Raw genomic sequence first — 55,538 nt, forward strand, 5'->3', positions numbered from 1 at the left:
GACTCGTGGGAAGCCGAACACCAAGCCGTGGTGGACGCAGGCGGCTTGCACATCATCGGCACGGAACGCCACGAAAGCCGCCGTATCGACAACCAGTTGCGCGGACGCGCCGGGCGGCAAGGCGACCCGGGTTCAAGCCGCTTCTACCTGTCGTTTGAAGACCCGCTATTGCGCCTGTTTGCGCTTGACCGCGCCGCCGCCATCCTCAATCGCCTTGCGCCCGAACCGGGCGTGGCGATTGAAGCCAACATTTTGACGCGCCAAATTGAAAACGCCCAACGCAAAGTGGAAGGGCGCAACTTTGATATGCGCAAACAAGTGTTGGAATACGACGACGTAGCCAACGACCAACGCCGCGTGCTGTACCATCAACGCAACGAGATTCTGGGCAACAAAGACATCAGCGAAATGCTGCAAGAATGGCGCGCCACCGTGATTGGCGGCATCGTGGATATGTACATGCCCGCCGACAGCATGGAAGAGCAATGGGACATCCCCGCCATGATGGCGAAATTGGCAGGCGAGTTTAACGTTCATGTGGACGTTTCAGGCTGGCTCAAAGCGGATAACACGCTGGAAAACGAAGAGGTGAAAGAGCGCGTGTTGGCGCAAGTGGACGCTGAATACCAAGCCAAAAAAGATTTGGTGGGCGATGAAGTGTTTAGCAACTTCGAGCGCAGCGTTGTGTTGCAAGTGGTGGATACGCAATGGCGCGAGCACCTTGCCGCCATGGATTACTTACGCCAAGGCATCGGCTTGCGCGGCTACGCGCAAAAAGACCCGAAACAGGAATACAAACGCGAAGCCTTCGCCATGTTTGAAAGCCTGTGGCACAACATTCAATACAACACCACATCCATTTTGGTGAGCGCGCAAATTCAACCGCACCAACCCGAACCCGATACCGCAGGGCAGCCTGAAAATGCCGTATCACGCGCATGGTCCAACGTGGAAAACGGCGCATTTGACCCCGCCAACCCCACCGAAGAAGACAAGCAATTCTTCCCCGATGCGCTTGAAGCGCGTGGCATCGCCGTCCACCGCAACGACCCTTGCCCTTGCGGCAGCGGCTTGAAATACAAGCAATGCCACGGGCGGTTGGTGTAACGGTTTTCAGGCTGCCTATGCTGTTGCAACATAAGACAGCCTGAAAATGCATTACCCCCCCAAAGTTTTGGCTTTGGGGGTTTTGTTTTGTGGGTTGGTAATCAGCGTGAAAAATCCGAAAACCCATCATCGCGCGTTGCGCATCCCCCATTTCAGCCCAACCCTGTTTTCAGGCTCCTCAAAGTACCCAAACAAAAAAGCCGCCCCAAAAGGGCAGCTTTCTATTTTTGAATCACTCTTTATGCACACGCAAATAATCCAATGTTTTCAATTCTGCAATCGCAGCCGCTAACGCCACATGCGCCTTATCTTGCGCATAATCATCATTAGACTGTTTCGCATGCGCCAATCGCTCTTGCGCCGCACGTTTCGCCTCTTCGGCACGAGCCGTATCCAGCTCGGTACTGCGCACAGCAATATCCGCCAGCACCATCACTTTATCGGGCTGCACTTCCAAGATTCCGCCCGACACGGCAACCAACACTTCTTCATTAGAATCAGGCACGGTTAAACGCAAAGCACCTGGGCGAACCAAGCTCATGATTGGCTCGTGTCGCGGATAAATGCCAAGCTCGCCATTCACGGTCGGCACAACCACAAAGCTGGCTTCGCCGGAGTAGATGTGCTCTTCGTTACTAACTACTTCTACGCGCATGACACTCATGCCCATCTCCTTAATTTAAGGTTTTTGCTTTCTCAACAGCTTCTTCAATACCGCCCACCATGTAGAACGCTTGTTCAGGCAAGTGGTCGTATTCGCCGTTCAGAATGGCCTTAAAGCCGGCAATCGTGTCGCGCAAAGAAACATATTTGCCAGGCGAACCGGTAAACACTTCGGCAACATGGAATGGTTGAGACAAGAAGCGTTGGATTTTACGCGCACGCGCCACAGTCAATTTGTCTTCGTCAGACAGCTCATCCATACCCAAAATGGCGATAATATCGCGCAATTCTTTGTATTTTTGCAGCGTTGCCTGCACGCCGCGCGCCACATCGTAATGCTCTTGACCCAATACCATGGGGTCAAGCTGGCGCGAAGTGGAATCCAAGGGGTCAACCGCAGGATAAATACCCAAAGATGCAATATCACGGCTCAACACAACCGTTGCATCCAAGTGGGCGAAAGTTGTCGCAGGAGACGGGTCGGTTAAGTCATCGGCGGGAACATACACGGCTTGGATAGAAGTAATCGAACCTGTCTGCGTGGAGGTAATACGTTCTTGCAAACGACCCATTTCTTCCGCCAATGTAGGCTGATAACCCACCGCAGAAGGCATACGACCCAGCAGCGCAGATACTTCGGTGCCCGCCAACGTGTAGCGATAAATATTGTCCACAAAGAACAGCACATCGCGGCCTTTGCCTGTTTCGTCTTTTTCATCGCGGAAGTATTCCGCCATAGTCAAACCAGTCAAAGCAACGCGCAAACGGTTGCCAGGCGGCTCATTCATCTGACCGTACACCATCGCCACTTTGTCTAACACGTTAGACTCTTTCATCTCGTGGTAGAAGTCATTGCCCTCGCGAGTGCGCTCACCTACGCCGGCAAATACAGACAAACCACTATGCGCTTTGGCGATGTTGTTAATCAATTCCATCATGTTGACGGTTTTGCCTACGCCCGCACCGCCAAACAAGCCCACTTTACCGCCTTTGGCAAACGGGCAAAGCAAGTCAATCACTTTGATGCCTGTTTCCAACAATTCTGTTGCGCTGGATAACTCATCAAATTTAGGGGCGATTTGGTGAATGGCGCGCGTGTGGCTCGCATCAATGGCACCCGCCTCATCCACCGGTTTGCCCAATACATCCACAATGCGTCCCAGCGTGGCAGTACCCACAGGCACGGTAATCGGTGCGCCCGTATTTTCTACCGCATACCCACGTTTCAAACCATCTGTTGCGCCCATTGCAATGGTCCGCACGATGCCGTCGCCCAGTTGCTGTTGCACTTCAAGTGTCAAATCAACGTCAACTAGTTTCAACGCATCATAAATATGGGGGATGGCATCGCGTGGAAACTCCACGTCTACCACAGCACCAATAATTTGTACGATTTTGCCTTGGCTCATTATCGTATCCTAACTTTGTTCGGGCATTTTCAGGCTGCCTTATACGGCTGCTGCACCTGCCACAATTTCTGACAATTCTGTAGTAATCGCTGCTTGGCGCGATTTGTTGTACACCAAGCGAAGCTCTTTAATGGCATTGGCTGCATTATCGGTAGCAGCTTTCATGGCCACCATCCGCGCAGCCTGTTCTGCCGCCATATTCTCGCTCAATGCCTCATAAACCACAGACTCTAAATAGCGTCTAACCAAATATTCCAACACAGCAACTGGGCTTGGCTCATAGTGATAATCCCAGTTTCGTTGCTGGTTATCATCTTCATTAAACACAGCTTCACCAATTGGCAACAAAATCTCTGAATGCGGCTCTTGCTTCATGGTGTTCACAAAATAAGAACTCACCAAATGGATAACATCCAATTCGTGCTGTTCATAACGGCGGAAAATCTCCGTTAGCGCACCCAGCATAGTTTCCATTTTAGGCGTATCGCCCAAATTGGTTACACTCGCAATCACATTCAAGCCGATACGTTGGCAAGCCAACAAGCCTTTGCTGCCTAGGCATACAATTTCAACATCAATGCCTTGGTCTTGATATTCCTGAACCTGTGCAAAGAATTTTTTCAGAACATTTGCATTTAAGCCACCGCACAAACCTTTGTCTGTTGTAATCAGAATAAAACCAACACGTTGTTTAGTTTTATGTTCTTCCAACAGCTTGATGCCGTGATCCGCTTGCGTTTGCGCCAAGCGATTCATCACCAAGCGGACGGTATCCGCATAGGGACGCGCAAGGCGCATACGTTCTTGAGTCTTCCGCATTTTAGAGGTCGATACCATTTGCATCGCGCGTGTGATTTTTTGCGTATTCTGCACACTGCGAATTTTGGTAAGAATCTCTTTTCCAACTGCCATTTTAAGACTCCCTCTTCACCTATTTTCAGGCTGCATAGCTATATGATGTTTTGAAAGTTTTCATTGCCCCTTCCAAAACTTGTTCGCTTTCATTGGACAATGCGCCTGATTCATTGATTGTATTCAATGTATCAGGATGTTGCGTGCGAACATAATTCAAAAACTCAGCCTCAAAAGCCAATGCTTTGTTAACAGGAACGTCTGAATACGAGCCGTTGTTGATTGCCCATAAAGTCAAAGCCATTTCCGCCGTGCTCAAAGTGTTGAATTGTTTTTGTTTCATCAATTCAGTAACCACTTCACCGTGTTGCAATTGTTTGCGTGTAGCCTCATCCAAGTCAGAGGCAAATTGAGCAAACGCTGCCAGCTCACGATATTGAGCCAATGCCAAACGAATACCACCACCCAGTTTTTTGATAACTTTGGTTTGTGCTGCACCACCCACACGGGATACCGAAATACCGGCGTTGATAGCAGGACGGATACCTGAGTTAAACAAGTCAGTTTCCAAGAAAATCTGGCCATCGGTAATGGAGATAACGTTAGTCGGCACAAATGCAGACACGTCGCCCGCTTGTGTTTCAATAATAGGCAAGGCAGTCAAAGAACCTGTTTTACCTTTTACTTCGCCATTGGTTAGCTTTTCAACCTCATCTGCATTGATACGCGCAGCACGTTCTAGCAGGCGAGAGTGCAAATAGAATACATCGCCGGGATATGCTTCGCGACCAGGCGGACGACGCAACAACAGGGAGATTTGACGATAAGCAACCGCTTGTTTAGACAAATCATCATAAACAATCAAGGCATCCTCACCGCGGTCGCGGAAGTATTCACCCATGGTGCAGCCTGAATAAGGCGCAATGTATTGCAATGCTGCAGCTTCTGATGCCGTAGCTGCCACAACAATGGTGTGTTCCATTGCGCCATGTTGTTCTAACTGACGCACAACGTTAGCAACAGAAGATGCTTTTTGCCCCACTGCCACATAAATACAAATCACACCCGTATCTTTTTGGTTCACAATCGCGTCTAGCGCAACGGCTGTCTTACCTGTTTGACGGTCGCCAATAATCAATTCACGCTGACCGCGACCAATCGGCACCATGGAGTCAATTGCTTTCAAACCTGTTTGCATAGGTTGATCAACAGATTTGCGCGCAATCACGCCCGGTGCAATTTTCTCAATCGGCGCAGTTAATGTTGCATTGATTGGACCTTTACCATCAATTGGCTGACCCAATGCGTTCACAACGCGACCAACCAACTCGCGACCAATTGGCACTTCCAAGATACGACCGGTGCATTTGACTTCGTCGCCTTCTTTGATATGCTCATATTCGCCCAGCACCACAGCACCAACCGAATCGCGCTCCAAGTTCATCGCCAAACCAAATGTATTACTGGGGAACTCCAACATTTCCCCTTGCATCACATCAGACAAGCCATAAACACGCACGATACCGTCAGTAACCGAAATAACTGTACCACGCGTTTTTTCTTCGGCACGCGTGTTCAATTTTTCAATTTTAGCCTTCAGCAAATCGCTGATTTCAGCAGGATTAATCTGCATGAAATCCTCCTAATTTGTCAGAGTCGTATACAGATTTTGCAATTTACCCTGTATAGACAAATCTAATATTTTGTCGCCCACAACCACTTTCACCCCACCAATTAATTCTGGTTCGGTAACAAATGTGGCTTGCAAACCAACATGAAAATGCTGCTCCAAATCACTAATGATTTTGGCACGCTGACCTTCGCTCTTAACATCATAAGCAGTGTAAACAATCGCTTGCTTGGTATTGTTTCTTGCCAAAACAAGCGTTTTGTATTGTTCAAAAATTTCAGGTAGCACAGCCAAGCGCTTCTCAGCCGCGACCACATTAATGAAATTTTTAAACTCGGCACTTCTCACCGCTTCGCAACCGTCTAACAATTTAACCAGTTGCAATGCTTTTTCCGAATCGTTTAAACCAACTGAACCAATTAAGCTAGCTACTTTGGGCTGCTGCACCAGCCAAGCCAGTTGTTCCAACCCGCCAAGCCATAGATCAAATTGCTCTTTTTCTTGAGCCAATTCAAACACAGCTTTTGCATAAGGACGAGCAACAGTTGCATACTCTATCATAAGGTTACAGCTCCTGTTTTAAGGCACCCAACATTTGAGCATGCTGTTTTTCATCCACTTCGCGACGCAAAATAGACTCAGCACCTTTTACAGCCAAAGCCGCCACCTGCTCACGCAATGCTTCGCGCGCACGGTTAATTTCTTGCTCGGCGTTTGTTTTTGCTTGCTCGGTGATACTGGCTGCTTCGGTTATGGCTTGCGCTTTGGCATCTTCCACAATTTGCGCAGCACGTTTTTCAGCGTTGGCTACGATTTCAGAAACTTGATTGCGACCTTCGGTTAAGAGCTCTGCAACTTTCTTTTCAGCCTGCTCAAAATCGCTTTTTCCGCGCTCGGCAGCAGCCAAGCCTTCTGCGATTTTATCAGCGCGTTCATCCAATGCTTTTGCGATAGGTGGCCATACAAATTTGACGGTAAACAGACACAAAAGCAAAAAGACAATGACTTCCGCAATTAAGGTTGCATTTAAATTCACTTTACCTGCCCTCTTGTAAGGGTTAATCAAACAAATCGGACGCTGCTTTTATTATGCAGCACCGAAAGGATTAACAAAGGCAAACAACAAGGCAATCGCAACACCAATCAAGAATGCAGCATCAATCAAACCCGCAATCAAGAACAATTTGGTTTGCAATGGACCAATCAATTCAGGCTGGCGCGCAGAAGATTCCAAATATTTAGAACCAACCATAGCGATACCAATTGATGCACCCAAGGCACCCAAGGCAACGATTAAACCACATGCGATAGCAATTAAGCCCATAGTTACTACTCCTATTGATAAAAACAACGAAAAGAAAAGGTTAATGATGGTCGTGCGCCTGTCCGATATAGACAAAAGCCAACGCCATAAAAATAAATGCCTGCAAGGTAATCACAAGAATATGGAAGATTGCCCATGCCAAGCCCGCAATAATATGGAACACGAACAACACAGGGTCAATCAGACTCACGCTGCCCGTTGATGCCCAAGCGCCGCCCAGCAACGCAATCAGCAAGAACACCAATTCGCCTGCATACATATTGCCAAACAACCGCATGCCATGCGAAACAGTTTTAGACAAAAATTCCATGATATTTAACAGCAAATTGGCGGGCGCAAGTTTCGCACCAAATGGTGCAGAAACCAATTCATGCCCCCAGCCACGCAATGTTTTGATTTTGATGCTGTAATAAATACACATCAGCAAAACGCCGATGGCGATGGCGAGCGTAACATTTAAATCTGCGGTGGGCACAACGCGCAATAATGCATGAGACTCGCCTGTCATGCCTTGGAATACGTGCGGCAATAAGTCCACGGGCAGCATATCCATGGCATTCATCAGAAAAATCCACACAAATAATGTTAAGCCAACAGGGGCAACAGCTTTGCGCGATTTTTCATTAGGGATGATGCTTTTGCACATATCATCCACAAATTCAAACAGAATTTCTACGGCAGCCTGAAAACGTCCTGGCACACCTGATGTGGCACGTTGCGCAGCGCGATAAAGCAGATAACTACCCACCACACCCAAAAGAATAGAGAAAAACAGCGAATCAATATTGATAAACGAGAAGTCGGCGATATTTTTTAGCCCTTGCCCTTCGGTTACATCAGACAAACTTGTTAAGTTTTGTAAGTGGTGCTTGATGTAATCGGCAGCGGTCATAGATTCACTTGCCATAACGATGAACTTTCAAAAATAATAATAAAACCAAATGACTAACGCTTAACAAGCCGATAAAGTAGGGCAAAAACCGTATTTCGCGATAGAACGCGAATGATGCCAACATTAGAGCCAACGCCAGTATTATTTTTAAACTTTCCGACAGGATAAACCCCAAACCAGCCCACTCCGGCGAGCGTGAAAAATTTAAAATTAACACCGAAAAAAACGTAGGCAGCAAATAAGAAAAACCGCCCAAACACAAGGATAAGGCAGCCTGAAAACCGCCAACGGCATACGCAATCAAGCTGCATGCAGCGGTTACAACCAATTGGATGCCAACTATTTTGAACATACTTTGCTTATTATTCGCTGCGTTACAGAGTAGTGCAATTTAATCAAATTGCGAAGAAGTGTCAAGCTGAATTAACAAACTGCCTGATGCGGCAGCGTAAGTATTTTTGCGTTTTCAGGCTGCCTCTGCGCAATGACACAGAGGCAGCCTGAAAACGGATGGAGCGGATTATTTGGCGGCAGACGCAGCAGAAGCGGCAGAAGCTTCTTTTACCGCGTTTTGCGCGGCGTTTTCGCCCCAAGCGGCCGGGTATTTGTAGCCCGCGAAGCGTTGCAACGCGTATTGTTTGAATTCGTCTGAATTGTACGCGGCGGCTACGTCTTTCACCCATTTGCTGTCTTTATCGGCGGTGCGAACGGCCGCCCAGTTCACATAGGCAAAGCTAGGCTCTTGGAACAGCGCTTCGGTCAGCTTCATGCCGCTGGACATCGCATAGTTGCCGTTTACCACCGCAAAATCAACATCTTGACGGCTGCGTGGCAAGTTCGCGGCTTCCATTTCTACCAGCTTGATGTCTTTGGTGTTTTCCGCAATATCGGCTTTGGATGCTTTGAGCGGGTCGATGTTGTCTTTCAATTTCAACCAGCCCAGCTCGTTCAGCATCACCAAAGCGCGGGCGAAGTTAGACGGGTCGTCGGGCACGGCAACGGTGCTGCCGTTTTTCACTTGGTCAAGCGCGGCCAATTTGCCCGGATACAAGCCAAGCGGCGCGGTGGGCACTTGGAACACTTCGGTCAAATCCAATTTGTGCTCGGCTTTGAAGCCATCCAAATAGGGCTTATGTTGGAAAACGTTGATGTCAATCGCGCCTTCGGCGAGGGCTTTATTGGGTGTAACGTAGTCGGGGAACTCTGTTAGCGTCACTTTGTAGCCTTGTTTTTCCAACATGGGCTTGATTTTATCGGTAACCATCGTGCCGAAATCGCCCGGGGTTGTGCCGAATTTGATTTCGGTTTTTTCTACAACGGGCGCATTTGAACCCGATGCAGAGGACGCAGCAGGCGCAGAATTGCCGCCTTGCCCGCAAGCCGCCAAAGCAAAAGCGATGGCACCGGCAAGCGTTAGTTTACTAAATGTTGTCATGGTTTATCTCCCAATATGATGTGGATAATTATTTTCAGGCTGCCTAACAGAGCCAGGGCAGCCTGAAAACGGTTGCAATACTACGCCAAATAAGCGTAGCGATAAACTTGAATTTGCTGAGGCAGCCTGAAACGCTATTCCTCAATCTCCCAATCTTGTTCTGCGTATTCAACATGGTCGCCGAAAGGGCGGTCGTTATGCGTGCGCTCGCGGTCAAATGCGCTCAAAAACGCCATCAGTTCCGCATTGGTAACCGGCTCGTGGCGCAAATCATCCACCGAAAAGCCCTCGGCATAATGGCTTTCGTAAACAGGCGAGGCAGCCTGAAAAAGCTCGGCACGCTGCTTGACGAATTTTTGCCAACTCTCGTCCAGCAGCTCCAACAGCATCCCATGCTCTTGAATAAACGCAGATAACTGCTCTTCGCTAGCTTCAGGCTGCCAACTGCGCAATCGTTTTAGCATCATGGTTACACTCTTTCCTATAAAGCGCGAAAACGTAAGAATACATAAAATCATGATAAAATTACAACATCTGAGCAGAGCAAACGTGAAAATATTGCAGCAGCAAGGCGTTATCTGTTAAAGTGTGTCAGCTTACCCGCATTAGCCAGGGTAAATTTTTTAGTTTAACGAAGCAAGGAGTCGCTATGGATGATCCAATAATGCTCGGTATTATTGCCGTGGCAGTATTGGCGGTGCTCGGTGCAATTTTCTTGAAAAACAAGCAAAAAGCATCAGCAGGCAAGAAAGGCAAAAAATCGAGCAGCGCACGCAGCAGCCGCAATGCACACGCGGATGATGAAGACGACTATTCGACCGAATCCGAAGAACACGAAAATTGGGACGCAGTCGCCACTACCAATGTGGTAGACGACACCAAAGTTTCCGTTCAAGACGTGGACACGCTCACCGAATTCAACGTATACAAACAATTCGGCTACTTTGACAAAGCCGCCGAATCGCTTTCGGCTTATCTTGCTAAAACGCCTAAAAAAGACCCTCAACTTGCCGGCGAGCTGGTTGAACTATGGTTGCAAGCCAAAAATGTTGATGCGGCTACCGAAGCCCTAACCCAATACCAAGACACGCTTTCTGAAGAACAAATTACTCAATTTGTTAAAGAAGGTTTGGCGATTGACGAAAACCACTTGGGTTTGCGTGTATTGGCCGAAAACAAACTGGGTTGGAGCGTGAAGAAAACCGCCGAAGAAATCGGCGAAAAAACAGGCTTGGGTCATGAAGAAGCCAAACCTGTTCAGCCCACCATGCGCGGCAAAAGAAAAGAAACGGAAACCGAAAGAAAACAACCGCACAAACCTTTGGTTGCAGGGCGTGGCGTGATTTCAGGCGTGAGCACCGACGAAAAAGGGGCGGTCTTGGCATTTATGGAACCCGAGCAAAGCGTGAAACTATTGAAAAATGTTTTAAGCTACGATGCTGCGATTAAATACATGAATAAAGCCATTCGCAAATCAGACAAACCGGCTTCCTTGTTGATTGATGCTTTATCGCTGGATTATCGCGCTAAAAACATCAACGGTTTTGCGGGGCACTTGTGGAATCTGTATTACAGCTTGGGGCAATATGGCCGCCAAGTGAAAGAGCGCATGCTTGGCTGGGGCTACACCATGGGACAGCACCCCGTGTTTGACCGCTTAGAAGCCGCGCCCAATGAAGCAGCGTTACGCGATTTGGGCATCCAGCAAGGATGGATTGACGGAGGCAGCCTGAAAAAAGCGCGTTACCAAGCGCTCGTAACCGAAAAAGCAGATGTCAATGCTGAACCAAGAACCGCTACTGAGCGCATTTTAAAAGAAGCAGAATCCTTGCTGATGTACGGTCAATTAGACAACTCGATGGAACTGTTGGAAAACGCCATTGCAGAGTATCCGCAAGAATCTCAGCTTTATATCACCTTGTTTGACTTGTATGAACGTGCAGAAGAATGGACTCGCTTGGAAAATCTGCTGCAAGAGTTGCGTCCAAAAGTTCAAACATTACCTGAGGAAGTAGTGTTGGCAATGAGCCAACTGCTACAACGATTTAGTAACGGCTCATTCGGACATTAAATAAAATGAATCATGACTTACCCCACGTCAAAACGGTGAAGTTGTTGTTTGTAGCCATGGACGACCAGCAACAAGCCATGTTCAAAATGGCATTTAAGATGCACAACACGACCAATTACCAAGTCATCAACGCTGGCTCCGGCGAAAAACCCGAGCTGGTTATCGTAGATGGTGACGGTACAAATGGTTTGGCGACATGGCAAAAAGCAAAACATGACTTTTCAGGCAGCGTTGTGGTGTTTTTCTCAAAATCACCGCCTGCTGTAACCGCTCCCTATCTTGCCAAGCCCATTAAATTTGATTCTCTGTTTCTGAATCTCCGCAATTTGTTGCAAGGCAATGGCATCTGGGTGGTTCGTTCAAACATGGCAAACGCAAGTTCAGCAGCACCTTCACCCAGTGCTCCTGCACAAGCCCAACCCGTACGCTCAACACACGCCAATCGTTCCAGCGAGGTAACCATTCCACGCTTTGACCCTCGTGTTGGCATCTTGGGTTCATTCCGAGAAATCTTGGCACATCAGCGCAACACAGCCCTTTTGGTTGATGAAAAGCCTGTGTTAGCCATATTCCCTTCTACGCAACGTGTTTGGATTGCTGTGCCTCCTGAGCAACTGCGGGAACTGTGTCGTCAAGAGCACCCTAATATCAAGCTCAAAAATATTCCAGATGAAAACAACATCCAAGATCGCGCCAATGCAACCGTTACATCTACCATGTGGCAAGTAGCATTGTGGACCGCGAATGGTCGCTTGGTTCATCCAATCAATCCCAATACTGTTTTCAAATTAAAAAGCTGGCCCAATCTGACGCGTTTAACACCCTTGCCCGAAGCCATGCGTTTGTCAGCATTCCTAACTAAAACATCTGTTAGTTTGAATATGCTGTATAAACTGATGCCTTTAGATATGGCTGATATTTTGAACTATATTGCAGCGACGTATCTGACAGATTACTTGGAAGTTACGCAACAAGTTCACGAAGCACCAAGCGCACAATCAGCTACTCGCGCAACAGTGAACACATCTGCAACACCACGCCCAGAACAGGTACGTGCTGCGCGCGCAAACGAAGCACATACACAGCAAAAAACAGGCGGTCTATTGAGCCGTTTTATGAAAAAATTGCTGAATAAATAATGAATGAGGGATTACTATGTTGATAGAAAATAAAATCATTTTTACGGGACCAGTAGGCGTTGGCAAAACAACCGCCATCGCGGCCTTGTCTGATGAACCACCTATCCAAACAGATGCCAGCGCATCAGATATGACAGCCGTACGCAAAGGCTACACAACCGTTGCTATGGACTATGGTTTGATTCAATTAGATGAAAACACCAAAATCCATTTATACGGCACGCCAGGGCAAGAACGATTTGACTTTATGTGGGACATCCTAAGCCAAGGTAGTATGGGCTTGATTTTGTTGTTGGATAATACTCGTGGTAACCCATTAAAAGATTTGAAATTCTTTTTGGATTCTTTTGCAGATTTGCTGAAAACCGCCCCCTTGGTGGTTGGTGTAACCAAAATGGATATTCGCGCCGTGCCAGGTATTGATGTTTACCAAAAATATTTAGCACAAAATGGTTTCAATGTGCCTGTATTTGAAGTTGATGCACGTAACGAAGAAGATGTGAAACAACTCGTTACTGCAATGCTCTTTCAAATTGACCCAGGTTTAGAGGTGTAACATGGAATCTACTCTTTCATTACAAACAAATTTATACCCACACATCACGCCCGCTGGCGCATTCTATGCAATTGCCAACAAAAGTGTGAGTGCCAGCCGCACATTGCTGTCTAATATTTTAAAAGCAGATAGCCAACAACCTATCACTCAAGAAAAATTATTAGAATGGTCTGAAACCAGTGATATAGAATCGGCATTGAATTTACTCTATCGTTTGCAACGCCTTGAATTTTTATATGGCGGCGACACCCCAGAAGAAAATTTTGAGCTTCAAGACGATACTTTGGCAAATTTATTGCCCCATTTGTCAGACAGCCAAAAAGCATTGTTGATTGATCATGACGGTTTCTATTTTGCAAACTCTGGTTTTAACCATGAGGCAGCAGAAGAAGTGGCTATTTTGGCGAGCGAAGCCATTCGATTATCTGAGCGCCACGCTCTTTTGATTAAAAACAACCTAAACATTTATCAAAATGCATGGGGTTTATGCGACCCAACAGGGCAAAGCGAATTAACATTCTTCCCCATCTACATCAACGATACAAAATACATTTTGGTAACAGGTGGCACACCACAATTACACAAAGAAGCTTTTGTAACTCTGGTGCGCGCACTTTATAAAACGGTTGAAGCGGCTAACAATTTGGGCGCTGATTTTTAAAAATTTGGATTGGACTAATATAAAATGCATGAACAACTTTTAACTTCCGTATTGAGCGACTTAAACAGCTCTTCCGTTGATATTACTGCATCTGCCGTTATTTCTACCGATGGTTTACCTATCGCGCATCTATTGCCCGCGAACATTGACCCTGATCGCGTAGGTGCAATGTCTGCCGCATTGTTGGCTTTGGGCAATCGCACCACGCAAGAATTGGCTTGCGGTGAATTGGAGCAAGTGATTGTTAAGGGCAAACTGGGCTACACATTGCTGATTCAAGCGGGTGGCACCAATGTATTGTGCTTAACTGCCAAAGAAAGTGCAAAACTGGGTTTGATTCTGTTGGATGCTCGCCGTGCAGCCCGTGCGATTGTGGATATTACAAAATAATTTAGGTTTGGCTTTTCCATTATTCGTTTGACATCCTAGTTTTATTGTGTTGTAATACGCAGCTTATTTGGCCAGATAGCTCAGTCGGTAGAGCAACGGATTGAAAATCCGTGTGTCGGCAGTTCGATCCTGCCTCTGGCCACCAAATATTCAAGCCCAAACGTTTGTTTGGGCTTTTCGTTTATTTTTGAATGGAGTTTTTATGCGTTGGCAAGACCGGGAAGGCAGTAACAATATTGAAGATGCGCGTGGCAGCTCGGGCGGAGGCGGCATGGGTGGCGGCAAACCAATTGGCATCATTGGTTTGATTATTTTGTTAATTGGTGCTTACAACGGCGTGGATTTAAGCGGTTTGGTGGGCGGGGCGAACCAGCTTAGCAATGCTCAGCAGCAAACACGCCAGCAACCGCAATATTCTCAACAAGAGCAGCAGTTATATAAACTCAGCTCGGTTGTATTGCGTGAAACGGAAAAAGTATGGGGCGCGTATTTTCAAAAAATGGGCAAAACGTATCAAGAGCCTGTGTTACAAATTTATTCGGGCGCAACTCGAACGGGATGTGGCACAGGGCAAGCCAGCGCAGGCCCGTTTTATTGCCCTGCGGATAATAAGCTATACATTGATTTGTCGTTTTACAATACCATGAAAAACCAGCTTGGCGCAGAAGGCGATGCCGCGTTTGCTTATGTGATTGCTCACGAAGTGGGGCATCATGTGCAAACCATGCTGGGCACGCTTGGCAAGGTGCACAATTTACAGCAGCAAGTGGGCAAAACAGAATCCAATGCGTTATCGGTAAAACTGGAATTGCAGGCGGATTGCTACGCGGGTGTGTGGGGCTATTACGCGCAAAAAGACGGGCTGTTTGAAGACGGCGACATTGAAGAAGCCTATGTGGCGGCGGAAGCGGTGGGGGATGACACCTTGCAGCAACGCGCGCAAGGCTACACCGTGCCGCACACTTATACGCACGGCACATCTGCCGAACGCAAAAAATGGTTGCAGCGTGGTTTGCAAACGGGCGATATTAACCAATGCAACACGTTTGGTGCGCAATAAGGCAGCCTGAAAACAAAAACCGCTTGAGCATTTGAACCCAAGCGGCTTTTTGCGTTTTGATTATTTCAAATATTCGTGCACTTTCTCTTGATAGCCGCGCAAGATGTTGGCGGAATCGGCAAATTTTTGTTTTTCTTCGGCATCCAAAGGTTGCTCAATAATGCGCACAATGCCACTGCTGCCGATAACCGCAGGCGTGCCGATAAACACATCATGCTCGCCGTATTCGCCTTCTACCAGCGCGGAAACGGGCAAAATCGCGCGTTCATTGCGCAAAATGGCGCGGGTAATGCGGGCCAAGCCCATGCCGATGCCATAATACGTTGCGCCTTTGCCTTCAATGATTTTGTAGGCGGCGCGCATCACGTCGTAACGGATTTGCTCCATGCGTTCTTTGCCGTTGGGTTGGGCATCAAAATAAGCTTTTACCGATTGCCCCGCAACGGTTGCCGAACTCCAAGCCGCCAAGATGCTGTCGCCGTGTTCGCCCACCATAAAAGCATTGATGCTTTGCGGCGCAACGTTAAATTCTTTGGACAATTCGTCGCACAAGCGAGCGGTATCCAACACCGTGCCCGAGCCGATTACGCGCTCTTTGGGGAAACCTGAGAATTTGTAAGTCGCGTAGGACAACACATCCACAGGGTTGGCGGCAAGCAGGAACACGCCTTTAAAGCCTGATTTCACCACTTCGCCCACAATTTTGTTGAACACGTTAAGGTTGTTATCAATCAGTTGCAAGCGGGTTTCGCCTGGTTTTTGTGGCACGCCTGCGCAAATGGTAACGATGTCGGCATCGGCGCAATCGGCATAAGTGCCTGCTTTGACCACGGTTGAAGTCGGTCCGTTAAACACGCCGTGGCTCAAATCGTAGGCTTCGGCCTCTACGCGTTTTTGGTTGATGTCAATCAACACCAATTCGTCCACAGTGCCTTGGTTGAGCGCGGCATAGGCATAGCTCACGCCCACCGCGCCTGTGCCAATCACCACCACTTTATTGCTCACTTTGTTTGCCATTTTGCTACTTCCTTTGGTTGTTGAAAAAATTTATTACATAATTATGATACGCTTATCTCGCTGTTTCAAGCGCATTTTTGGTCATTTGCTTGTGCCACGTCAATCTTATTTGAAACATTACTCCACCCCAAATCAAACGTTTTCTGTTGCTTTTTTTCAGGCTGCCGCTTGGGGCGATGTGCTATATTCCGTTCATTTTTTACCGCCGAAAACGCCATGAACCGCCCTGCCCTATTTGCCTTATTGTTGCTCACCGCTTGTCAAGCCACTTTGCCCGAAACCTTCACCGCGCAAAACCTGCAACTCGTCATCTACCACGACAGCCTCGGCAACCGCACGCTGCCGATTGCCCGCCGCGCAGGCGAAAAACGCCAAACGGCTTGGCGCAACTGGCTGGCAAGCCATCGCAACCAATGGCAAAACGGCAACACCCTCGTTTCGGGCAGCACGCATTGGTGCGCGCAATGGCTGGAAAACGGCGCGGAGCAGCGCATCTGCAAGCGGCACGACAATCACCACGCGCCCGCGTTGGTTTGGTTTGGCAACGGCGTGTTGCGCGATGCGGAGGCAATTGGCGCGGCGGATAGGATTTGGGCGGGGCGGTTGGCAACGGAGCAGCCGTAGGCAGCCTGAAAATAGCGATTGGTTTGCCCAGCGTTGCCATTGGCGCATAAAAAGCGTTTTCAGGCTGCCTCATGGCAATAGGCAGCCTGAAAACGTATGCTACGTCTCCCGCAAAATATGGCTCATCATGCCCCATCCTGCAATCCCGCTTTCAGGCTGTCTCTTGTTCACAGGTCAAACCATGTTCCCAAAAATCTTGCTCCCTTTCGCCCTAATCGCCGCCTCCATCGCCTCCGCCTGCACCATCACGCCCAACAGCATCGCAGACATCCAACTTGGGCAAACGCCGGCGCAAGTGCAACGCGCCCTGCCGCAAGCTCAAATCCGCAGCGAAGCCGATGCCGAAACGGGCGAAATCACCCTGATTACCCTGCCGCAAGAAATTGAAGTGTTCGCCCTGCTCAACGACAGCACGCAGCAAATCACATGGCTGGAAACCCCGTCGCCCGCCTGCCGCACCGCCCACGGCATCCGCCCCCGCATGGCATTGCGCGATGCCGAAAAAACGCTGGGCAAAGTGCGCGATATTGAATTGAGCGCGGTGGAAATGCGTCAATTTGCCCGCTTCACCCAACAGCCCAAATGGCTCAATATTCGCGTGCGCGGTGGCGATTTTGGCAACATGCCCTCTGCCCATTTCAGGCTGCCTCTACACAGCAAAAAGTTTCGCCGCGATGCCCGCATAGAAAGTTTATTTATCACCCGATAGGCAGCCTGAAACAGCGTTTGGCGAAGCTACAACAAACGAAGCCCAAACAGCCTTGAACACCCGTTTTCAGGCTGCCTCTAACCCCCACCACAAAGGAATCCCCATGACCCTACGCATCGGACAAGGCTACGACGTTCATGCCCTCGTGCCCAACCGCCCGCTGATTCTCGGCGGCGTACACATCCCCCACCCCAAAGGCCTGCAAGGACACTCCGATGCCGATGTCCTGCTGCACGCCATCACCGATGCCCTGTTGGGCGCAGCCGCGCTCAACGACATCGGCGCGCACTTCCCCGACACCGCCGCCGAACACAAAAACGCCGACAGCCGCCACCTGCTGCGCCAAGCCTACGCCCTCGTGCAGCAAGCAGGCTGGCGTGTGGTGAATGTGGACAGCACGCTGATTGCCCAGCAGCCCAAGCTGCGCCCCCACATCGCCGCCATGCGCGCCAACATCGCCGCCGATTTAAGGCTGCCTGAAAACTGCGTCAACATCAAAGGCAAAACCAACGAAAAGCTCGGCTACCTTGGGCGCGAAGAAGCCATTGAAGCGCAAGCCATCGTGTTGCTTGCCGCGCAATAGTTTTCAGGCTGCCTGACTCCGCTTGTTTGCCACAACAACCCCCGCTACGCCCACATCCCGCTGCAGCCCATAAAGCGGCACACGCAAAGGCAGCCTGAAACAGCGTCCGAAGCAAAAACAAATACCCCCGCTTTCAGGCTGCCTCCGACAAACAAACCCCGCCGCCAACCTTGATTTTCGCCCCACGCCCCCCATATAGCCCCGCATCCGATTTAACCAACCCAAAGACACACAACCATGAGCAAAGATTTTTACGAAACCCTAGGCATAGCCCGCAGCGCAAGCGAAGACGAAATCAAAAAAGCCTACCGCAAACTGGCAATGAAATACCACCCGGACCGCAATCCGAACAACAAAGAAGCCGAAGAAAAATTCAAAGAAATCCAAAAAGCCTACGACACCCTATCCGACCCGCAAAAAAAAGCCGCCTACGACCAATACGGACACGCCGCCTTTGAACAAGGCGGTTTTGGCGGTGCAGGCGCAGGCGGATTTGGTGGCTTCGGCGGGTTTGGCGGCGCACAAGGTTTTGATTTTGGCGACATATTCAGCCAAATGTTTGGCGGCGCAGGCGGCGCGCGCCAGCCCAATTATCAAGGCGACGACATCAGCTATCGCGTAGAAATCACGCTAGAAGAAGCCGCCGCAGGCGTAAAACGCCAAATCACCGTCCCCACCTACGAAGAATGCGACGTTTGCCACGGCTCAGGCGCAAAAGCAGGCACCAAAGCCACCACCTGCTCCACTTGCCACGGCTCAGGCACGGTACACGTGCGCCAAGCCATCTTTCAAATCCAACAAACCTGCCCCACCTGCGGCGGCACAGGCAAAGAAATCAAAGAACCCTGCCTTAAATGCCACGGCGCAGGGCGTGTGAAAGCCAGCAAAACCGTAGAAGTCAATATCCCCGCAGGCATTGACGACGGGCAACGCATCCGCCTCACAGGCGAGGGTGAACCAGGCACGCACGGCGCACCCAACGGCGATTTATATATCCACGTTTCCGTTGCCCCGCACAAAATCTTCCAGCGCGACCCCGAAATCCCCACCGATTTGCATTGCGAGCTGCCCATCAGCTTCGCCACCGCCGCGCTGGGCGGCGAAGTGGAAGTGCCCACACTCGGCGGCAAAGTGAAACTCAACATCCCCGCAGGCACGCAAAACGGCAAAAAAATGCGCGTAAAAGGCAAAGGCATCAAATCTGTGCGCAGCAACTTGGTGGGCGATTTGTATTGCCATGTGGTCGTGGAAACGCCGATTAACTTGACCGACCGCCAAAAAGAATTGCTGGCAGAATTTGAAACCATTTCCACAGGCTTAGACCGCAGCCAAACGCCGCGGCAGAAAAGTTTTTGGGAGCGTTTGAAAGAGAAATTTGATTAAACGGCAATAGCCAACCGCTTGTGTTTTGCGCAAGCGGTTTTTCATTGGGCAAACCATTAAGGCAGCCTGAAAACGGAATTGCATGTTTTCAGGCTGCCTATATTGCGCGTTCAACAGGCAAACAAAAAGTCGGGCGAATACACCCGACTGATGTTTTTGCCGATTAGGCAGCCTGAAACTGCTGCCCGCTCGCTGCCAATTTTTTCAGCACATAATTCAACGCCACGCCGTAAGCGGGCACAAACAGCAGCGTGCAAATGGTGAGCTTAAACAGATAATCCACAAAGGCGATGTGCTGCCAGTTTGCCGCCATAAAGGCATCGTCGCTGCCTGCGAACGCGATGGCGAAAAACAACAGCGTGTCCAGCGCGTTGCCCACAAACGTGGACGCGGTGGGCGCAATCCACCACGCTTTGAGGCGGCGCAGTTTGTTGAACACGAAAATGTCCATCATCTGCCCGAAGGCATAGGCGGCGAAGCTGGCCAGCGCGATGCGTAACACGAAAAGATTGAAGTGCGCCAGCGCACCCCAGCCCACCCAATGCCCTTCGCTGAATACGACAGACAGCGCGTAGGAGAGCAGCAGCGCGGGCAGCATCACGAAAAAGATGATGCGTCGGGCGAGCGATTGCCCGAAGATGCGCACGGTCAAATCGGTGGCGAGAAAGATGAAGGGGAAGGTGAGCGCGCCCCATGTGGAATGGACTTCAAAGCCGTTGGGCAGCGTGATGGTGAAGGGGAATTGCACCAGATAGTTGCTGGATGCGATGACGGCGATGTGGAACAACGCCAGCCAAAAGAGCGCTTGCGATTTTTGCTTGTCGGAAAAAAGATAGTTTTGCATAGGGTTTCCTAGTTTTGGTTTTGATTGGTCGCACATCTTGGCTTTTACTACGGTGCTGGCGCACCTTGCTGTACTGCTTGTACCGGCTGTGGCTCGCCGCCTTGTATTAAAAGCCCATCTGCACGACCCTTTCAACGCGGGAGGGTTACGAACCGCGCGGGGTTGAAAAGGGCAGCCGTTTTAGTTTTACCCTGCGGCTGCCTGCGAAAGGGGCGGATTATAAGGAAATTTTGCCCCGCCGTGTGGATTATCCGCGCGCCTGAGGCAGCCTGAAAATCAATCTTGCCAACGGCAATCCAATTCTGCCGTGCCGTTGAAGACGACCGATAAAGTTGAACTGGGCGCGGCAGTTACCCGAACACCTTGCTGACGGGCTAACGGCTCGGCAGTTTCATACAGCGCAACCAAATTGTTGTTGATTTGCACGGAATAAAGCGCGGCGAGCGCGGTGGTGCTGCGGGTGATGGCGAGGGTGGTCATATTGGCATGGATTGGGCAGCGGCGTGGCAGGCTGCCAGTCCTGCGAGTAAAAACAGGCGGTTTTTCATTTTCAGGCTGCCTCAGTCTTACTGCCTGTCGTGCCCGAACAGCCGCTCGCGCGCTATCTGCTCAAACGCTGTGCCCAGCCGCCCGTAGTTGGCAAAGGGATGGATGGCGATGCCGCCGCGCGGGGTGAAGATACCATGCACTTCGATGTATTTGGGATTCATCAGCGCGATTAAGTCTTTCATAATCACGTTCACGCAGTCTTCGTGAAAATCGCCGTGGTTACGGAAGCTGAACAGATAGAGTTTGAGCGATTTGCTTTCCACCATTTTCACATCGGGGATGTAGCGGATAACGATAGTGGCGAAATCGGGCTGGCCGGTAATCGGACACAGGCTGGTGAATTCGGGGCAGACGAATTTGACGAAATAATCGTTATCGGGATGCTTGTTGTCGAAGGCTTCGAGCACTTCGGGCGCGTAATCGGCGCGGTACTCGGTTTTCTGACCGCCCAGCAGCGTGATGCCGCCAAGCTCTTGGGATGAGCGAGACATGGGATTCCTTTCACAAAATGCGTTTTCAGGCTGCCCAATGGGTTAAGGCAGCCTGAAAACCGAGCGCGGCATTGTAGCAAATATTCGGGCAAAGCCGCAGCAAGTCCTTTATAATACGCCCCATTTTCCAACCCTTTCAGGCAGCCTGAAACCCCTTTTCAGGCTGCCTAAACTATCCTGAATCCAACACGAGAATCCAATCCATGAAATTTATAGACGAAGCCAAAATAGAAGTTTTTGGTGGACGCGGGGGCAACGGCGCAGCCAGTTTTCGCCGTGAAAAATTTGTGCCACGCGGCGGACCTGATGGCGGCGATGGCGGGCGCGGCGGCAGCGTGTTTGCCGTTGCCGATGAAAACGTGAACACGTTGGTAGAATACCGCTTTGTGAAACGCTACCAAGCCAAAAACGGCGAAAAAGGACACGGCTCCGACCGCTACGGCGCAGGCGCGGACGACATTGAACTGCATATGCCCGTGGGCACGCTGATTCGCGATGTGGACACCGATGAAATCGTGGCCGATTTAACCCACCACGGGCAGCGCGTGTGCGTGGCAAAAGGCGGCAAAGGCGGCTTGGGCAACATCCATTTCAAATCATCAGTAAACCGCGCGCCCAAACAATTCACCACGGGCGAAGAAGGCGAAGCGCGCACCTTGCAATTAGAGCTGAAAGTGTTGGCAGATGTGGGGCTGCTGGGCATGCCCAACGCGGGCAAATCCACGCTGATTCGCGCCGTGTCTGCCGCCCGCCCGAAAGTTGCCGATTACCCGTTTACCACGCTGCATCCCAATCTGGGCGTGGTGCGCATCGATGAAAACAACAGCTTTGTGATGGCGGATATTCCGGGGCTGATTGAAGGCGCGGCAGAGGGCGCGGGCTTGGGGCATCGTTTTTTGAAGCATCTTTCGCGCACAGGCTTGCTGCTGCACGTTGTGGATTTGGCTCCGTTTGACGAAACCACCGACATCGCCGCCGAAGCCTTGGCGATTGTGAACGAGTTGCGAAAATACGACGAAGAGTTGTACGACAAACCGCGCTGGCTGGTGCTCAACAAGCTGGATATGTTAGACGAAGAGACCGCGCAGCAACGCATTGCCGACTTGCTTGCCGCCATCGGCTGGGACTACCCCGCCCCCGATGACCGCTTTGAATTTGACATGACCACGCCCAGATTGTTTAAAATTAGTGCCTTAACCCACGAGGGCACGCAGGAATTGGTGCAGCAGATTAACCAATATATCAGCGAGAAAAAACGCCTGATGGCAGAAGCAGCCGCTGCCCAAGCCCAACAGCAGCCTGAAATGGATTTGCCTGAAACTAATCGTGATGTGTTTCAGGCGGAAGATTGATTAACTAACTTGTAAGAGAGAGAAATAATGAAAATTGTGAAAACTTTGATTACTATGGCGATTTTGTATGGGGCGTATCATGTGTATAAAACTCATGACTTTACTATTATTCCGCCGACTGATTCTGATGTGAAAGAGGCGTTTCGTAAAACTGACCCCGCTACTTTCGCCAATGCTCAAAATGTCGTTTTAACTATTACCAAGCCCTGTCAAAAGGTACAAGGTGGTATAACAGACGGTGTATATTCCTGCAATTTTGAAGTCTATATTCGCATGCCCTCTAAAACAACAGAATACCCCGATGTTCGTATTACCAAACGCAAAGGCAAATGGGTCGTTAAAAAATAACCCCACAACCCCTTTTCAGGCTGTCTACCCCTCAAAGGCAGCCTGAAAACCATCCCCCCGCCCCACCATGAACAAACACACCCGCCAAGAAATCTTTGAACGCCTACGCGCCGCCAATCCCCATCCCACCACCGAACTCCATTTCAGCAGCCCGTTTGAACTGCTGATTGCCGTGTTACTGTCGGCGCAAGCCACCGATAAGGGCGTGAACAAAGCCACCGAAAAACTGTTTGCCGTTGCCAACACGCCGCAAGCGATGCTGGATTTGGGGCTGGATGGCGTGCGCGAGTATGTGAAAACGATTGGGCTGTATCAAACCAAGTCCAAACACATTATGCAAACCTGCCGTGCTCTGCTGGAAAAGCACGGCGGCGAAGTGCCGCAAACGCGTGAGGAACTGGAAGCCTTGGCGGGCGTGGGGCGCAAAACGGCGAACGTGGTGCTCAACACCGCTTTTGGGCAGCCCGTGATGGCGGTGGACACGCACATTTTCCGCGTTGCCAACCGCACAGGTTTGGCGCGTGGCAAAACCGTGCGCGAAGTGGAAGACAAGCTGATGAAATATGTACCCAAAGAATTTTTGCTGGACGCGCATCACTGGCTGATTTTGCACGGGCGCTACACCTGCAAGGCGATTAAGCCGCAATGCCCAAGCTGCATCATCAACGATTTGTGCGAGTATGGCGCGAAAGAAACGGCAGCCTGAAAAAGCACTTTCAGGCTGCCCTGTGTTGGGATTGGTAATCTAAGCTACGCTTGCTTTTATTCAATTAAAATATTCTCACTACAAAACGCCAACACTTCACTATAATCTGCGAGCTTTTCTTTTACGTTTAAAAAATTATTATTTTTATCTTTATTTCTTCCCTAGAGAAAAGAAAATTCAATTATTGAACAAATTTCAGTATTATCAATATAGCACCCATCACTATAAATATTATTTTTTTATTACTAACCTATCAAAAACTCCACCGAAATATTTTAAATAATCATGTAAAAAATAACTTTCCCTCTTATTAAAAACGATGTTAAATTCTTTTTCTATTATTTCAGCAACAACATTAACATCTAATTTAGATGTATAAGTAATGAAAAAAATTGTTTCATTTATTCCACCTGTTTATTACTAGACACAAAATATAAAAATGCTCCTTTTATGCCGTAATTTACTGATGTGGTTGCCTTGGCAACAAGAGGCGGCCTGAAACGAAAGCTCACTTTCAGGCAACCTTAGGCTACCTTAGGCTACCTTAGGCTACCTTAGGCTACCTTAGGCTACCTTAGGCTACCTTAGGCTACCTTGTTCCACAAAGCAAATTTATTTCGTACGCTTTAAATGCTTTTCAGGCTGCCTTATGGTTCACAAGGCAGCCTGAAAACGTATTCCCTATTATTTACGCAAGCCCAAGCGGGTGATAACGTTGCGGTAGGTATCCGCATCGGTGCGGCGCAAGTAAGCCAACAAGCGGCGGCGTGCGCTGACCATTTTCAACAAGCCGCGACGGCTGTGTTTGTCTTTGGGGTTGGCTTTGAAGTGGGGGGTCAAATCGTTGATGCGGAATGTGAGCAATGCGATTTGCACTTCTGACGAGCCGGTGTCGCCCTCTTTGCGTTGGAAATCTTTAACGATTTGGGCTTTTTGTTCTACGGTTAGCATAGTTGTTTTTCCTAAAAAATAATGCCTTGCGGCGGACAAGTTTGCCGAGTAGCGCAAGCCACCCGTTTGCAAACTCCGAATTCGTTTCGTGCCAACGAAACGAAGCGCGGATTATGCCATAATTTTCAGCGCGATGTGAGATATTTTTGCGTGCAAGGCGTTGATATTGCTTGTTTACCGCTTTCAGGCTGCCGCACAAAAAATTTCAGGCTGCCTCAATCGCAACAGGCAGCCTGAAAACGCTTAACGCATCAGTAAGACGAATCAACCACAACTTCTTCGCCGTAACCGCCGTTCACGGGCAGCGGGCGGTTGGTGCTCACGGCCGAGCGAATCACGCGGATGCCGCGGATGCCGGCTTCGCGCGCGGCCAATACGTCATCGTTGCTGTCGCCGTAGTGGATTTTGGATTGGGCTTTAACGATGTACGCCGTTTTGTCGTATTTGTATGGCGCAACGGGCGTGTCGCGGGTGTAACTGATGGGCTTCATGTTTTTCACACCAAAGGTGCGTTCCAAGATTTTGGCGAGCTGGTCCATGGTGCCGTCTTTGTATTTTTTGGCGGGGGTGCGCCCGGTGATGAACACCACTTGGTCGCCGCGCGCTTGGTGCATTTCAATGATTTTTTTCGCCGATTCTTTGGGGATGGAGCTCAAATCGCAGCCGTCGGCAACGTAGTCCCAGAATTTTTGGTTGTGCAGGTATTCATAGCCGTTGGGCGACCATTTGTTGCGGCCGTAGTAAAAGCATTGCGAAGACACCAGCACGGTATCGTCGATGTCAAAGCTCACGGTCATCGGGGGCATATCTTTGATGCTTTCGCGGATTTCGTCCACAGTTACCCAGCGCACATCGGGGCTTTTCACGATGTCGGCAGCGGTTACGCCTTTGTGGTCGTAAGGCACTTTGGGGCCTTTGGCCAAAGCGGGGATGGCAGCCAGCATCAGGGCGGCGAACACGGTTTTTTTCATGATTGACATGGTTGGCTCCTATCAAAAGGGGTTAAGATTTGTTTACAGAAAAACGGCGATATTTTACGTTAGTTAATTTGGTTTAGCAATTGGGGACAAGACGGTTTTCAGGCTGCCGATTGCGCATCAATGCAGCCTGAAAACCGAAGGCGGCAACGGCGTTAAAACTACAGCAGCGGGCTAAACAGCCGCACCACGTTTTCCACCAGCCCCCAAACCTTATCGCGCTGCTGCCAATGCGTAGGCGAAATCAAATGGCTGCTGTGCAAATATTGCTGCTGCAACTGCGCGATGGCTTGCGTGGCGGGCGCATCGTAAATCGCCAGGCTGATTTCCAAGTTCAAGAAAAAGCTGCGCATATCCATGTTCACCGTGCCAAACAGCGCGTAATCATTGTCCACCGTCAGCGTTTTCGCGTGCAGCAAGCCGCCGTCAAACAGTGCAATTTTTACGCCTGCATTCAACAGTTTGGGGTAATACGCCCGCGAAGCCCAACGCACGAGCAGCGAATCCACCTTGGCGGGCAAAATCAAGGTAACGTCCACGCCGCGCTTGGCAGCGGTGGTAAGCGCGGTAAGCAGCAATTCATCGGGCACAAAATACGGCGTGGTAATCATCACGCGCGATTTCGCCGCATGGATGGCGCATACGATGGTTTCGTAAATCACAGGGTCGGATTGGTTGGGCGCAGACGGTATCACTTGGGCAATCGCATCGCCCGATTGGCGTTTGATCGTGAGCAACTCGGGGATTTTGTCGCTGATTTGCTCAATTTGCTGCTGCACTTCGGTTAAGTTTTCATCGGTTTCCACCGCCACATCTGCATAAAACACCGCCGCCAGTTCCAGCACCATTTCGCCGCGGCAACGCATCATCACGTCCACCCATTCGCCCACGCCCGCGCCTTGCTTGAAAAACCGCGGGTCCACCAAATTGAAGCTGCCCGTGTAGGCAATCAGATTATCCACAATCAAAATTTTGCGGTGGTTGCGCAAATCGCTGCGCGCGAAAAACGTTTTGAACACGCCCACAGGCAGCGCAGGCACAATCCGCACGCCCGCCTCGCGCAACTGCGCCTCCCATTCGCTGCCCAAAAATGCGCCGCTGCCCACCGCATCCGCCAAAATCGTGCATTCCACGCCGCGCTTCGCCGCATCCCGCACCGCTCCCAGCAGCATTTGAATTTTCCCTTGCGGCTCAATAATATAAAACGCCAGCGCGCACGTTTGCTGGGCAGCCTGAATGTCCGCCAGCATGGCATCAATAATTTCATCCGTTTGCGTGAGCAAGCGCATGGCGTTGTTTTCGCTCGGCGCCAGCCCCGTAACGCTGGTGGCAACATGGCTGATGCCTTGATAACGCTGCTGCATTTGGCGGTTCAGCTCGGCATTGTCATCGCCCAAATGCTGCTCGGCAAACGCGCGGTAAAACGCATTCATCTGCTCGCTGCGCTTGGCGCGCGCCGTGCCCAGCCGTGGCTCGCCAATCACAAAATACGCAATCACGCCAAACACGGGAAACACAAACAAAATGATGAGCCACGCAAACGCCGTGCCCGTGTTGCGCTGCTTATACAGCACGCGAACCACGCAGGCGACTACCGCCAAAACGTGCAGCCAAAGAAAGACCTGCGCCCAAGAAATATCAAAATCCATGTTTACCCCGTTCAATCAATTAAATATCGGCAGCCTGAAATTCTAACCGCGTTTCGTTTGCATAAAAAGGCAGCCTGAAAACATTAAACCGTTTTCAGGCTGCCTTTTGATTCAGCGATTATTGAACTTTAATTTCAACATCCACGCCTGCCGGCAAGTCCAGCTTCATCAGCGCGTCAGTTGTTTTGTCGGTCCAATCCACGATGTCCATCAAGCGCAAGTGCGTGCGGATTTCCAATTGCTCACGCGAAGTTTTGTTCACGTGGGGAGAACGCAAAATGTTGAAACGCTCAATTTTAGTAGGCAAAGGAATCGGACCTTTTACCACTGCGCCCGTGCGTTTGGCGGTTTCAACGATTTCTTGTGCCGAACGGTCAATCAAGCTGTAATCATACGCTTTCAAGCGGATACGGATTTTTTGGTTAGCCATCAGTCTGTATCCTTGTATTAAGCAATCACGCTAGCCACAACGCCCGCACCTACTGTGCGACCACCTTCGCGAATCGCAAAGCGCAAGCCTTCTTCCATCGCAATCGGCGCAATCAATTCAACGGTGATGGTTACGTTTTCACCCGGCATCACCATTTCTACGCCTTCAGACAAGGTAACCGCACCCGTTACGTCAGTAGTACGGAAGTAGAATTGTGGACGGTAGTTGGCGAAGAATGGGGTATGACGACCACCTTCTTCTTTGCTCAATACATACACTTCGGCTTTAAATTTGGTGTGAGGGGTAATGGTGCCGGGTTTTGCCAATACTTGACCGCGTTCTACTTCTTCGCGTTTGGTACCGCGCAACAATACGCCTACGTTGTCGCCTGCTTGACCTTCGTCCAGCAATTTGCGGAACATTTCCACACCGGTGCAAGTGGTTTTTTGAGTGTCTTTCAAGCCTACGATTTCAATCTCGTCGCCTACGTGGATAACGCCGCGTTCTACACGACCTGTTACTACGGTACCGCGACCAGAGATGGAGAATACGTCTTCAATTGGCAACAAGAAAGGTTTGTCAATGGCGCGTTCTGGGGTGGGGATGTAGCTATCCAATGCGGCAGCCAATTCAAAGATTTTTTCTTTGTAGGCAGCATCGCCTTCTAGGGCTTTCAAAGCTGAACCTTGTACGATTGGGCAGTCATCACCTGGGAAATCGTAGCTAGACAACAAGTCGCGGATTTCCATTTCTACTAATTCCAACAACTCAGCATCGTCCACCATGTCACATTTGTTCATAAACACGATGATGTAAGGTACGCCTACTTGGCGGGCCAACAAGATGTGTTCACGCGTTTGGGGCATAGGACCGTCAGCAGCAGATACCACCAAGATGGCGCCGTCCATTTGCGCTGCGCCTGTAATCATGTTTTTCACATAGTCGGCGTGCCCTGGGCAGTCAACGTGTGCGTAGTGGCGAGTTTCGGTTTCGTATTCAACGTGTGCGGTGTTAATGGTAATACCGCGTGCTTTTTCTTCGGGTGCTGCGTCAATTTGGTCGTACGCTTTGGCTGTACCGCCGAATTTTTCTGCCAAGATGGTGGTCAGGGCAGCAGTCAGAGTGGTTTTACCATGGTCAACGTGACCAATGGTGCCAACGTTTACGTGCGGTTTGCTACGTTCAAATTTTTCCTTAGCCATGAGCTAAAATCCTTATATAAAGAACGAGTAAGAGTTTATCTTACACAAAAATGAAACAGCGCGGTTGCGCCATTCCGTGAAAATTAAAACGTGCGATTATCGCGGTTTTTGATAAAAAAATCAAGCAGATTATTTTCAGGCTGCCTGATGCAGCAGGCAAAGAAAAAGCCAAGTCCTGAAAACTTGGCTTATGGGTCGTGAGCGATTCGAACGCTCGACCAACGGATTAAAAGTCCGCTGCTCTACCGACTGAGCTAACGACCCGAGAAACGCGCATTATAGGGAGGCAGCGTTATCCCGTCAAGCGTTGGCAAGAGGGCGTGGCGTGTATGGATACTATCTTATTTAATTTAAATGGAATATTGTTTATGCGCGTAGGCGATAGGCAGCCTGAAACGGGAAATATCGTTTTCAGGCTGCCTTTTATCCGTAATTACGCCACAAACCCACTATGCCGCAGCAAGGCATCAATGCTCGGCTCGCGCCCGCGGAAGGCTTTGAAGTTTTCCATCGCGCTGCGGCTGCCGCCCATGCTGATGATTTCGTTCCAGAACTTCGCGCCCATCGCGCGCACGTCGCCGCTTTCTTCAAAGGCAGCGTAGGCATCGGCGCTCAACACTTCCGCCCATGCGTAGCTGTAATAGCCTGCGGAATAGCCACCGGCGAAAATGTGGCTGAAGCTGTTGGCAAAGCGGTTGTATTCGGGCGGCTGCACCACGGCGACTTCGCGGCGCACATCCGCCAGCACCTGAGCCCAGTTTTTCAGGCTGCCTGCGTCGCTTTGGCTGTAAATCAGCATGTCAAACAGCGCGAACTCCATTTGGCGCACTAGGAACATCCCGCGCTGGAAGTTTTTTGCCGCCAGCATTTTGGCAAACAGGCTTTCGGGCAGCGCGTCGCCCGTATCTTCGTGCGATGACATTTCGCGCAACACGGCGTATTCCCACACAAAGTTTTCCATAAACTGGCTGGGCAGTTCCACCGCGTCCCATTCCACGCCGTTGATGCCGCTCACGCCCAGTTCGTCGATTTGGGTGAGCAGATGGTGCAAGCCGTGTCCCATTTCGTGGAACAGGGTGATGATTTCGTCGTGGCTCAACCGCGCTTCTTTGCCGGCGACAGGCGGGGTGAAGTTGCACACCAAATAAGCGGTGGGCGTTTGGATTTGCCCTTTCAGGCTGCCTGAAAGATAGCGGCGGCGGCCGCGATAATCGTTCATCCATGCACCGCCGCGCTTGCCTTCGCGGGCATACAAATCCATATACACCGCGCCGATAATCGCGCCGTCTTTTTCCAGCTCAAAATAGCGCACGTCTTCATGCCACACGGGCACGGTTTTTTCGCGCAGCTTCACGTCATACAAGGCTTCAATTTGGGCAAACAAGCCTGCCAACACTTTGCTGGCGGGGAAGTATTTTTTCACTTCGGTTTCGCTAAATGCGTATTTGGCTTCGCGCAGTTTTTCGCTGACATACGCCAAATCCCATGATTGGATTTCGGGCAGCCCTAAATGCTCGGCGGCATATTGGCGCACTTCGGCTAAATCGCGCTCGGCAAAGGGTTTGGCGCGCCGGGCCAAATCGCGCAGGAAGGCAAGCACTTGCGCGGGCGTTTCCGCCATTTTGGTTACCAGTGATAGCTCGGCATAATTTTGATAGCCCAGCAAACGCGCTTCTTGCAGGGCGATTGCTAGGCAGCGGTTGATGTTTTCGGTGTTGTCCCATTCGGGCTTGCCGAATTCGCTGGCGCGGGTGGCGTAGGCGCGGTACACCTGTTCGCGCAAATCGCGGTTGTCGGCGTATTGCATTACGGCGATGTAGTGCGGCATTTGCAAGCCGATTTTGTAGCCTGCTTTTTGCTCGGCGGCTGCGGCAGCCTGAAACATCGCCAGCGCATCTTCGGGCAAGCCTTTCAGGCTGCTGTCGTCTTCAAAATAAAGCGCGAACGCATCGGTGGCGTCCAACACGTTTTGCGAAAATTGGGCGGAAAGCTGGGCGGCTTCGGTTTGCAAGGCGGCTAATTCTGCCTGCTGCTCGGGCGGCAATTCCGCGCCGCTTAATACGAAGCCGCGCAAATCGTGCGCCAATTTGGTTTGCTGCGCGGGGCTTAATTGGGCAAATTCGGGCGATTGTTTTATCGCTTTGAAGCGGGCGTAGAGTTCAATGTCTTGCCCAATTTCGGTGAAGAACACGGTTACTTCGGGCATCAATTCGTTATACACGGCGCGCAACTCGGGCGTGTCCACTACCGAATTGAGATGCGCCACCACGCCCCAAATGCGCCCCACGCGCTCGGTTAAATCGGTGAGCGGTTCTACGGTGTTGAGCCAATTGGCAGCGTTTTCAGGCTGCTGTTTAATCGTGGCAATTTGGGCGCGGGCTTCTGCCATCGCGGTTTGCATGGCGGGCTTGATGTCTTCCACGCGGATGGCGGCGAAGTCAGGTTCGTGTTGCAGATTGAGCAAGATGTTGTTTTGCATAATGGGCTTTCGTGATGTGGTTGAGAATAGGTTTTATCAAATGGGGCGAATTGGGGGTATTGCAAGAGTTGAGGCAGCCTGAAAATAGATTTAAGGCAGCCTAAAAACGTGAAATAGCGTTTTCAGGCTGCCTTTGCTGTTGATGCCCCGCCCCATCCCTTTCTGTTAAGATTGTGCCTTTCTTTTCGGAGCAACAAGATGAGCCACAATCCCCCCAATGCCGCCGCGCCCCACCCCGCCAATCCACCTATCCCCCCAAGCCCTGCCCCCCGCAGGCAACGACACAGGCAAGCCTTTTTTGATTTCGCTGGCGATTGCCGTGTTGGTGTTGTTTGGCGTGCTGCATTTTCATTTTGTGGTGCTGTTTGTGAGCATTTTGATGACGTATTGCCTGATTGAAGGCGCGAATGCGATGCTGGGCAAGGCATTGGGCGGGCGGCTGCAACACCAGCATGTGCATCTGATTTCGGTGCTGTCGGTTGCGTTGGCGGTGTGCGCCATGCTGGGCATTGCGGTGTATGCGGGCTACACCAAAATCAACATCGACGAGTTTGAAGCCATGTATCACCGCCTGCCGCAGATTCTCGCCTCCTACGGCGCCGACAAATACCTTCCCGAAGGCATCAATATCGGCGAGGAGATTTCCGCGTTTTTCGCCGCCCATAGCGCAAACATTATGCAGGCTGGCAAAAAAGGCGTTACCTCGTTTGTGTACATTATCATCGGCATCATTGTGGGCATTATGCTTAAAACCCATGTGGTGCACAGCAAACAGGCGCAATACACGGGCTTTTTGTCGGCATCGCTGGTGGAGCGGCTGGTAGGTTTTAAAACCTCGTTTAAAGATGTGTTTGTGGCGCAGGTGAAAATTTCCACCGTAAACACTTTACTCACCGTGCTGTATTTGTTTGTGGCGCTGCCTGCGGCGGGCATTTCGCTGCCGTTCAAAACCACGCTCACCTGCCTGGTGTTTTTTGCGGGCTTAATCCCTGTGATTGGCAATCTGATTTCCAACACGGCGGTGGTGATTATCAGCTTGGGCAATTCGCTGACGGCGGGGATTGTGTCGCTGATATTTTTGGTGGTGATTCACAAAGCCGAGTATTTTTTGAACGCGAAAATCATCGGCGAGCAAGTGAACGCCAAAGCGTTTGAACTGCTGCTGGTGATGATTATTTTTGAGCATTTGTTTGGCATCGGCGGGATTGTGCTTGCGCCCGTGTGCTACGCTTATCTGAAAAAAGAGCTGATAGCGCACAAGATTATCGGTTAAAACGTTTTCAGGCTGCCTCATACTAATAAGGCAGTCTGAAACACAAGGAGGGATAAATGGACGAATATTTTGCCGTGTTAAAACAATACGCCGTGTTCATCGGGCGCGCAGGGCGCAAGGAGTACTGGCGGTTTTCGCCGATGCAAATAGGCATTGCCTTTGCGCTGGCGATGTGGCTGGTGGCGGCGTTGCCCAACGAACCGGGCGACAACTTCCGCTGGCGCGATTTGGGCGCGGCGGGGCTGCCGTTTTATGTGATGATGCTCTACGACGCGCTGCCGACTATTGTCCCCACTTGCGCCGTTACCGTGCGCCGCCTGCACGATTGCGATTACTCGGGCTGGTGGCTGCTGCTTGGCTTTATTCCTTATATTGGCGAAGCGGCGCTGTTTGCCCTGCTCTGCTTCAAAGGCACGGCGGGCGACAACCGCTTTGGCGCAGCGCCTGACGAATATAGGGATTGATTGCCATTGAGGCAGCCTGAAAACCAAAATGGAACGGCGGCGTCTCGCTGCCAGATGGCTTACAAATTGGTTTGCCGACATGGCAACGAGCCGCCGATGCGCCATCGGTTGTCGGTTTTACAAAGGTTTCAGGCTGCCTCATGGTTTGCAAAAATCTTTGCCTGAGAACAGGTTTGCGAGCTTGTGCCAAAACAAAAACACGTGTTGCCACCGCATCGGCAAAACGTGTCGCTTAACGCTTATCCGGCTTGCTTGCAGGCAGCCTGAAAAGGCAAAACAATCTTAGCTCTTGCGCAGCACGCTATCCAGCGCATACTTACCGCCGCCCGTAAACACCAGCAGCAAGAACATCAGCGAATACAACGCCGCCAATTCGCCGCCGTTGGTCATCGGCAGCAGCACATTGCCGCCGTGGATAAAGAAATACGCCACCGCCATTTGACCCGACAGCAAAAACGCCACGGGGCGGGTAAACAAGCCCAAAATCAGCAACGCGCCGCCCGCCAGCTCCAACATGCCGCCCGCGCCAAACAGCGAAAACAGCGGCACCGCGCCGTGTCCATCCGTCATGGAAACGGGAAATTCGAAAAATTTCGCCAAACCGTGTTGCAAAAACATATAGCCCGTAACCGCGCGCACCAAGCACAACGCCGCATCTTGCCAATTTTGTAAACGAGTAAACATAGCTTTCTTCCTGTGTGAATGTTGAAACGGCGCATTATAGGGATAACTACCCGTTTAAAATAGCGCGGTTTGGCGAACGTAGTTTTAACCATTAAGAAACCATCCGCGCTGCGGCGGCCTGCGTAGCGAAGCGGAGTTGCGGAGCTAAAACCAGTTAGCCATTGCCGCCCGATGCAACCCAATCCAACCCTTTGCCCTTTTTAGGCTGTCTACAACGCCCCTCGCCAAGCACCCCCATGTTCCCCCAAGCCCAAAGCTGCCTCATCTGCCACGACATCCAAGACAACACGCTCTGCCCCGCCTGCCAAAGCGAACTGCGACGTCTCTTTCCCGATACGCGCCACCTTTGCCCGCGCTGCGGCGAAGTCAGCCTACACCAAGCCCTATGCGGCAGCTGCCAACGCCATCCGCCGCCTTATTCCGCCTTTTGGGCGTGCGCCGAATACGCCGCCCCCATCCCCGCTCTGCTGCACGCATGGAAACACCACGGCAGCCGCCACCTCACCCCCGTGTTCGCATGGCTGCTCCAAGAAAATTCCCCGCCGTGGCTCGCCAACCAAACCTTTGATGCCGTGCTCGCCATGCCCATCAGCCGCGAACGCCGCCTACAACGCGGCTTCAACCAATGCGACAGCCTCGCCCGAGCCGTTACACAACGCTACAAAATCCCCCTTTTGCCGCCCGATTCCGTGCACCGCGCGCCCAAGCCGCCGCAATCCACCCTTTCCGCCGCAGAGCGCGCCCGCAACATACGCGATGCCTTTCGCGTGCGCGAGAACGTTAAGAACTGTAAAGTTGTGATAATTGATGATGTTAGCACCACGCATTCCAGCATCGCCGAATTATCCCGCGCCCTGCTTTTAGCGGGGGCTACCGAAGTTTTCGCCTGTGTAGTCGCGTGTAACAAGTGAAAAAAGATTTGACTTACTGTTGCAAAAAGGCGCATATTGCACGGCTTGCAACGGCGCAAGCTTTGTAAAGATTGTTTATAATCAACAAATTAGGGCTAAACGATGTTTACCGTTGTATTGTTTGAACCCGAAATCCCGCCCAACACGGGCAACATTATCCGCCTTTGCGCCAACACCGGCTGCGAATTGCGGTTAATCAAGCCGCTGGGGTTTCCGCTGGACAGCGCGAAAATGAAGCGCGCAGGTTTGGATTACCACGAATTTTCCACGCTGATTGTGCACGAAAACCTTGCCGAATGTTTGGACGCACTCCAAGGCAAACGCATTTTCGCGCTCACCACCAAAGGCAAAACCCGCCCCGATAAAGTGGCTTTTCAGGCTGGCGATGTGTTTATGTTTGGCCCTGAAACACGCGGCTTACCCGCTGCGGTTTTGGATGCGCTGCCTGAAAATCAGAAAATTCGTTTCCCCATGATGCCCCATAATCGCAGCATGAATTTATCCAATACCGTGGCGATTACGGTGTTTGAAGCATGGCGGCAACTGGGCTACGCAGGCGGCTCATAAAATTTGAAAACGGATGCGCGCCCATCGCCATGCGAAAGCGGCATCTTGTTTAGGCTTGCAAATATCTTCAACTCAAGAACTGGAACACATTTTGACTAAAATTCAACATACTCTTTTAACGGGCGTTTTTGTATTACTGGCGGCAGGCTGCTCCACCACGCGCACGGAGCAATCCGCCCACGCGGGGCGCGAGCCGGCTCAAACGGTTAAAGCGGAGGCTTTGCATTCCACCGCCAATTTAAGCTACAAGGTGGCGGGCAAACGCTACTACCCAAGAAAAAGCGTAGAGAAAAATTTTAGCCAAACAGGGCGTGCTTCATGGTATGGCCCAGGCTTTCACGACAAAAAAACTTCCAGCGGCGAGCGGTTTGACATGAATGCGCTTACCGCCGCCCACCGCACTTTGCCGATTCCCAGCTATGCGCGTGTAACCAATCTTGCCAATGGCAAAACCATTGTGGTGCGCATCAACGACCGCGGGCCTTTCCACGGCAAGCGCGTGTTGGATTTATCCAAAGGCGCGGCAAAGGCGCTGGGCTTTATCCAGCAAGGTTCAACCAACGTGCGCATTGAAGCGTTAACGGCGGGCGACAAAATAAATGTGGCCGCCAACGACGAACCCGCGCCGCAAGCCGTTCAACCCGCCATCAATTTGGCGCAGAACGAATTGACACTGCCTGAGCCTGCGCTGGTTAGCAATGCCAGCCATGTTTATGTGAGCCTGAAATCGCTGCAAGAGGCGATGACGGCGGAATCGCTGTTCCGCCAAGTGGCTTGGCATGATGCCTCGCCCTTTGCCAAGGAACAGGGCGTGATGGTGCTGGGCTTGGACAACGATTATTGGCGCAACCTGAGCGCGTTGCTGAACCATGCGGAAGCGGACAGCGCGCAAGTGAAACAAGATGTGATTTGACGCTTGGCGCAGCTATAAGGCAGCCTGAAAACGGGGAAACCGGTTTTCAGGCTGCCTTTGGGTTTGTTGGCGGACGGGCGTGATGGCGTTTATGTTTTTTTAGGCTGCCTCAACGCTGGCGGGACAGGGACAGCCTGAAACGGCTCCCGCGCGGCTACGGCTTGCCGGCAAGCCGTGTTCTTGCGTTTGTGTTGTATGGGAATGGGTGTTTTGAAGCGGGTTGGGGTTGAGCAATGGTTTTCAGGCTGCCTTGGGGGTGGGTAAAGGCAGCCTGAAAACGTATCGGAAGCGTTGGTTGCGCTGCGCTCGTTTTCAGGCTGCCTTATCGGGCTGGATATTCGGCAGCCTGAAAGCCAATCCATCCGGCAAAAAACCGTTTGGCGCAACACCAAACGGTTTTCTTATTTTCAGGCTGCCTATTCTTCATCAGGGATGCGGCTGATTTTCACCCGCTCCACGCGGTGCCCGTCTTTTTCCAAGACTTCAAACTGCCAGCCGTGAAAGCGGATGCTGTCGCCCACTTCGGGCAGGTCTTGCATCTGCTCCATAATCAGCCCCGCCACGGTGTGGAAATCGGCATCTTCGGCGGGCGGCGGCAGATTAAGCTGCGGGGCGAGTTCTACGTATTCCAGCGCGCCGTCCACGGTTAAGCTGTCGTCGGTGTTTTCTTGCACGCTGGGTTCTTCTTCGCGCTCAAATTCTTCGGGGAACTCGCCTGCGATGGTTTCCAGCAAGTCTTTCATGGTAACCATGCCCAGCACCGCACCAAATTCGTCCACCACCAGCGCGTAATCGGCGCTGTGTTTGCGAAACAGCTCAATGGCTTGCAGCGCGGTCGCGCTTTCAGGCAGCATCAGCGGTTGCTTTAAGGCAGCATGAATGTGGGTTTCGCCTGTTTCCAAGATTTGCGCGAGCAGGTCTTTTTTGTTGATGTAGCCCAAGGGTTCGTCCACGCCCGCTTTGCCTACTACCAACAGCCGCGAATAGGGGCATTCAATCAGCTTGGCTTTTTGCTCGTCTTTGCTTTGCGAGATGTCCAGCCGCTCGATGTCGCTGCGCGGTATCATCACGCCGAAAATGGGGCGTTCGGCTAGGGTTAAAACGCTGCGTATCATAGATTTTTCGTTGTCTTCAAAATGCTCGCCCTCGCCGTTGTCGCGCCCGTTTTTGTTTAACAGCGTTTCGCGGATGCCCATCATGCCCAGCACGTTTTCGGCGGTGCGTTGTCGCCATGAGCTGCCTGCGTAGTCGTTTTTCTTGGTGTTTTTTTGCGAAACTTGGTTGAACACTTCAATTAGGATGGAGAAGCCAATGGCGGCGTAGAGATAGCCTTTGGGGATGTGAAAATGGAAGGCTTCGGCAATCAGGCTAAACCCTATCATCAGCAAAAAGCCTAGGCACAGCATCACCACGGTGGGATGCTTGTCCACAAAATTGGTGAGCACTTTGCTGGCGGTAATCATCACGGTCATGGCAACGGCAACCGCCGCCATCGCCACTACAATATGCTCCACCATTGCCACGGCGGTAATCACGCTGTCTATGGAAAACACGGCATCCAGTACCACAATCTGCGCCACCACGCTCCAAAAGGCGGCATGTTTTTTGTGCGTGTCGGCAACTTGAAAATGGTTTTCGCCTTCTAGCCGCTCGTGTAGCTCGGTGGTGGCTTTGTACAGCAAAAAGATGCCGCCGCCGAGCATGATTAAATCTTTGCCCGACACGCTGTGCGCGCCCATGTGAAACAGGGGCTGGGTGAGCGTGATGATGTGCGCCATAAAGCCCAGCATGATGATGCGGATGAGCACGGCGAGCGCAAGCCCAACGATGCGGGCTTTGTCGCGCAGGGCGGGTTTGACTTTGCTGGCAAGAATGGCGACGAAAACCAAGTTATCAATGCCGAGCACCACTTCCAATATAAGCAGCGTGGCGAAACCTATCCATGTTTGCGGCTCGGCGAGCCAACTGATGTCCATTGTGGCGTGAATCCTTTGGGTGGGAACGAATGGGGTTGATAGCGGTTTCAGGCTGCCTGCGATAAGGCGCGCGCCGCCCGCCCAAGCGATAAACCGCAAAAGGCAGCCTGAAAACGGATGAAGCGCGTTTGAGCAAAGCTAAGCGGCGTTTCCAATACGTTTTTAGGCTGCCTTGTGGGCTATGTTGTGCAGTGGCGGCAAGGATTGCCGCATCTCTGCTCGGGTTCGTTCATTGTGTGGTTGCAAAAATAAAAACGGGGCGAGTTTAGCGAAAATTCGCGCCATTGGCAAAACGAGTTTCAGGCTGCCTTGGGGACGAGGCGGGTTGGCGCGGCAGCGGCAGCCTGAAAACAGGGCGGGCGATGCCCATGCTCGCGCATGGTTTCATTTAACCGTTTTCAGGCTGCCCTTCGGCTGCCGTTGTTTGCTCAGCTTCGGCTGTTGATGCAGCTTGCGCCGTGTCCGCCGTTTGATGCTCGACGACGGTTTCCGCTTCGGCTTGCCCGTCCTGCGCCTCGCCGCCATCCTGCCCGCCGTCGCCTGCGCCGCCCGCCGCCACAAACCCTTTTGGCATGCCCAAATCCGCCAGCGTCATTTGGCTTACGGGCGATTGCGCCATGTTCAGCAATGCCGCGCGCAGCTTGTCGGCTTGGTCGGCAAAATCGGGATGCAGCAGCATAACGTGCCCGAAATCTTCAAATTCCGTTTCAAACAGGATTTTCAGGCTGCCCTGCGTGCCCGCGTTCAAGCTGCGAAACGAGCTGGCAAGGAACAAGCCGATTTCGGCTTCGTTTGCCATCAGCCGCCGCGCCAGCTCGGGGAACGTGCGCGTGGGCAGCCATTGCACCGTATCCGCCGTAATCGCCGTGCCTTGTAACACGCCCAAGCCAATGCTTTCCATATCGCGGTTGGCGGTAATCAACACGCGGCTATCGGCAGGCAAATCGCTTAACGCGGCGATTTCGCTATCGGCTTTTACCACCACCAGCACTTGGTCGCTCGGTAAATCGGGCTTGGCAAGCGGGATGTAGCCCTTGTCGCGCATCAAGCTGCCCGCGTCAAACGGGTTGGCATACACCAGCGCAACCGTTTCGCTGTCTAGCAATTCTTGCTGCTCGCGGTAGCCCGCTGGCGTTTGCAGATGGATGGTGGTGTCCAACGCGCGTTGCAACTGCGTGTTAAACATATGCCAGTTGGCAAAAAATTCGGGGGGAAAATCGGGGGTAATCAATAGGTTCAGCATGGGAAAGCAATCCTCTTTTTGGTTATGCTCAGCGGTGTTTCCTTAAAATCCATTCCTGCATCGGCGCGTATCGTTTCACGACCGCAGCATCTTTATTTTCCAACGCAATTTTAACACACGGCGGCGCTGCCCACGACGGCAAATGGCGGCGTATCCATCCGGCAAACAAGCAAAAAAACGCCCGATTGCAAAAATTTCGCGCGCGGTTATTCAGGGCAAACGTAAATCCGCGTAAAATGCGCGGCTTGCTATTTATGGATATTTTCAGGCTGCCTATGCGGCCAAACCCTTTTTACCGGAAGCCATTATGACCGACCAAACCCAAACTCCCGAAATCCCGCAATTAGACGAAAACCAAATCATCGCTCTGCGCCGCGAAAAACTGAACGAAATCCGCCAACAAGGCATCGCCTTCCCCAACGATTTCCGCCGCGACGCATTCGCCGCCGATTTGCACGCACAATACGGCGAAATGAGCAAAGAAGAGCTGGACCCGCAAGCCGTGCCCGTGAAAATCGCGGGGCGCATGATGCTCAAACGCCAAATGGGCAAAGCCAGCTTCGCCACCATCCAAGACGCAACGGGGCAAATCCAGCTTTATCTGAACAACAAAGGCGTGAGCCAAGAGGTGCTGGATGCGTTCAACCATTGGGACATGGGCGACATCATCGGCGCGGAAGGCACGCTGTTCAAAACCAACCACGGCGAGCTCACCGTGCGCGTGTCGCAAATCCGCCTGCTGAGCAAATCGCTGCGCCCGCTGCCCGACAAACACAAAGGTTTGAGCGACCAAGAAACTAAATACCGTCAGCGTTATGTGGACTTAATCGCCAACGCCGACAGTCGCGAAGTGTTTATCAAGCGCAGCAAAATCATCCAAGCCGTGCGTAATTTTATGGTTTCCGAACAATATCTTGAAGTGGAAACGCCGATGATGCACCCCATCCCCGGCGGTGCAACGGCCAAGCCCTTCGTTACCCACCACAATGCGCTGGATATCCCGCTCTACCTGCGCATTGCGCCCGAATTGTATTTGAAACGGCTGGTGGTCGGCGGCTTGGAGCGCGTGTTTGAAATCAACCGCAGCTTCCGCAACGAAGGCATGTCGGTGCGCCACAACCCCGAATTCACCATGATTGAGTTCTACGAAGCCTTTTGCGACTACAACCGCATGATGCAAATGGCGGAAGACACCATCCACGCCGCCTGCCGCAGCGTTTCAGGCAGCCTGAAAATCGAATACAACGGCAAAGAAGTGGATTTGGAAAGCCCGTTCGAGCGCCTGACCATCCTGCAAGCCATCAAAAAATACAATCCGCACTACACCGACGAGCAGCTGAACGACGCCGAATGGCTGAAAAAAGAAATCGTCAAACACGGCGAAAGCCTGCCGCACGCAGCGGGGCTGGGCAGCCTGCAACTGGCGCTGTTTGAAGGCTGCGCCGAGAGCAAGCTGTGGAATCCTACGTTTATTGTGGATTACCCCGTGGAAGTGTCGCCGCTGGCGCGCGCGTCCGACAGCAAACCAGGCTTAACCGAGCGCTTTGAATTGTTCGTCGTCGGGCGCGAGCTGGCAAACGGCTATTCGGAATTGAACGACCCCGAAGACCAAGCCGCCCGCTTCAAAGCGCAAGTGGCGCAAAAAGACGCGGGCGACGACGAAGCCATGCACTACGACGCCGACTACATCCGCGCCATGGAATACGGCTTGCCCCCCACAGGCGGCTGCGGCATCGGCATCGACCGCTTGGTGATGCTGCTCACCAACGCGCAAACCATCCGCGACGTGATTCTGTTCCCGCAGATGCGCCCCGAGTAACACGCAAGCCATCCAACCGCGCAACCCCGTTTTAGCTCCGCTGAACTTCGTTTCAGGCTGTCTCAATGCTGTCGCAACACCAATGGGCAGCCTGAAAACCCATCCCCGAGACTATCATGGCAAAAAACTATTATGAAATTTTAGGCGTAGAAAAAACCGCCGACGATGAAACCATCAAAAAAGCCTACCGCAAGCTGGTGCGCAAATACCACCCCGATGTGAGCAAAGAGCCCGACGCGGCGGAGCGCACCACCGAAATCAACCTTGCCTACGAAACCCTGTCCAACCCCGAAAAACGCGCCCAATACGATGCCGAGCTTGCCCAACCACGCGGCAACCCATTCCAAGGCGCAGCGGGCGGCGGCAATCCATTTGGCGAAAATCATTTTGGCGAGCAGGGCTTCCGCTACGAATACACAGGCGGCGCACCGTTTGGCGCAGACGATTTCCAGTTTGAAGACCTGTTTTCCGCCTTTGCCCGGCAGCAAGCGCACGCCCGCCGCCCGCGAGAGCGGCAACGCGGCGAAGACCAACACGCCGAGTTGGCGATTGACATTTACGCCTCCTACGCAGGCGCAGAACGCACGCTCACGCTGAACGTCCCCGCGCTGGATGCCGCAGGCCACCCCACCGTGCAGCAAAAAACCCTCAACGTCAAAATCCCCAAAGGCATCGCCGAAGGGCAGCAAATCCGCCTTGCCGGGCAAGGCTTGGCGGGCTACAACGGCGGCGCGAACGGCGATTTATACTTAAAAATCCGCTTCCACGCCCGCCCCGACTTATACGTCAAAAACCGCAAAGACGTGTACCAAACCATCAGCGTGATGCCGTGGCAAGCCGTGTTGGGCGGCAAAATCACCGTCGCCACCGCATCAGGACGCCTGCAAGTTACCCTGCCTGCCAACAGCCACAACGGCAAAACCATCCACCTGAAAGGGCAAGGCATCCCCGCCAAAGAAGCGGGCGACTTGTATCTCGTCATCCACATCGCCGTGCCCGAAGCCAACAGCGAAGCCGACCGCGCCCTGTGGCAGCAACTCGCCGACCACTATGCCCAATCCGCACATTAAAGGACAACCGCCATGCAACACGAAACCGACATTTTTTTAAATTTTGAACAAACCCTGGCCGCAGGCGGCTGCCAACGCGAATGGTTGCTCGGGCTGATAGAAGAAGAAGTAATTGTGGTGCAAGGGCAGCCTGAACATTCGGAATACAGCGGTTTCCAATTGGCCCGCATCCGCCGCGCCGCACGCATCGGCCGCGACTTTGAAGCCAGCATCCCCGCTACCGCGCTCATCATGCGCCTGCTGGACGAATTGGAAGAACTGCGCAAAAGCCAACCCGCGCTAAGCGAATAGGCAGCCTGAAAACCCGTTCGGCGCAATCCCGACCCAAACCATGCAATTTGCCCCCCTTATCCCCGCCAACTCCCCCCTTGCCAACCTCCTGCAACGCTCGCGCTACTGGCAACAGCTGGACGACGCCGCCAAACGCCTGCTGCCCGCCAACCTGCATCCGCATTTTCGCGTGGCGTGCATTGAAGAGGGCGCGTTGATTATCCACGTGAGCGCGCCCATGGCGGCGACCCGTCTCAAAATGCTGCTGCCCAGCCTGTTGCCGCAGTTGCAAGAGCTTGACCCCAATATCGCCCGCATCCAAATCAAAACGCGCCCGCACAACCCCGCCACCGCCAAAAGCAAAAATTTCCACCTGAGCGAGCGCGCCCTAAACAGCTTCGAACAAACCGCCGAAAAAGTTGCCCACCACCCCAAACTGGCTGCCGCGCTGCAAAATTTGGTCAAAAACAACCGCAATACTAACAATAATTAACGAAAAACTTGACTTAAATCAAACAAAATCCCCTTAACTGGGGGCATAATCGCCCCCTTGTTAAACGCAAGTTTGTTCTAAATCAAAAACAAACTTAAATATCATCAAACTTTAAGGGAAGACTCATTATGAAAATCTATCTAGGTCTCATCGCAGCCGCAGCATTAACGCTTACCGCTTGTGGCGATAACAAACCTGCGCAACCTGCCGAATCAGCCTCTCCTGCTGCCACTGCTGCCGCATCTGAAACCGCAGCCGCTTCTATGGCTGCCGCATCTGAAGCTGCTTCTGCACCTGCTGCTTCTGCCCCTACTGCCGCATCAGGAGCTGCGCCTGCCGCTGCTTCAACCGCCGCTGCCGCGCCCGCAGCCGCCGGCGGCGAATGCGAAGCCGTGATTGTAAGCGACGACGCAATGAAATTCGACCCCAAAGAAATCCAAGTTAAATCAAGCTGCAAACAATACAAAATCACCCTGAAACACGAAGGCAAAATGCCTAAATCAGCCATGGGCCATAACGTCGTATTGTCCAAAGCTGCCGACAAAGACGGCGTATTGGCTGATGGTCAAACTGCTGGCGAAGCAAATAACTACGTTAAAGCTGGCGACGAGCGCGTGATTGCCCACACCAAACTGTTGAACGGCGGCGAGCAAGACAGCGTAACGTTTGACGTATCCAAATTGGCAAAAGGCGAAGCATACGAATACTACTGCTCATTCCCTGGCCACTACGCTACTATGAACGGCAAACTCACTTTGGTTGACTAATCGTTCATCGTATTTTCAGGCTGCCTAACATAAAATAGGCAGCCTGAATTTTTTTCTTACCGTTTCAAAATGCTGCTCCCCACTCTCTACAACGCCCTGTGGCGCATCGCCCCCCCGCTCATCCGCCGTTATCTGCGCAAACGCGCCCGCAAAAACCCCGCTTATCTGGAACACTGGGGCGAACGCTTCGGCGCGCCCCATCCCAACCCCGTGCAACAGCCCATCTGGATACACGCCGTTTCCGTGGGCGAAACCCGCGCCGCACAGCCGCTTATCGCCGAACTGCACCGCCGCTTCCCTAACGCCCCGCTGCTGCTCACCCAAATGACCCCCACAGGACGCGCCACTGCCGCCCAACTCTATCCGCAAGCGCAATGTCGCTATCTGCCCTACGACCGCCGCGATTGGGTAGTACAGTTTTTGCGTGAACACCGCCCCCAATTTGGCGTGCTGATGGAAACCGAAATCTGGGCAAACCTGATTTCAGGCTGCCGTAACCAGCGCATCCCGCTCTTTCTCGCCAACGCCCGTTTATCCGAAAAATCCCAGCGCAGCTACCAAAAAATCCCCAGCCTCATCCGCCCCGCCCTGCGCCAACTTACCGCCATCTGCGCCCAAACCCCCGCCGATGCCGAACGCCTGCAACAGCTTGGCGCGCCCGCCCCCATCGTCTGCGGCAACACCAAATACGACATCCCCATCCCGCCGCTATCCAGCGAACTTGCCGCCCAATTTCGCCAAAAAATTGGCAACCGCCGCGTGTTCCTCGCCGCCAGCCTGCGCGAAAAAGACGGGCAAGACGAAGCCGAACTCATCCTGAACGCATGGCAACCGCACACCGACACCCTGCTCGTGCTCATCCCGCGCCACCCCGAGCGTTTTCAGGCTGCCTACGAGCTCGCCCGGCAACGCGGTTTCAACACCCAAAAACGCAGCGACAACACCCCCGTCCGCCTCGACACCCAAGTGTGGATAGGCGACAGCATGGGCGAAATGTATGCCTATTTTCAGGCTGCCGACATCGTCTTCATCGGCGGCAGCCTTGTAAACACGGGCTGCCAAAACATCATTGAACCACTGCAATGCGGCAAACCCGTGCTGTTTGGGCCATCCATCTATAATTTTCAGGCTGCCTGCCAAGAAGCCCTTGCCGCAGGCGTTGCCCAACAAATCCACAGCGCAGCCGAGCTTGTGCAAACCGTAACCCAGCAGCTCATGCAGCCTGAAATCCACACCCAACAAGCCGCCAAAGCCGCCGTCTATTTGGCGCAACATCGCGGCGCAAGCCAACGCATCGCCGATGTGATTGAACAGCATTTAAAGCAAACCGCCACATCCGCCCCATAAGGCAGCCTGAAAAATCATTCCCGCCCAGTTCCTCCATCTCATTTTCAGGCTGCCTCAAAATCCCTTATTGACCAATATCTTGCAAAAATACTATAATGCGCGGCTTGCTGGCATGGTGCTAGCAAGTATTTTTTATTCAACAGGAAAAGAAAAATATGCCAACTATCAACCAATTAGTTCGCAAAGGTCGTCAAAAACCTGTTTATGTGAACAAAGTACCTGCACTGGAAGCCTGCCCACAAAAACGTGGCGTGTGCACCCGTGTTTACACCACAACCCCTAAAAAACCAAACTCAGCCTTGCGTAAAGTCTGCAAAGTGCGTTTGACCAACGGTTTTGAAGTGATTTCATACATCGGCGGTGAAGGCCATAACTTGCAAGAACACAGCGTAGTGCTGATTCGCGGCGGTCGTGTAAAAGACTTGCCAGGTGTGCGTTACCACACCGTTCGCGGCTCTTTGGATACCGCAGGCGTAAAAGACCGTAAACAAGCTCGTTCTAAATACGGTGCAAAACGCCCTAAATAATTTGTTAAACCAACTGGCACATCGGCAGCCTGAAAAAAGCCGCCGAGTAAGTGAATGCCCCGTATGAGCATTCATGGGAATGCCCCAACTGAATAGACATTAAGGAATTAAAATGCCAAGACGTAGAGAAGTCCCCAAGCGCGAGATTCTGCCTGATCCAAAATTCGGCAGCGTAGAATTGTCAAAATTCATGAACGTATTGATGATTGACGGCAAAAAAGCCGTTGCAGAACGCATCGTATACGGCGCATTGGAACAAATTGCCAAAAAAGTACAAGGCAAAGAAGCAATTGAAGTGTTCAACGAAGCCATCAACAATGCCAAACCGCTTGTAGAAGTGAAAAGCCGCCGCGTAGGTGGTGCAAACTACCAAGTTCCTGTTGAAGTGCGCCCTGCACGCCGTTTGGCATTGGCAATGCGTTGGGTACGCGATGCTGCCCGCAAACGTGGCGAAAAATCTATGGATTTGCGCCTTGCTGGCGAATTGATTGACGCAGCCGAAGGTCGTGGCGGCGCAATGAAAAAACGCGAAGAAGTACATCGCATGGCAGAAGCCAACAAAGCGTTCTCTCACTTCCGTTTCTAATATCGAGAGGATAAAAAAATGGCTCGTAAAACCCCTATTAACCTGTACCGCAACATCGGTATTTCCGCCCACATCGACGCGGGCAAAACCACCACTACCGAACGTATTTTGTTCTACACCGGCCTGACCCACAAACTGGGCGAAGTGCATGACGGCGCGGCAACCACCGACTGGATGGAACAAGAACAAGAACGCGGTATCACCATTACTTCTGCGGCAGTAACCTCATACTGGAAAGGTATGGCGAAACAGTTCCCGGAACACCGCTTCAACATCATCGACACCCCGGGACACGTGGACTTCACCGTTGAGGTAGAACGTTCTATGCGTGTATTGGACGGTGCGGTAATGGTTTACTGCGCGGTGGGCGGCGTACAACCCCAGTCTGAAACCGTATGGCGCCAAGCCAACAAATACAAAGTGCCCCGCTTGGCATTTGTAAACAAAATGGACCGCCAAGGTGCCAACTTCTTCCGCGTGGTAGAACAAATGAAAACCCGTCTGCGCGCTAACCCTGTGCCTATCGTGATTCCCGTGGGCGCAGAAGACGCGTTTGAAGGCGTGGTGGATTTGTTGAAAATGAAAGCCATCATTTGGAACGAAGAAGACAAAGGCGTAACCTTTACTTACGGCGACATCCCTGCTGATTTGGTGGAAACCGCCGAAGAATGGCGTCAAAACATGATTGAAGCCGCCGCCGAAGCCAACGAAGAGCTGATGGATAAATATTTGGGCGGCGAAGAGCTGACCGAAGCTGAAATTATTGGCGCATTGCGTACCCGCACTTTGAACGGCGAAATTCAACCTATGCTGTGCGGTTCTGCGTTCAAAAACAAAGGTGTGCAACGTATGTTGGACGCGGTGGTAGAACTGCTACCTGCACCTACCGACATTCCTCCTGTGGCAGGCGAATTGCCTAACGGCGACAAAGCCACGCGCCAAGCCAGCGATGAAGAAAAATTCTCCGCATTGGCATTCAAAATGATGAATGACAAATATGTGGGTAACTTAACCTTTATCCGCGTGTATTCAGGCGTTTTGAAATCTGGCGATACGGTTGTCAACTCAGTAAAAGGCACACGCGAACGTATTGGTCGCTTGGTGCAAATGACGGCAAACGACCGCGATGAGATTGAAGAAGTGCGCGCAGGCGACATCGCTGCGGCTATCGGCTTGAAAGACGTTACCACAGGCGAAACTTTGTGCGCCGAAGATGCGCCCATTATCTTGGAACGCATGGAATTCCCTGAGCCTGTGATTCACGTTGCCGTTGAGCCAAAAACCAAAGCCGACCAAGAAAAAATGGGTATCGCTTTGAACCGTTTGGCAAAAGAAGACCCTTCTTTCCGCGTGCGTACTGATGAAGAATCAGGTCAAACCATTATCTCTGGTATGGGCGAATTGCACTTGGAGATTATTGTGGACCGTATGAAACGCGAATTTGCGGTGGAAGCCAATATCGGTGCGCCCCAAGTGGCTTACCGTGAGACCATCCGCAAAGAAGTGGAAGCGGAATACAAACACGCGAAACAATCAGGCGGTAAAGGTCAATACGGCCACGTTGTCATCAAAATGGAACCGATGGAACCGGGCGGCGCAGGCTACGAATTTATCGACGAGATTAAAGGCGGTGTGATTCCGCGCGAATTCATCCCCTCTGTGGATAAAGGTATCCGCGACACCCTGCCAAACGGCGTGGTGGCAGGCTTCCCTGTGGTGGACGTGCGTATCCGCTTGGTATTCGGTTCTTACCACGATGTGGACTCTTCGCAACTGGCGTTTGAATTGGCCGCTTCGCAAGCGTTTAAAGAAGGTATGCGTAAAGCATCGCCTGTGTTGCTTGAACCCATTATGGCGGTTGAGGTGGAAACACCCGAAGACTACATGGGCGACGTGATGGGCGACTTGAACCGCCGCCGCGGCATCGTGTTGGGCATGGACGACGACGGCATCGGCGGCAAAAAAGTGCGCGCCGAAGTGCCTTTGGCTGAAATGTTTGGTTACTCAACTGATCTGCGTTCGGCTACCCAAGGTCGTGCTACCTACTCTATGGAGTTTGCGAAATACGCCGAAGCACCTGCTAACGTAGCTGCCGAAGTAACCGCTGCTCGTAAGGGTTAATCAACTTGGGCTGTTTAAGGCAGCCTGAAAATAGAAAATCGGATTTCTCCTGCGTGGGAAATCCGATTTTTGTCTTAATAACAATCTATCATGGTAAAGTTTAGCGCTGTTTTAGGGAGCTAAAACAATTCAAATTTATTTGCCATATAAATTTTGGTGCTCCGCTACCGTCAGGCTGGTATTAAACCCGCCGATTCGGTCTTTCTGATAGCGGTTCAATGCTTCTCCAGCATAGTCAAAGCTGCTGTCTTCATAACGCTTAAACTTAAACACCGCATCATTCATCAACGCGCCGTTAAACACATTAAGCCGCTCCAGCAAATGAAAATCCCGTACATACAGCCCTGTTACCCTGCGGAACAGTTCGGGTTCAAGCTGGGTGATTACATCCTGCAAGGTATGTTCGCGCTTGTCGCTCAGATACATAAACACAGGTACGCGCGTGGCAAAAGCAATCAGTTTTTCCTGAATTTCCTTGCGCTTGCTTTTGTATTCTTTTTCCGCGTCGCTCAATGCTTTTTTCTCTTTCGCCGTCAAATCGCGCCCTTCTTCCGCCGCCTGTTTTTTCGCGTTTTTCACCGCTTCGGATTTGTTGATGATGGTTTCCAAATCCTGATTGAGCGTGCGGAATTTTTCGATGCGGCTTAAGGCTTTCATCGCCTCTTCGCTGTTAAGCAGCCGTTGCAGGGTAACGTTATCCACATTGACGAGCAGCGCGCTTTCCCAGCGTTTAGCCAGCAGCGTTGCCGTTGTGCCGCTGAGGGCATAGTCCAACACGCCTTCGGCATCGATTTCGCGCATCGCGCTGCCGTCGTAAGAAAAAATCGGCAGCACGCTGATGAAGTCTTTCACTTTCTGCTCGGGGCTGGTGTTCGGGTCGTTATCCAGTTTGCAGGCGTATTCCTGCACCTGCTTCAAGGCGCGGTTGGGGGCGAAATCGAAAATGTAGCATTCGTGTTTGACGATTTCTTCGCGCCGCGCGGCATCGGCGGCGGGGTTTTTCAACACCCACGGCGTTTGCACGCGGAAGGCCGTCTGAAAATAAGTTTCGGGGCTGGAAAGATTACGCAGCATCAATACGCTAGACCACGGCGCAACCGACACGCCCGTGGTCAGCTTGCCGCACGATAGCGTGATGGTTTTGGTATCCAGAGCGCCTTTCATGGCAGCCTGAACGGGCTTTAAGGCTTCCGCGCCGATGCCCGCGCCGCTGCCCGCGCAAACGATGATTTCGTAATCGTGGTAGAAGCGGTTTTGCTTTTGCGCGATTAAATTCCGCATCGCAAAGCAGGCGGCGACGTTGGGCAGAAACCAAAACGTATGCTGCAACACGCCCAACAGGCGCACATCCGAAAACGGCATCGGCGGCTTTTCCTTGCCCAGCTTCAAATCCTCAACAATGGTGTCGCGGTAGCTGCCGCGTATCAAATCCAGCCATTTCTGCACATATTCTTCGTTTTTAAACCGCGCGTCTTTGCCACTGCCCTCGGCGGCGAAAAAGGCGTTCAAATCAAATTCGTCAAATTCGCCCTGTTCGGCAACGTGGCGGATGCTTTCGGGCAGCGTGTAGGTAAACATCTTCATGCCCGGCAGTGCGGCATAGGGGTTGGCGCCGTTTTCAGGCTGCCATGCCTTTTTCGCTTTTTGCTCGTCGGGGTAGGTCCAGTTGAAAATCTGCTCTTCGATAAACTCGCCCGACGAAATCGCGCGAAACGGCGTGCCGGAAAGATAGAGATAGTGCGACGTGGTAATCGGCAGCAGCTTTTCGTCGAAATAATCGGGATTGTCTGCCTCCATATCCGCCAGCTCGGCTTCGATGGTTTTAATCGCCGCCTGCTCTTCCTTGTCGAACAAATCTTTGGACTTTTCGCGCCACGCGCCGTAGTGGTATTCGTCGAAAATCACGCAATCCCAATTAACCGTATGCACCTGCTCGTTTTTCGCCTTGATGCCGCCGCTTTTGTCCTTGCCGAGCAAATCCTGAAACGAGCCGAAAAACACCAGCGGGCGGGTTTTGTCCGCCGCATCAAACGACAAATCCTCTTCGTAATTCGATACAAACTGCCAACCCGCAAAATCCGTATGCGACAGCAAATCCTCGCGCCAGGCCGACAACACGGCGGGCTTGAAGGTCAGCACCAGCACCCGCTTCCAACCCATCTCTTTTGCCAACTGATACGCGGCAAAGGTCTTGCCGAAGCGCATTTTCGCGTTCCATAAAAAATGCGGCGTGATGCCCTCTTCGCGCTGAAACTCGCGGAAATACGCCGCCGTTTTCTCCACCGCCGCCTGCTGTTCGGGACGCATCGGGAAATCGTGCGTACGCGAAAGGCCGTCTGAAAGCGGTTTGCTCTGCCTTTCCGCGATGAAAGCCGCCTGCACATCTTTCAGGCTGCATCGGAACCATTCGCCGTTTTCCCGTTGAAAACCCTGTGCCGAAAGCCGTTTGTGAATGGCGCGGTCGTCAAAAAACGTGCCGTTTTCGCGCAATGCCGTTTCGTTGAACACAATCTCGTAAGACTGCTGCGGCAGCTTCACCGGATACTGCTCCGCCACCCGCTGCGCCGCATCGCGCTCGGTGTAACCGATTTTCAGGCAGCCTGCAAAGCGCGTGTCGGCATAGGCGTAAACGGTGGGGATGTTTTTCGGGACGATGGTGAAGTCGGACATTGGTTTTCTCCGTCATGTGATATCGGGGCAAACGGCAGTAGGTCGGGCATTTATGCCCGACAAACACGGACATATTTTCCTTATGTGCCACATGCTGCAAATTTGAAAACGTCGGGCATAAATGCCCGACCTACGGCAGGCGCGGTTTCAGACGGCCTTTCAGGCAGCCTAAAAGGCCGTCTGAATGGCTTAATCCATCGGGCGCACCATTTTTTCAATAAAGGCAATTTCGGCTTCGGTTAGGCCGTATTTGGCGTAAAGTTTTTCGTCTGTCCAGGATTGGGTGAAGTCCTGGATGGGGACGAATTGGTAAACTTTTTGCGTAGCGTGTTGTGTATTCTTTTTTAACATTACTAAAAATCTAAAAAAGCGGGTTTTAATATAAGAAATGACGTTTAGGCATATTTCTTTATCTGCAAATGGTCCAATAAGTAAATAAGTTTCTACGCATACGGAATTTGGCATTCCTAAAAAAGGTTTTCCCAATACCCAGAAATCAGAAGAAATTCTCTCTCCATATGCCATTGAAATATAAACTTTATATTCTTTTATCCATCGGATATTTCTTTGTATTTCCTCTTTGCTAACAAACGCAATCCCATTGCTAGTATGCAGTTCTATTGAATATTTATCATTTTGAATTTTATGTCCTTTAAAATTAGTAGCTAATCCAAAAGGCTTTCTTGAGCTAACTAACTCTTGAAATGATTTTTCTTGATTTATTCTTACTTTCCTTAGTATAGAAATGGCAGGATTGAAACGAACCAGCGTATCTATACCGTTTTCTCTCAAAGGGCGCGACATCTCCGAAACCATCTCACCACCTTCAACAGTCTGAATAAGACAATTCCCAGAATAATCCTTGTCCCACAAAAAATAGGATATACCACCCGAAATATCGACGCCGGGGAAACAGTCATTTGAATCAATGTAATCAACGATATTTCTGATTTTTTTGTCGCCCAGCATCTCATCCCGAAAATCATCCAAGCCTTTACCGCCGGCAAACCAGCGGCTGGGGGTAATCATCACCAGATAATGCGGCTGCAATTTCTTGGCTTGGCGGATAAATTCGTGGTAAATTGGGCGCGCGCTGGCTTGTGCGCCGCCATCTTCCATCTGATACGGCGGGTTGCCGATAATCACGTCAAATTTCATATTGTTCCAAATCTTTTCGGGGTGTTCGGTGTGGATAAATTCGTAGGCGTGGTTTTCCGCTTCGCCGCCTCGGTCGTATTTTTCTTTGTTTGCGCCGCAATATTTGCACTTATGATCTTTTGTCCATTCGTGCTGCGCTTCGCGGTTGAAGCGGATATGGCCGTCTGAATCGTCAAACACGGTGGCGATGGAAAGTTCGCTGTCGGCGGTTTTGCAGCAGTAGAGCGTGCGGCGGGAAATCAGGGCGGTCAGCTCGGTGATGGCGATGCCGTAAAGCTGCTTGCCTAAGATATGGTCGATGCGCTTTTGCAAATCGGGCTGCCAGTCGGCCAAGCCGTCTATCAGGCGGGTGGCGATTTCGCGCAGGAATATGCCGGATTTGCTGCACGGGTCTAAAAATCTGGCTTCGGGGTTGCGCCACAGGCTTGCGGGCAACAAATCAAGCATCTGGCGGGCGATTTGCGGCGGGGTGAATACTTCGTCGTTGCTCAGGTTGGCAAGGCAGGAAAGGATGTCGGGGTTATGCGTTTTCATGGCCGATGTCCAAGTAATGTATTGGGGGAAATTCTTTGTTGTGGTTGACGATGCGGGCGGGTTCGCCGTTGTCGCCAAACAGGTCGTGCTGCGAGCCGAGTTGCCCGCCGGTGGTTTCTACGGTGGTTTGCAGCTCAAACCATTTGGCTTTGACGCGCTGGCGGTCGATAAACTGCCATTGGGTCATCATGATGGGCAGGCCGTCTGAAGTGCGGTAATCCAGCGCATTGGCGCAAACGATGTTTTTTTCCAAAACACGGCGCACGGTATCGAGCACGCGCGGATAATCTTCGGCAGCCTGAAACGGGGGGAGATAGTTTTGCGAGAAGGTTGCCGACAGCCGCTCGCGGCACTCGGCGGCGTTGTCTGCCAAAAGCTCGATGCCGTACAGCCCGCACACGGCTTGCACCGTGGCGGGCTGGTATTGGAGCAGGCTGCTTTTGTATTTTTGGTTGAGATGCGCCATGCGGCGGCGCAGGATTTCCACAAGGAAATTGCCCGAGCCGCATGCGGGTTCGAGAAACGTGGCATCCATGCGCGTGATCTGGTCTTGCACCAAATCAAGCATGGCGTTGACTTCGCGGGGATTGGTAAAGACTTCGCCGTGTTTGGCGACGCGCGCTTTGGATTTAACCTGTTTATCCGACATGGAAAACCTCCATGCGGCAGGACGGTAAAGCGCGGGAAAGAAAAGATGCGGAAAAAAGCAAGAATGCGCGAAAAGTGCGGACGGAATTTAGCCTAGGCTGGCTGGCTGGCTGGCTGGCTGGCTGGCTGGCTGGCTGATTATACTTGTTTACACTTAACATAATAAGGATGTATGTAAAAAATGATGAATACTGCAATTCTGCGAGATTTTTATACATCATGCAAGATAACTGTTGGATTTTATGCTAACCACTTCCCGCAACACGCCTTAAACTTCGCCCCGCTGCCGCAAATGCACGGCGATTTCATGCTGGGTAGCGACACGGTCGGGTCGATGAAATACCATACGCCGTTTATCTGCACGAAGGTGGATAGCTCGTGATGCTCGTGCGCGCTGCCGTGTTCGGCGAAGCGTGCGGTGAAGGCGACTTGGGCGTGGTGTTTGCCGATGCGCGGGATGTGTTGGTGCACGGTCAAGCCGAGCCATTGTGCTTCGCGCGACCATCGGGCGATGCTGTTTACGTCTAACAGCGGCTGTTGCGCGGGCACGGTGGTGCGGACGATGTAATCAATCTGTTGCAGCGCATAGGCGGCGTAACGCGAACGCATCAGCTGTTCGGCGTTTTCAGGCTGCCTTTGCCCTGTGTGAAAGGGTTGGCAGCAGTTGGCATAGGGTTGGGATGATTGGCAGGGGCAAAGCATAATGGTCTCGCAAACAAAAAGGATTTTGCACGTTCAGGCAGCCTGAAAATGCAAAATCCTTATTTTACGCGATTATCGCCATGTGCTGAGTTTGCCTGTGTGGCGCGACTGTTTCGCCATACCCACAATGTTTTTCAGGCTGCCCCAGCTATGCAAGCACTATACGCGCACGCGGTTGGCTTCTGCCAGCAGTGCCAACAGTTTTTCGGTATCTTCCCAGCCGATGCAGGCATCGGTGATGCTTTGCCCGTACACCACGGGTTCGTTTTGCCGCCCTTCCACCAAGTGGCTTTCCACCATCACGCCCATGATGTTTGGCTCGCCGTTTTGGATTTGCGTGGCGATGTCTTGGGCGACTTCCATTTGGCGTTTGAAGTCTTTGCGGCTGTTGGCATGGCTGCAATCCACCATCAGCTTGGCGGGCAAGCCCGCTTGGGTAAGCTGCTCGGCGGCAGCTTTAACGTGTTCGCTGCTGTAATTGGGCGCGCCGTTGCCCCCGCGCAAAATCACATGGCAATCGCGGTTGCCCGCGGTGTGCACGATGGCGGAATGTCCCGCTTTGGTTACCGATAGGAAATGGTGCGGATGCGATGCCGCGCCGAGCGCGTCGATGGCGATTTTCAGGTTGCCGTCGGTGCCGTTTTTAAAGCCGACGGGGCAGGACAAGCCGCTGGCAAGCTCGCGGTGCACTTGGCTTTCGGTGGTGCGCGCGCCGATTGCGCCCCATGCGATGAGGTCGGCGTAGTATTGCGGGGTAATTATGTCTAGGAACTCGGTGGAGGCGGGGATGCCCATGTTGCCCAGTTCCAACAGCAGGCGGCGCGCTTGGCGCAAGCCGAAGTTGATGTCGTGCGTGCCGTTGAGGTGCGGGTCGTTAATCAGCCCTTTCCAGCCTACGGTGGTGCGCGGTTTTTCAAAATAGGTGCGCATCACAATCAGCAATTCTTTTTCGTATTTTTGCCGCAGCGGCAGCAGGCGTTGCGCGTATTCCAGCGCGGCTTTGGGGTCGTGAATGGAGCAAGGCCCGATGATAACCAGCAGGCGGTTGTCTTTGCCGTGCAGGATGTCAGCGATTTGCTGGCGCGTTTGGGCAACCAGCTCGGAGGCTTGTTCGCTGATGGGCAGTTCGTATAAATGGGCGATGGGGGGCAAAAGCTCGTCGATTTGTTTGACGCGCAAGTCGTCGGTGGGATGCAGTGGCATGATGTTCTTCTTGGGTTGGAATTTGTAAAGCGTGTAGCATAGCTTTGTTTACATTTTTTGACAACCAAATGGTATAGAACAATTAGAACTTAATTTTATTCTTTTTGGT

Annotated in this window: 59 protein-coding genes and 2 tRNA genes (1 of these 61 only partly in view); 29 read left to right on the forward strand and 32 right to left on the reverse strand. The window is 51.8% G+C overall.

Annotated elements, in window-relative coordinates:
• Positions 1–1,107, forward strand: partial view of a preprotein translocase subunit SecA gene (gene secA, locus JDW22_RS06260; RefSeq protein ID WP_200522353.1) — the 3' portion only. The gene continues 1,638 nt to the left of window position 1, outside the view; only the last 1,107 of its 2,745 coding nucleotides appear in the window; its start codon lies beyond the left edge, outside the window; it ends in the stop codon at positions 1,105–1,107.
• Between the two features lie 232 nt (positions 1,108–1,339).
• Here secA and JDW22_RS06265 read toward each other — a convergent pair whose 3' ends face one another.
• The 11 genes from JDW22_RS06265 to JDW22_RS06315 form a co-directional block, all read right to left on the reverse strand.
• Positions 1,340–1,771 (reverse strand): F0F1 ATP synthase subunit epsilon, encoded by a 432-nt coding sequence (locus tag JDW22_RS06265; protein WP_200522354.1) that lies wholly within the window; start codon positions 1,769–1,771, stop codon positions 1,340–1,342.
• Positions 1,772–1,781: 10 nt separating this feature from the next.
• Entirely contained in the window at positions 1,782–3,179 is a 1,398-nt protein-coding gene (gene atpD, locus JDW22_RS06270; RefSeq protein WP_003798673.1) for a F0F1 ATP synthase subunit beta, read from the reverse strand.
• Between the two features lie 39 nt (positions 3,180–3,218).
• Positions 3,219–4,091, reverse strand: coding sequence for a F0F1 ATP synthase subunit gamma (gene atpG / locus JDW22_RS06275; protein WP_003798672.1), 873 nt, complete (start codon positions 4,089–4,091; stop codon positions 3,219–3,221).
• A 25-nt stretch (positions 4,092–4,116) separates the two neighbouring features.
• Entirely contained in the window at positions 4,117–5,664 is a 1,548-nt protein-coding gene (gene atpA, locus JDW22_RS06280) for a F0F1 ATP synthase subunit alpha (protein WP_003798670.1), read from the reverse strand.
• A 9-nt stretch (positions 5,665–5,673) separates the two neighbouring features.
• Positions 5,674–6,222: a F0F1 ATP synthase subunit delta gene (locus JDW22_RS06285; protein ID WP_200522355.1), complete on the reverse strand. Its 549-nt coding sequence runs from the start codon at positions 6,220–6,222 to the stop codon at positions 5,674–5,676.
• A 4-nt stretch (positions 6,223–6,226) separates the two neighbouring features.
• Entirely contained in the window at positions 6,227–6,697 is a 471-nt protein-coding gene (locus JDW22_RS06290; RefSeq protein WP_040559166.1) for a F0F1 ATP synthase subunit B, read from the reverse strand.
• 51 nt (positions 6,698–6,748) lie between these two features.
• Positions 6,749–6,985, reverse strand: coding sequence for a F0F1 ATP synthase subunit C (atpE, locus tag JDW22_RS06295; RefSeq protein WP_003676106.1), 237 nt, complete (start codon positions 6,983–6,985; stop codon positions 6,749–6,751).
• Between the two features lie 40 nt (positions 6,986–7,025).
• The gene (atpB, locus tag JDW22_RS06300; protein ID WP_200522356.1) at positions 7,026–7,892 is read right to left on the reverse strand and encodes a F0F1 ATP synthase subunit A; all 867 of its coding nucleotides are present in this window, start codon (positions 7,890–7,892) and stop codon (positions 7,026–7,028) included.
• Positions 7,882–8,229: an ATP synthase subunit I gene (locus JDW22_RS06305; RefSeq protein WP_200522357.1), complete on the reverse strand. Its 348-nt coding sequence runs from the start codon at positions 8,227–8,229 to the stop codon at positions 7,882–7,884. Before JDW22_RS06305 ends, atpB begins: the two co-directional genes overlap by 11 nt.
• Positions 8,230–8,397: 168 nt before the next feature.
• Entirely contained in the window at positions 8,398–9,312 is a 915-nt protein-coding gene (locus JDW22_RS06310; protein WP_200522358.1) for a MetQ/NlpA family ABC transporter substrate-binding protein, read from the reverse strand.
• 134 nt (positions 9,313–9,446) lie between these two features.
• Positions 9,447–9,779, reverse strand: coding sequence for a phenylacetate--CoA ligase (locus JDW22_RS06315; RefSeq protein WP_200522359.1), 333 nt, complete (start codon positions 9,777–9,779; stop codon positions 9,447–9,449).
• Between the two features lie 182 nt (positions 9,780–9,961).
• Between JDW22_RS06315 and JDW22_RS06320 the strand changes: the two genes are divergently transcribed.
• From JDW22_RS06320 to ypfJ, 7 genes are all read left to right on the forward strand, one after another.
• Positions 9,962–11,383 carry a hypothetical protein gene (locus JDW22_RS06320; protein ID WP_200522360.1) on the forward strand — a complete coding sequence of 474 codons (1,422 nt, stop codon included), beginning with the start codon at positions 9,962–9,964 and terminating at the stop codon, positions 11,381–11,383.
• Between the two features lie 5 nt (positions 11,384–11,388).
• On the forward strand, positions 11,389–12,522 hold the full coding sequence (locus JDW22_RS06325) for an alpha-glucan phosphorylase (RefSeq protein ID WP_200522361.1): 1,134 nt from the start codon (positions 11,389–11,391) through the stop codon (positions 12,520–12,522).
• Between the two features lie 19 nt (positions 12,523–12,541).
• Positions 12,542–13,078 (forward strand): GTP-binding protein, encoded by a 537-nt coding sequence (locus tag JDW22_RS06330; protein WP_040559192.1) that lies wholly within the window; start codon positions 12,542–12,544, stop codon positions 13,076–13,078.
• Between the two features lies 1 nt (position 13,079).
• Positions 13,080–13,739 (forward strand): hypothetical protein, encoded by a 660-nt coding sequence (locus JDW22_RS06335; RefSeq protein ID WP_003798654.1) that lies wholly within the window; start codon positions 13,080–13,082, stop codon positions 13,737–13,739.
• 24 nt (positions 13,740–13,763) lie between these two features.
• Positions 13,764–14,129, forward strand: coding sequence for a roadblock/LC7 domain-containing protein (locus JDW22_RS06340; RefSeq protein WP_003798653.1), 366 nt, complete (start codon positions 13,764–13,766; stop codon positions 14,127–14,129).
• Positions 14,130–14,198: 69 nt separating this feature from the next.
• Positions 14,199–14,274, forward strand: a tRNA-Phe gene (locus JDW22_RS06345).
• A 57-nt stretch (positions 14,275–14,331) separates the two neighbouring features.
• Entirely contained in the window at positions 14,332–15,189 is an 858-nt protein-coding gene (ypfJ, locus tag JDW22_RS06350; RefSeq protein WP_003798652.1) for a KPN_02809 family neutral zinc metallopeptidase, read from the forward strand.
• A 60-nt stretch (positions 15,190–15,249) separates the two neighbouring features.
• Here ypfJ and JDW22_RS06355 read toward each other — a convergent pair whose 3' ends face one another.
• Entirely contained in the window at positions 15,250–16,206 is a 957-nt protein-coding gene (locus JDW22_RS06355) for an L-lactate dehydrogenase (RefSeq protein WP_200522362.1), read from the reverse strand.
• A 216-nt stretch (positions 16,207–16,422) separates the two neighbouring features.
• Here JDW22_RS06355 and JDW22_RS06360 point away from each other — a divergent pair, with 216 nt between their 5' ends.
• The 4 genes from JDW22_RS06360 to dnaJ all read left to right on the forward strand — a co-directional run bounded on the left by JDW22_RS06360 (position 16,423) and on the right by dnaJ (position 19,505).
• Complete coding sequence (locus tag JDW22_RS06360) at positions 16,423–16,830, forward strand: hypothetical protein (RefSeq protein WP_200522363.1); 408 nt, start codon at positions 16,423–16,425, stop codon at positions 16,828–16,830.
• Positions 16,766–17,539, forward strand: coding sequence for a hypothetical protein (locus JDW22_RS06365; RefSeq protein ID WP_200522364.1), 774 nt, complete (start codon positions 16,766–16,768; stop codon positions 17,537–17,539). The genes JDW22_RS06360 and JDW22_RS06365 overlap by 65 nt, the downstream gene beginning before the upstream one ends.
• 103 nt (positions 17,540–17,642) lie before the next feature.
• Positions 17,643–18,122, forward strand: coding sequence for a 2-C-methyl-D-erythritol 2,4-cyclodiphosphate synthase (gene ispF / locus JDW22_RS06370; protein ID WP_200522365.1), 480 nt, complete (start codon positions 17,643–17,645; stop codon positions 18,120–18,122).
• A gap of 237 nt (positions 18,123–18,359) precedes the next feature.
• A complete protein-coding gene (gene dnaJ / locus JDW22_RS06375) occupies positions 18,360–19,505 on the forward strand; it encodes a molecular chaperone DnaJ (RefSeq protein WP_200522366.1) in 1,146 nt (381 codons plus the stop codon).
• A gap of 163 nt (positions 19,506–19,668) precedes the next feature.
• On the opposite strand, the gene JDW22_RS06380 is transcribed toward dnaJ, so the two are convergent.
• From JDW22_RS06380 to queF, 3 genes are all read right to left on the reverse strand, one after another.
• The gene (locus tag JDW22_RS06380; RefSeq protein WP_200522367.1) at positions 19,669–20,349 is read right to left on the reverse strand and encodes a 7-cyano-7-deazaguanine/7-aminomethyl-7-deazaguanine transporter; all 681 of its coding nucleotides are present in this window, start codon (positions 20,347–20,349) and stop codon (positions 19,669–19,671) included.
• Positions 20,350–20,625: 276 nt separating this feature from the next.
• Positions 20,626–20,829 (reverse strand): hypothetical protein, encoded by a 204-nt coding sequence (locus JDW22_RS06385; protein ID WP_003798635.1) that lies wholly within the window; start codon positions 20,827–20,829, stop codon positions 20,626–20,628.
• Positions 20,830–20,915: 86 nt separating this feature from the next.
• A complete protein-coding gene (gene queF, locus JDW22_RS06390) occupies positions 20,916–21,389 on the reverse strand; it encodes a preQ(1) synthase (RefSeq protein WP_003798633.1) in 474 nt (157 codons plus the stop codon).
• Positions 21,390–21,592: 203 nt separating this feature from the next.
• Between queF and obgE the strand changes: the two genes are divergently transcribed.
• The 3 genes from obgE to nth all read left to right on the forward strand — a co-directional run bounded on the left by obgE (position 21,593) and on the right by nth (position 23,795).
• Entirely contained in the window at positions 21,593–22,741 is a 1,149-nt protein-coding gene (gene obgE / locus JDW22_RS06395; RefSeq protein WP_200522368.1) for a GTPase ObgE, read from the forward strand.
• A gap of 27 nt (positions 22,742–22,768) precedes the next feature.
• On the forward strand, positions 22,769–23,089 hold the full coding sequence (locus JDW22_RS06400) for a hypothetical protein (RefSeq protein ID WP_003798629.1): 321 nt from the start codon (positions 22,769–22,771) through the stop codon (positions 23,087–23,089).
• A 67-nt stretch (positions 23,090–23,156) separates the two neighbouring features.
• Positions 23,157–23,795 (forward strand): endonuclease III, encoded by a 639-nt coding sequence (gene nth, locus JDW22_RS06405; protein ID WP_200522369.1) that lies wholly within the window; start codon positions 23,157–23,159, stop codon positions 23,793–23,795.
• Between the two features lie 684 nt (positions 23,796–24,479).
• Here nth and rpsO read toward each other — a convergent pair.
• The 7 genes from rpsO to JDW22_RS06440 form a co-directional block, all read right to left on the reverse strand.
• Positions 24,480–24,746 carry a 30S ribosomal protein S15 gene (gene rpsO, locus JDW22_RS06410; protein WP_003798626.1) on the reverse strand — a complete coding sequence of 89 codons (267 nt, stop codon included), beginning with the start codon at positions 24,744–24,746 and terminating at the stop codon, positions 24,480–24,482.
• Positions 24,747–24,997: 251 nt separating this feature from the next.
• A complete protein-coding gene (aphA, locus tag JDW22_RS06415) occupies positions 24,998–25,726 on the reverse strand; it encodes an acid phosphatase AphA (RefSeq protein WP_200522370.1) in 729 nt (242 codons plus the stop codon).
• Between the two features lie 158 nt (positions 25,727–25,884).
• Positions 25,885–27,372 carry a cardiolipin synthase gene (gene cls / locus JDW22_RS06420; RefSeq protein WP_200522371.1) on the reverse strand — a complete coding sequence of 496 codons (1,488 nt, stop codon included), beginning with the start codon at positions 27,370–27,372 and terminating at the stop codon, positions 25,885–25,887.
• Between the two features lie 118 nt (positions 27,373–27,490).
• Positions 27,491–27,802 carry a 30S ribosomal protein S10 gene (rpsJ, locus tag JDW22_RS06425; protein ID WP_002642322.1) on the reverse strand — a complete coding sequence of 104 codons (312 nt, stop codon included), beginning with the start codon at positions 27,800–27,802 and terminating at the stop codon, positions 27,491–27,493.
• 17 nt (positions 27,803–27,819) lie between these two features.
• Complete coding sequence (gene tuf, locus JDW22_RS06430) at positions 27,820–29,004, reverse strand: elongation factor Tu (RefSeq protein ID WP_003793138.1); 1,185 nt, start codon at positions 29,002–29,004, stop codon at positions 27,820–27,822.
• Between the two features lie 191 nt (positions 29,005–29,195).
• Positions 29,196–29,268 (reverse strand) — tRNA-Lys (locus tag JDW22_RS06435).
• A gap of 169 nt (positions 29,269–29,437) precedes the next feature.
• Positions 29,438–31,483 carry a M3 family metallopeptidase gene (locus tag JDW22_RS06440; protein ID WP_200522372.1) on the reverse strand — a complete coding sequence of 682 codons (2,046 nt, stop codon included), beginning with the start codon at positions 31,481–31,483 and terminating at the stop codon, positions 29,438–29,440.
• Between the two features lie 217 nt (positions 31,484–31,700).
• Between JDW22_RS06440 and JDW22_RS06445 the strand changes: the two genes are divergently transcribed.
• Complete coding sequence (locus tag JDW22_RS06445) at positions 31,701–32,756, forward strand: AI-2E family transporter (RefSeq protein WP_200522373.1); 1,056 nt, start codon at positions 31,701–31,703, stop codon at positions 32,754–32,756.
• 56 nt (positions 32,757–32,812) lie between these two features.
• A complete protein-coding gene (locus JDW22_RS06450; RefSeq protein ID WP_200522374.1) occupies positions 32,813–33,220 on the forward strand; it encodes a DUF805 domain-containing protein in 408 nt (135 codons plus the stop codon).
• Between the two features lie 282 nt (positions 33,221–33,502).
• On the opposite strand, the gene JDW22_RS06455 is transcribed toward JDW22_RS06450, so the two are convergent.
• On the reverse strand, positions 33,503–33,904 hold the full coding sequence (locus JDW22_RS06455) for a DoxX family protein (RefSeq protein ID WP_200522375.1): 402 nt from the start codon (positions 33,902–33,904) through the stop codon (positions 33,503–33,505).
• 236 nt (positions 33,905–34,140) lie between these two features.
• On the opposite strand from JDW22_RS06455, the gene JDW22_RS06460 reads away from it, so the two are divergent.
• The 3 genes from JDW22_RS06460 (at position 34,141) to JDW22_RS06470 (ending at position 36,295) form a co-directional block, all read left to right on the forward strand.
• Positions 34,141–34,815, forward strand: a complete 675-nt coding sequence (locus tag JDW22_RS06460; protein ID WP_200522376.1) for a ComF family protein — start codon at positions 34,141–34,143, stop codon at positions 34,813–34,815.
• A 102-nt stretch (positions 34,816–34,917) separates the two neighbouring features.
• The gene (gene trmL, locus JDW22_RS06465; protein WP_200522377.1) at positions 34,918–35,382 is read left to right on the forward strand and encodes a tRNA (uridine(34)/cytosine(34)/5-carboxymethylaminomethyluridine(34)-2'-O)-methyltransferase TrmL; all 465 of its coding nucleotides are present in this window, start codon (positions 34,918–34,920) and stop codon (positions 35,380–35,382) included.
• Positions 35,383–35,473: 91 nt separating this feature from the next.
• Complete coding sequence (locus JDW22_RS06470) at positions 35,474–36,295, forward strand: septal ring lytic transglycosylase RlpA family protein (protein ID WP_329610721.1); 822 nt, start codon at positions 35,474–35,476, stop codon at positions 36,293–36,295.
• Positions 36,296–36,384: 89 nt separating this feature from the next.
• Here JDW22_RS06470 and JDW22_RS06475 read toward each other — a convergent pair whose 3' ends face one another.
• From JDW22_RS06475 to JDW22_RS06485, 4 genes are all read right to left on the reverse strand, one after another.
• Positions 36,385–36,687, reverse strand: coding sequence for a hypothetical protein (locus JDW22_RS06475; protein ID WP_200522379.1), 303 nt, complete (start codon positions 36,685–36,687; stop codon positions 36,385–36,387).
• Between the two features lie 24 nt (positions 36,688–36,711).
• The gene (locus tag JDW22_RS06480) at positions 36,712–38,271 is read right to left on the reverse strand and encodes a TerC family protein (RefSeq protein WP_200522734.1); all 1,560 of its coding nucleotides are present in this window, start codon (positions 38,269–38,271) and stop codon (positions 36,712–36,714) included.
• A gap of 265 nt (positions 38,272–38,536) precedes the next feature.
• On the reverse strand, positions 38,537–38,659 hold the full coding sequence (locus tag JDW22_RS13895; RefSeq protein ID WP_268884215.1) for a hypothetical protein: 123 nt from the start codon (positions 38,657–38,659) through the stop codon (positions 38,537–38,539).
• Positions 38,660–39,514, reverse strand: a complete 855-nt coding sequence (locus JDW22_RS06485; RefSeq protein WP_200522380.1) for a PhnD/SsuA/transferrin family substrate-binding protein — start codon at positions 39,512–39,514, stop codon at positions 38,660–38,662. It abuts the gene before it with no gap.
• Between the two features lie 307 nt (positions 39,515–39,821).
• On the opposite strand from JDW22_RS06485, the gene lysS reads away from it, so the two are divergent.
• From lysS to fusA, 9 genes are all read left to right on the forward strand, one after another.
• Positions 39,822–41,333: a lysine--tRNA ligase gene (lysS, locus tag JDW22_RS06490; protein ID WP_200522381.1), complete on the forward strand. Its 1,512-nt coding sequence runs from the start codon at positions 39,822–39,824 to the stop codon at positions 41,331–41,333.
• Positions 41,334–41,446: 113 nt separating this feature from the next.
• Entirely contained in the window at positions 41,447–42,403 is a 957-nt protein-coding gene (locus JDW22_RS06495) for a DnaJ C-terminal domain-containing protein (protein WP_200522735.1), read from the forward strand.
• Positions 42,404–42,415: 12 nt separating this feature from the next.
• Positions 42,416–42,694, forward strand: coding sequence for a chaperone modulator CbpM (locus JDW22_RS06500; protein WP_200522382.1), 279 nt, complete (start codon positions 42,416–42,418; stop codon positions 42,692–42,694).
• Positions 42,695–42,734: 40 nt separating this feature from the next.
• Positions 42,735–43,166 carry a DciA family protein gene (locus JDW22_RS06505; RefSeq protein ID WP_200522383.1) on the forward strand — a complete coding sequence of 144 codons (432 nt, stop codon included), beginning with the start codon at positions 42,735–42,737 and terminating at the stop codon, positions 43,164–43,166.
• Positions 43,167–43,294: 128 nt separating this feature from the next.
• Positions 43,295–43,933, forward strand: a complete 639-nt coding sequence (azu, locus tag JDW22_RS06510; protein ID WP_200522384.1) for an azurin — start codon at positions 43,295–43,297, stop codon at positions 43,931–43,933.
• A 69-nt stretch (positions 43,934–44,002) separates the two neighbouring features.
• A complete protein-coding gene (gene waaA, locus JDW22_RS06515) occupies positions 44,003–45,280 on the forward strand; it encodes a lipid IV(A) 3-deoxy-D-manno-octulosonic acid transferase (RefSeq protein WP_200522385.1) in 1,278 nt (425 codons plus the stop codon).
• 155 nt (positions 45,281–45,435) lie between these two features.
• On the forward strand, positions 45,436–45,807 hold the full coding sequence (gene rpsL / locus JDW22_RS06520; RefSeq protein WP_002218431.1) for a 30S ribosomal protein S12: 372 nt from the start codon (positions 45,436–45,438) through the stop codon (positions 45,805–45,807).
• A 112-nt stretch (positions 45,808–45,919) separates the two neighbouring features.
• Positions 45,920–46,393: a 30S ribosomal protein S7 gene (gene rpsG, locus JDW22_RS06525; protein ID WP_003796067.1), complete on the forward strand. Its 474-nt coding sequence runs from the start codon at positions 45,920–45,922 to the stop codon at positions 46,391–46,393.
• 18 nt (positions 46,394–46,411) lie between these two features.
• On the forward strand, positions 46,412–48,514 hold the full coding sequence (fusA, locus tag JDW22_RS06530; RefSeq protein WP_200522386.1) for an elongation factor G: 2,103 nt from the start codon (positions 46,412–46,414) through the stop codon (positions 48,512–48,514).
• A gap of 135 nt (positions 48,515–48,649) precedes the next feature.
• Here fusA and JDW22_RS06535 read toward each other — a convergent pair whose 3' ends face one another.
• The 5 genes from JDW22_RS06535 to aroG form a co-directional block, all read right to left on the reverse strand.
• On the reverse strand, positions 48,650–51,184 hold the full coding sequence (locus JDW22_RS06535; RefSeq protein WP_200522387.1) for a GIY-YIG nuclease family protein: 2,535 nt from the start codon (positions 51,182–51,184) through the stop codon (positions 48,650–48,652).
• A gap of 189 nt (positions 51,185–51,373) precedes the next feature.
• A complete protein-coding gene (locus JDW22_RS06540; protein ID WP_200522388.1) occupies positions 51,374–52,876 on the reverse strand; it encodes an Eco57I restriction-modification methylase domain-containing protein in 1,503 nt (500 codons plus the stop codon).
• On the reverse strand, positions 52,863–53,525 hold the full coding sequence (locus JDW22_RS06545) for a DNA methyltransferase (RefSeq protein ID WP_200522389.1): 663 nt from the start codon (positions 53,523–53,525) through the stop codon (positions 52,863–52,865). Before JDW22_RS06545 ends, JDW22_RS06540 begins: the two co-directional genes overlap by 14 nt.
• A gap of 239 nt (positions 53,526–53,764) precedes the next feature.
• Entirely contained in the window at positions 53,765–54,226 is a 462-nt protein-coding gene (locus tag JDW22_RS06550; protein ID WP_200522390.1) for a YchJ family protein, read from the reverse strand.
• Positions 54,227–54,385: 159 nt separating this feature from the next.
• Complete coding sequence (gene aroG / locus JDW22_RS06555) at positions 54,386–55,429, reverse strand: 3-deoxy-7-phosphoheptulonate synthase AroG (RefSeq protein WP_200522391.1); 1,044 nt, start codon at positions 55,427–55,429, stop codon at positions 54,386–54,388.
• Positions 55,430–55,538 lie beyond the last annotated feature (109 nt).

Source organism: Kingella bonacorsii (genome assembly GCF_016623605.1).
Lineage (GTDB): Bacteria > Pseudomonadota > Gammaproteobacteria > Burkholderiales > Neisseriaceae > Kingella_B > Kingella_B oralis.

What these genes read in the sequence shown, in the direction of transcription:
- ypfJ (WP_003798652.1), top strand. Translation starts at nt 14,332, where the DNA reads ATGCGTTGGCAAGACCGGGAAGGCAGTAACAATATTGAAGATGCGCGT.
- queF (WP_003798633.1), bottom strand. Translation starts at nt 21,389, where the DNA reads ATGTCTCGCTCATCCCAAGAGCTTGGCGGCATCACGCTGCTGGGCGGT.
- ispF (WP_200522365.1), top strand. Translation starts at nt 17,643, where the DNA reads ATGACCCTACGCATCGGACAAGGCTACGACGTTCATGCCCTCGTGCCC.
- dnaJ (WP_200522366.1), top strand. Translation starts at nt 18,360, where the DNA reads ATGAGCAAAGATTTTTACGAAACCCTAGGCATAGCCCGCAGCGCAAGC.
- JDW22_RS06305 (WP_200522357.1), bottom strand. Translation starts at nt 8,229, where the DNA reads ATGTTCAAAATAGTTGGCATCCAATTGGTTGTAACCGCTGCATGCAGC.
- tuf (WP_003793138.1), bottom strand. Translation starts at nt 29,004, where the DNA reads ATGGCTAAGGAAAAATTTGAACGTAGCAAACCGCACGTAAACGTTGGC.
- aroG (WP_200522391.1), bottom strand. Translation starts at nt 55,429, where the DNA reads ATGCCACTGCATCCCACCGACGACTTGCGCGTCAAACAAATCGACGAG.
- JDW22_RS13895 (WP_268884215.1), bottom strand. Translation starts at nt 38,659, where the DNA reads ATGAAACCATGCGCGAGCATGGGCATCGCCCGCCCTGTTTTCAGGCTG.
- rpsO (WP_003798626.1), bottom strand. Translation starts at nt 24,746, where the DNA reads ATGCTAACCGTAGAACAAAAAGCCCAAATCGTTAAAGATTTCCAACGC.
- JDW22_RS06365 (WP_200522364.1), top strand. Translation starts at nt 16,766, where the DNA reads ATGCGGAGGCAATTGGCGCGGCGGATAGGATTTGGGCGGGGCGGTTGG.
- atpE (WP_003676106.1), bottom strand. Translation starts at nt 6,985, where the DNA reads ATGGGCTTAATTGCTATCGCATGTGGTTTAATCGTTGCCTTGGGTGCC.
- JDW22_RS06450 (WP_200522374.1), top strand. Translation starts at nt 32,813, where the DNA reads ATGGACGAATATTTTGCCGTGTTAAAACAATACGCCGTGTTCATCGGG.
- JDW22_RS06535 (WP_200522387.1), bottom strand. Translation starts at nt 51,184, where the DNA reads ATGTCCGACTTCACCATCGTCCCGAAAAACATCCCCACCGTTTACGCC.
- atpD (WP_003798673.1), bottom strand. Translation starts at nt 3,179, where the DNA reads ATGAGCCAAGGCAAAATCGTACAAATTATTGGTGCTGTGGTAGACGTG.
- JDW22_RS06315 (WP_200522359.1), bottom strand. Translation starts at nt 9,779, where the DNA reads ATGATGCTAAAACGATTGCGCAGTTGGCAGCCTGAAGCTAGCGAAGAG.
- JDW22_RS06485 (WP_200522380.1), bottom strand. Translation starts at nt 39,514, where the DNA reads ATGCTGAACCTATTGATTACCCCCGATTTTCCCCCCGAATTTTTTGCC.
- JDW22_RS06505 (WP_200522383.1), top strand. Translation starts at nt 42,735, where the DNA reads ATGCAATTTGCCCCCCTTATCCCCGCCAACTCCCCCCTTGCCAACCTC.
- obgE (WP_200522368.1), top strand. Translation starts at nt 21,593, where the DNA reads ATGAAATTTATAGACGAAGCCAAAATAGAAGTTTTTGGTGGACGCGGG.
- JDW22_RS06400 (WP_003798629.1), top strand. Translation starts at nt 22,769, where the DNA reads ATGAAAATTGTGAAAACTTTGATTACTATGGCGATTTTGTATGGGGCG.
- JDW22_RS06500 (WP_200522382.1), top strand. Translation starts at nt 42,416, where the DNA reads ATGCAACACGAAACCGACATTTTTTTAAATTTTGAACAAACCCTGGCC.
- atpB (WP_200522356.1), bottom strand. Translation starts at nt 7,892, where the DNA reads ATGGCAAGTGAATCTATGACCGCTGCCGATTACATCAAGCACCACTTA.
- JDW22_RS06325 (WP_200522361.1), top strand. Translation starts at nt 11,389, where the DNA reads ATGAATCATGACTTACCCCACGTCAAAACGGTGAAGTTGTTGTTTGTA.
- lysS (WP_200522381.1), top strand. Translation starts at nt 39,822, where the DNA reads ATGACCGACCAAACCCAAACTCCCGAAATCCCGCAATTAGACGAAAAC.
- aphA (WP_200522370.1), bottom strand. Translation starts at nt 25,726, where the DNA reads ATGTCAATCATGAAAAAAACCGTGTTCGCCGCCCTGATGCTGGCTGCC.
- rpsJ (WP_002642322.1), bottom strand. Translation starts at nt 27,802, where the DNA reads ATGGCTAACCAAAAAATCCGTATCCGCTTGAAAGCGTATGATTACAGC.
- JDW22_RS06545 (WP_200522389.1), bottom strand. Translation starts at nt 53,525, where the DNA reads ATGTCGGATAAACAGGTTAAATCCAAAGCGCGCGTCGCCAAACACGGC.
- rpsL (WP_002218431.1), top strand. Translation starts at nt 45,436, where the DNA reads ATGCCAACTATCAACCAATTAGTTCGCAAAGGTCGTCAAAAACCTGTT.
- fusA (WP_200522386.1), top strand. Translation starts at nt 46,412, where the DNA reads ATGGCTCGTAAAACCCCTATTAACCTGTACCGCAACATCGGTATTTCC.
- JDW22_RS06320 (WP_200522360.1), top strand. Translation starts at nt 9,962, where the DNA reads ATGGATGATCCAATAATGCTCGGTATTATTGCCGTGGCAGTATTGGCG.
- JDW22_RS06550 (WP_200522390.1), bottom strand. Translation starts at nt 54,226, where the DNA reads ATGCTTTGCCCCTGCCAATCATCCCAACCCTATGCCAACTGCTGCCAA.
- JDW22_RS06540 (WP_200522388.1), bottom strand. Translation starts at nt 52,876, where the DNA reads ATGAAAACGCATAACCCCGACATCCTTTCCTGCCTTGCCAACCTGAGC.
- atpA (WP_003798670.1), bottom strand. Translation starts at nt 5,664, where the DNA reads ATGCAGATTAATCCTGCTGAAATCAGCGATTTGCTGAAGGCTAAAATT.
- JDW22_RS06455 (WP_200522375.1), bottom strand. Translation starts at nt 33,904, where the DNA reads ATGTTTACTCGTTTACAAAATTGGCAAGATGCGGCGTTGTGCTTGGTG.
- JDW22_RS06265 (WP_200522354.1), bottom strand. Translation starts at nt 1,771, where the DNA reads ATGAGTGTCATGCGCGTAGAAGTAGTTAGTAACGAAGAGCACATCTAC.
- trmL (WP_200522377.1), top strand. Translation starts at nt 34,918, where the DNA reads ATGTTTACCGTTGTATTGTTTGAACCCGAAATCCCGCCCAACACGGGC.
- JDW22_RS06285 (WP_200522355.1), bottom strand. Translation starts at nt 6,222, where the DNA reads ATGATAGAGTATGCAACTGTTGCTCGTCCTTATGCAAAAGCTGTGTTT.
- JDW22_RS06310 (WP_200522358.1), bottom strand. Translation starts at nt 9,312, where the DNA reads ATGACAACATTTAGTAAACTAACGCTTGCCGGTGCCATCGCTTTTGCT.
- JDW22_RS06480 (WP_200522734.1), bottom strand. Translation starts at nt 38,271, where the DNA reads ATGGACATCAGTTGGCTCGCCGAGCCGCAAACATGGATAGGTTTCGCC.
- JDW22_RS06380 (WP_200522367.1), bottom strand. Translation starts at nt 20,349, where the DNA reads ATGCAAAACTATCTTTTTTCCGACAAGCAAAAATCGCAAGCGCTCTTT.
- rpsG (WP_003796067.1), top strand. Translation starts at nt 45,920, where the DNA reads ATGCCAAGACGTAGAGAAGTCCCCAAGCGCGAGATTCTGCCTGATCCA.
- JDW22_RS06440 (WP_200522372.1), bottom strand. Translation starts at nt 31,483, where the DNA reads ATGCAAAACAACATCTTGCTCAATCTGCAACACGAACCTGACTTCGCC.
- atpG (WP_003798672.1), bottom strand. Translation starts at nt 4,091, where the DNA reads ATGGCAGTTGGAAAAGAGATTCTTACCAAAATTCGCAGTGTGCAGAAT.
- JDW22_RS06340 (WP_003798653.1), top strand. Translation starts at nt 13,764, where the DNA reads ATGCATGAACAACTTTTAACTTCCGTATTGAGCGACTTAAACAGCTCT.
- JDW22_RS06355 (WP_200522362.1), bottom strand. Translation starts at nt 16,206, where the DNA reads ATGGCAAACAAAGTGAGCAATAAAGTGGTGGTGATTGGCACAGGCGCG.
- JDW22_RS06360 (WP_200522363.1), top strand. Translation starts at nt 16,423, where the DNA reads ATGAACCGCCCTGCCCTATTTGCCTTATTGTTGCTCACCGCTTGTCAA.
- azu (WP_200522384.1), top strand. Translation starts at nt 43,295, where the DNA reads ATGAAAATCTATCTAGGTCTCATCGCAGCCGCAGCATTAACGCTTACC.
- JDW22_RS06385 (WP_003798635.1), bottom strand. Translation starts at nt 20,829, where the DNA reads ATGACCACCCTCGCCATCACCCGCAGCACCACCGCGCTCGCCGCGCTT.
- JDW22_RS06335 (WP_003798654.1), top strand. Translation starts at nt 13,080, where the DNA reads ATGGAATCTACTCTTTCATTACAAACAAATTTATACCCACACATCACG.
- JDW22_RS06445 (WP_200522373.1), top strand. Translation starts at nt 31,701, where the DNA reads ATGCCGCCGCGCCCCACCCCGCCAATCCACCTATCCCCCCAAGCCCTG.
- cls (WP_200522371.1), bottom strand. Translation starts at nt 27,372, where the DNA reads ATGGATTTTGATATTTCTTGGGCGCAGGTCTTTCTTTGGCTGCACGTT.
- JDW22_RS06460 (WP_200522376.1), top strand. Translation starts at nt 34,141, where the DNA reads ATGTTCCCCCAAGCCCAAAGCTGCCTCATCTGCCACGACATCCAAGAC.
- waaA (WP_200522385.1), top strand. Translation starts at nt 44,003, where the DNA reads ATGCTGCTCCCCACTCTCTACAACGCCCTGTGGCGCATCGCCCCCCCG.
- nth (WP_200522369.1), top strand. Translation starts at nt 23,157, where the DNA reads ATGAACAAACACACCCGCCAAGAAATCTTTGAACGCCTACGCGCCGCC.